This is a genomic window from Corynebacterium pelargi, from assembly GCF_014635485.1.
GTDB classification, from domain to species: domain Bacteria; phylum Actinomycetota; class Actinomycetes; order Mycobacteriales; family Mycobacteriaceae; genus Corynebacterium; species Corynebacterium pelargi.
In genome coordinates, this window is record NZ_BMCX01000004.1 from 1 (window position 1) to 57,671 (window position 57,671).

At 58.7% G+C, this 57,671-nt stretch carries 49 protein-coding genes, 1 rRNA gene, 2 pseudogenes and 1 CRISPR repeat array (1 of these 53 running past the window's edge); of the genes and pseudogenes, 37 read left to right on the forward strand and 15 right to left on the reverse strand.

Going from position 1 to position 57,671, the window contains the following annotated elements; all coding sequences use genetic code 11:
• Positions 1 to 146 precede the first annotated feature (146 nt).
• Positions 147 to 263: ribosomal RNA gene (gene rrf / locus IEU99_RS08375) — 5S ribosomal RNA — on the forward strand.
• 48 nt (positions 264 to 311) lie between these two features.
• On the opposite strand, the gene IEU99_RS08380 is transcribed toward rrf, so the two are convergent.
• Complete coding sequence (locus IEU99_RS08380) at positions 312 to 1,307, reverse strand: pseudouridine synthase (RefSeq protein WP_128889027.1); 996 nt, start codon at positions 1,305 to 1,307, stop codon at positions 312 to 314.
• Between the two features lie 72 nt (positions 1,308 to 1,379).
• Between IEU99_RS08380 and IEU99_RS08385 the strand changes: the two genes are divergently transcribed.
• From IEU99_RS08385 to IEU99_RS08405, 5 genes are all read left to right on the forward strand, one after another.
• Entirely contained in the window at positions 1,380 to 2,273 is an 894-nt protein-coding gene (locus tag IEU99_RS08385; protein WP_128889028.1) for a universal stress protein, read from the forward strand.
• A gap of 223 nt (positions 2,274 to 2,496) precedes the next feature.
• Entirely contained in the window at positions 2,497 to 2,757 is a 261-nt protein-coding gene (locus IEU99_RS08390) for a GlsB/YeaQ/YmgE family stress response membrane protein (RefSeq protein ID WP_128889029.1), read from the forward strand.
• Positions 2,758 to 2,888: 131 nt separating this feature from the next.
• Positions 2,889 to 3,515, forward strand: coding sequence for a TetR/AcrR family transcriptional regulator (locus tag IEU99_RS08395; RefSeq protein WP_128890751.1), 627 nt, complete (start codon positions 2,889 to 2,891; stop codon positions 3,513 to 3,515).
• Positions 3,515 to 4,264, forward strand: coding sequence for a class E sortase (locus tag IEU99_RS08400; protein ID WP_128889030.1), 750 nt, complete (start codon positions 3,515 to 3,517; stop codon positions 4,262 to 4,264). Before IEU99_RS08395 ends, IEU99_RS08400 begins: the two co-directional genes overlap by 1 nt.
• Positions 4,265 to 4,267: 3 nt before the next feature.
• Positions 4,268 to 4,420 carry a hypothetical protein gene (locus IEU99_RS08405; protein ID WP_164931118.1) on the forward strand — a complete coding sequence of 51 codons (153 nt, stop codon included), beginning with the start codon at positions 4,268 to 4,270 and terminating at the stop codon, positions 4,418 to 4,420.
• On the opposite strand, the gene IEU99_RS08410 is transcribed toward IEU99_RS08405, so the two are convergent.
• A complete protein-coding gene (locus tag IEU99_RS08410) occupies positions 4,417 to 4,929 on the reverse strand; it encodes a DUF2020 domain-containing protein (RefSeq protein ID WP_128889031.1) in 513 nt (170 codons plus the stop codon). The genes IEU99_RS08405 and IEU99_RS08410 overlap by 4 nt on opposite strands.
• Here IEU99_RS08410 and IEU99_RS08415 point away from each other — a divergent pair.
• Together IEU99_RS08415 and IEU99_RS08420 are read left to right on the forward strand one after the other, a co-directional pair.
• On the forward strand, positions 4,928 to 6,118 hold the full coding sequence (locus tag IEU99_RS08415) for a sensor histidine kinase (protein ID WP_128889032.1): 1,191 nt from the start codon (positions 4,928 to 4,930) through the stop codon (positions 6,116 to 6,118). The genes IEU99_RS08410 and IEU99_RS08415 overlap by 2 nt on opposite strands.
• Positions 6,119 to 6,153: 35 nt before the next feature.
• Positions 6,154 to 6,792 (forward strand): LuxR C-terminal-related transcriptional regulator, encoded by a 639-nt coding sequence (locus IEU99_RS08420; RefSeq protein ID WP_123959206.1) that lies wholly within the window; start codon positions 6,154 to 6,156, stop codon positions 6,790 to 6,792.
• A gap of 88 nt (positions 6,793 to 6,880) precedes the next feature.
• Here the strand turns inward: IEU99_RS08420 and IEU99_RS08425 are convergent, their stop codons facing one another.
• A complete protein-coding gene (locus IEU99_RS08425) occupies positions 6,881 to 7,513 on the reverse strand; it encodes a DUF6474 family protein (RefSeq protein ID WP_128889033.1) in 633 nt (210 codons plus the stop codon).
• Positions 7,514 to 7,594: 81 nt separating this feature from the next.
• Here IEU99_RS08425 and IEU99_RS08430 point away from each other — a divergent pair, with 81 nt between their 5' ends.
• Positions 7,595 to 9,037 carry a TM0106 family RecB-like putative nuclease gene (locus tag IEU99_RS08430; protein WP_128890752.1) on the forward strand — a complete coding sequence of 481 codons (1,443 nt, stop codon included), beginning with the start codon at positions 7,595 to 7,597 and terminating at the stop codon, positions 9,035 to 9,037.
• 3 nt (positions 9,038 to 9,040) lie between these two features.
• Here the strand turns inward: IEU99_RS08430 and IEU99_RS08435 are convergent, their stop codons facing one another.
• From IEU99_RS08435 to IEU99_RS08445, 3 genes are read right to left on the reverse strand one after another with little or no spacing between them, the layout of a single operon-like run.
• Positions 9,041 to 11,623, reverse strand: coding sequence for a multicopper oxidase domain-containing protein (locus IEU99_RS08435; RefSeq protein ID WP_128889034.1), 2,583 nt, complete (start codon positions 11,621 to 11,623; stop codon positions 9,041 to 9,043).
• Between the two features lie 33 nt (positions 11,624 to 11,656).
• A complete protein-coding gene (locus IEU99_RS08440) occupies positions 11,657 to 12,844 on the reverse strand; it encodes an MFS transporter (protein WP_128889035.1) in 1,188 nt (395 codons plus the stop codon).
• Positions 12,845 to 12,890: 46 nt separating this feature from the next.
• Positions 12,891 to 13,493 (reverse strand): superoxide dismutase, encoded by a 603-nt coding sequence (locus IEU99_RS08445; protein ID WP_128889036.1) that lies wholly within the window; start codon positions 13,491 to 13,493, stop codon positions 12,891 to 12,893.
• A gap of 143 nt (positions 13,494 to 13,636) precedes the next feature.
• On the opposite strand from IEU99_RS08445, the gene msrA reads away from it, so the two are divergent.
• The 8 genes and pseudogenes from msrA to IEU99_RS08485 form a co-directional block, all read left to right on the forward strand.
• On the forward strand, positions 13,637 to 14,296 hold the full coding sequence (msrA, locus tag IEU99_RS08450) for a peptide-methionine (S)-S-oxide reductase MsrA (protein WP_128889037.1): 660 nt from the start codon (positions 13,637 to 13,639) through the stop codon (positions 14,294 to 14,296).
• A gap of 375 nt (positions 14,297 to 14,671) precedes the next feature.
• Positions 14,672 to 15,877 (forward strand): type I-G CRISPR-associated RAMP protein Csb1/Cas7g, encoded by a 1,206-nt coding sequence (gene cas7g, locus IEU99_RS08455; protein ID WP_128889038.1) that lies wholly within the window; start codon positions 14,672 to 14,674, stop codon positions 15,875 to 15,877.
• Position 15,878: 1 nt separating this feature from the next.
• A complete protein-coding gene (gene csb2, locus IEU99_RS08460; RefSeq protein ID WP_164931119.1) occupies positions 15,879 to 17,423 on the forward strand; it encodes a type I-G CRISPR-associated protein Csb2 in 1,545 nt (514 codons plus the stop codon).
• Positions 17,423 to 20,167, forward strand: a complete 2,745-nt coding sequence (gene cas3g / locus IEU99_RS08465) for a type I-G CRISPR-associated helicase/endonuclease Cas3g (protein WP_128889040.1) — start codon at positions 17,423 to 17,425, stop codon at positions 20,165 to 20,167. Before csb2 ends, cas3g begins: the two co-directional genes overlap by 1 nt.
• Entirely contained in the window at positions 20,167 to 21,222 is a 1,056-nt protein-coding gene (locus tag IEU99_RS08470) for an aldehyde dehydrogenase (protein ID WP_128889041.1), read from the forward strand. The genes cas3g and IEU99_RS08470 overlap by 1 nt, the downstream gene beginning before the upstream one ends.
• A gap of 33 nt (positions 21,223 to 21,255) precedes the next feature.
• Positions 21,256 to 22,827, forward strand: a pseudogene (gene cas1, locus IEU99_RS08475) (CRISPR-associated endonuclease Cas1).
• Positions 22,828 to 22,853: 26 nt separating this feature from the next.
• The gene (gene cas2 / locus IEU99_RS08480) at positions 22,854 to 23,126 is read left to right on the forward strand and encodes a CRISPR-associated endonuclease Cas2 (RefSeq protein ID WP_229718444.1); all 273 of its coding nucleotides are present in this window, start codon (positions 22,854 to 22,856) and stop codon (positions 23,124 to 23,126) included.
• Positions 23,127 to 23,312: 186 nt separating this feature from the next.
• Positions 23,313 to 24,080: a CRISPR direct-repeat array (repeat unit 36 nt; unit sequence ATCGCTGCAGCTTCGGCTGCAGTCCTACATTGAGGC).
• Between the two features lie 37 nt (positions 24,081 to 24,117).
• Positions 24,118 to 24,309: pseudogene (locus tag IEU99_RS08485) on the forward strand (peptide-methionine (S)-S-oxide reductase); the annotation flags it as partial.
• On the opposite strand, the gene IEU99_RS08490 reads toward IEU99_RS08485, so the two are convergent.
• A complete protein-coding gene (locus IEU99_RS08490; RefSeq protein ID WP_128889043.1) occupies positions 24,244 to 24,930 on the reverse strand; it encodes a phosphatase PAP2 family protein in 687 nt (228 codons plus the stop codon). The pseudogene IEU99_RS08485 and the gene IEU99_RS08490 sit on opposite strands and share 66 nt — an antisense overlap.
• Before the next feature lie 126 nt (positions 24,931 to 25,056).
• On the opposite strand from IEU99_RS08490, the gene IEU99_RS08495 reads away from it, so the two are divergent.
• Positions 25,057 to 26,010 carry an L-lactate dehydrogenase gene (locus tag IEU99_RS08495; protein WP_123959220.1) on the forward strand — a complete coding sequence of 318 codons (954 nt, stop codon included), beginning with the start codon at positions 25,057 to 25,059 and terminating at the stop codon, positions 26,008 to 26,010.
• Positions 26,011 to 26,064: 54 nt separating this feature from the next.
• On the opposite strand, the gene IEU99_RS08500 is transcribed toward IEU99_RS08495, so the two are convergent.
• Positions 26,065 to 26,721: a phosphatase PAP2 family protein gene (locus IEU99_RS08500; RefSeq protein WP_128889044.1), complete on the reverse strand. Its 657-nt coding sequence runs from the start codon at positions 26,719 to 26,721 to the stop codon at positions 26,065 to 26,067.
• 87 nt (positions 26,722 to 26,808) lie between these two features.
• Here IEU99_RS08500 and IEU99_RS08505 point away from each other — a divergent pair, with 87 nt between their 5' ends.
• Positions 26,809 to 27,462 (forward strand): glycerophosphodiester phosphodiesterase family protein, encoded by a 654-nt coding sequence (locus IEU99_RS08505; protein ID WP_128889045.1) that lies wholly within the window; start codon positions 26,809 to 26,811, stop codon positions 27,460 to 27,462.
• On the opposite strand, the gene IEU99_RS08510 is transcribed toward IEU99_RS08505, so the two are convergent.
• Both IEU99_RS08510 and betT read right to left on the reverse strand, forming a co-directional pair.
• Complete coding sequence (locus tag IEU99_RS08510) at positions 27,440 to 29,008, reverse strand: aldehyde dehydrogenase family protein (RefSeq protein ID WP_128889046.1); 1,569 nt, start codon at positions 29,006 to 29,008, stop codon at positions 27,440 to 27,442. The two genes, IEU99_RS08505 and IEU99_RS08510, sit on opposite strands and share 23 nt — an antisense overlap.
• 42 nt (positions 29,009 to 29,050) lie before the next feature.
• Positions 29,051 to 31,201 (reverse strand): choline BCCT transporter BetT, encoded by a 2,151-nt coding sequence (gene betT, locus IEU99_RS08515; protein WP_128889047.1) that lies wholly within the window; start codon positions 31,199 to 31,201, stop codon positions 29,051 to 29,053.
• 224 nt (positions 31,202 to 31,425) lie between these two features.
• Between betT and betA the strand changes: the two genes are divergently transcribed.
• From betA to IEU99_RS08530, 3 genes are all read left to right on the forward strand, one after another.
• Entirely contained in the window at positions 31,426 to 33,219 is a 1,794-nt protein-coding gene (gene betA / locus IEU99_RS08520; RefSeq protein WP_128890753.1) for a choline dehydrogenase, read from the forward strand.
• A gap of 33 nt (positions 33,220 to 33,252) precedes the next feature.
• Positions 33,253 to 34,146 carry a DUF5926 family protein gene (locus tag IEU99_RS08525; RefSeq protein WP_128889048.1) on the forward strand — a complete coding sequence of 298 codons (894 nt, stop codon included), beginning with the start codon at positions 33,253 to 33,255 and terminating at the stop codon, positions 34,144 to 34,146.
• Positions 34,147 to 34,228: 82 nt separating this feature from the next.
• A complete protein-coding gene (locus tag IEU99_RS08530; RefSeq protein ID WP_128889049.1) occupies positions 34,229 to 35,776 on the forward strand; it encodes an alanine/glycine:cation symporter family protein in 1,548 nt (515 codons plus the stop codon).
• Here the strand turns inward: IEU99_RS08530 and IEU99_RS08535 are convergent.
• Positions 35,760 to 37,076: an LCP family protein gene (locus tag IEU99_RS08535; RefSeq protein WP_128889050.1), complete on the reverse strand. Its 1,317-nt coding sequence runs from the start codon at positions 37,074 to 37,076 to the stop codon at positions 35,760 to 35,762. The two genes, IEU99_RS08530 and IEU99_RS08535, sit on opposite strands and share 17 nt — an antisense overlap.
• A 20-nt stretch (positions 37,077 to 37,096) precedes the next feature.
• The gene (locus IEU99_RS08540) at positions 37,097 to 38,251 is read right to left on the reverse strand and encodes an amidase (protein ID WP_128889051.1); all 1,155 of its coding nucleotides are present in this window, start codon (positions 38,249 to 38,251) and stop codon (positions 37,097 to 37,099) included.
• A gap of 24 nt (positions 38,252 to 38,275) precedes the next feature.
• On the opposite strand from IEU99_RS08540, the gene pheA reads away from it, so the two are divergent.
• Both pheA and IEU99_RS08550 read left to right on the forward strand, forming a co-directional pair.
• Entirely contained in the window at positions 38,276 to 39,190 is a 915-nt protein-coding gene (pheA, locus tag IEU99_RS08545) for a prephenate dehydratase (protein ID WP_128889052.1), read from the forward strand.
• Complete coding sequence (locus IEU99_RS08550; protein ID WP_128889053.1) at positions 39,191 to 39,802, forward strand: histidine phosphatase family protein; 612 nt, start codon at positions 39,191 to 39,193, stop codon at positions 39,800 to 39,802. It begins immediately after the preceding gene.
• Between the two features lie 5 nt (positions 39,803 to 39,807).
• Here the strand turns inward: IEU99_RS08550 and IEU99_RS08555 are convergent, their stop codons facing one another.
• Both IEU99_RS08555 and IEU99_RS08560 read right to left on the reverse strand, forming a co-directional pair.
• Complete coding sequence (locus IEU99_RS08555; protein ID WP_229718445.1) at positions 39,808 to 40,149, reverse strand: metallopeptidase family protein; 342 nt, start codon at positions 40,147 to 40,149, stop codon at positions 39,808 to 39,810.
• A gap of 1 nt (position 40,150) precedes the next feature.
• Entirely contained in the window at positions 40,151 to 41,128 is a 978-nt protein-coding gene (locus tag IEU99_RS08560) for a septum formation family protein (protein WP_128889055.1), read from the reverse strand.
• A gap of 37 nt (positions 41,129 to 41,165) precedes the next feature.
• Here IEU99_RS08560 and serS point away from each other — a divergent pair, with 37 nt between their 5' ends.
• Genes serS through IEU99_RS08575 form a run of 3 tightly spaced genes read left to right on the forward strand, consistent with a single transcriptional unit; the run spans position 41,166 to position 44,023 of the window.
• A complete protein-coding gene (gene serS, locus IEU99_RS08565; RefSeq protein ID WP_128889056.1) occupies positions 41,166 to 42,428 on the forward strand; it encodes a serine--tRNA ligase in 1,263 nt (420 codons plus the stop codon).
• A 6-nt stretch (positions 42,429 to 42,434) separates the two neighbouring features.
• Entirely contained in the window at positions 42,435 to 43,211 is a 777-nt protein-coding gene (locus IEU99_RS08570) for a lysophospholipid acyltransferase family protein (RefSeq protein ID WP_128889057.1), read from the forward strand.
• Positions 43,208 to 44,023, forward strand: coding sequence for an HAD family hydrolase (locus IEU99_RS08575; RefSeq protein ID WP_128889058.1), 816 nt, complete (start codon positions 43,208 to 43,210; stop codon positions 44,021 to 44,023). The genes IEU99_RS08570 and IEU99_RS08575 overlap by 4 nt, the downstream gene beginning before the upstream one ends.
• Here IEU99_RS08575 and IEU99_RS08580 read toward each other — a convergent pair.
• Positions 44,016 to 46,085, reverse strand: a complete 2,070-nt coding sequence (locus IEU99_RS08580) for an N-acetylmuramoyl-L-alanine amidase (protein WP_164931120.1) — start codon at positions 46,083 to 46,085, stop codon at positions 44,016 to 44,018. The two genes, IEU99_RS08575 and IEU99_RS08580, sit on opposite strands and share 8 nt — an antisense overlap.
• Positions 46,086 to 46,268: 183 nt before the next feature.
• Here IEU99_RS08580 and glf point away from each other — a divergent pair, with 183 nt between their 5' ends.
• From glf to IEU99_RS08630, 10 genes are all read left to right on the forward strand, one after another.
• On the forward strand, positions 46,269 to 47,432 hold the full coding sequence (glf, locus tag IEU99_RS08585) for a UDP-galactopyranose mutase (RefSeq protein WP_128889059.1): 1,164 nt from the start codon (positions 46,269 to 46,271) through the stop codon (positions 47,430 to 47,432).
• A gap of 151 nt (positions 47,433 to 47,583) precedes the next feature.
• The gene (locus IEU99_RS08590) at positions 47,584 to 48,942 is read left to right on the forward strand and encodes an MFS transporter (RefSeq protein ID WP_128889060.1); all 1,359 of its coding nucleotides are present in this window, start codon (positions 47,584 to 47,586) and stop codon (positions 48,940 to 48,942) included.
• 21 nt (positions 48,943 to 48,963) lie between these two features.
• Entirely contained in the window at positions 48,964 to 50,307 is a 1,344-nt protein-coding gene (locus IEU99_RS08595) for an LssY C-terminal domain-containing protein (RefSeq protein WP_229718446.1), read from the forward strand.
• 62 nt (positions 50,308 to 50,369) lie between these two features.
• Complete coding sequence (locus tag IEU99_RS08600; RefSeq protein ID WP_229718466.1) at positions 50,370 to 50,918, forward strand: LppP/LprE family lipoprotein; 549 nt, start codon at positions 50,370 to 50,372, stop codon at positions 50,916 to 50,918.
• Positions 50,919 to 51,044: 126 nt separating this feature from the next.
• Entirely contained in the window at positions 51,045 to 52,205 is a 1,161-nt protein-coding gene (locus tag IEU99_RS08605) for an alpha/beta fold hydrolase (RefSeq protein ID WP_128889062.1), read from the forward strand.
• A gap of 98 nt (positions 52,206 to 52,303) precedes the next feature.
• Entirely contained in the window at positions 52,304 to 54,223 is a 1,920-nt protein-coding gene (locus IEU99_RS08610) for a glycosyltransferase (protein WP_128889063.1), read from the forward strand.
• Positions 54,216 to 54,704: a phosphatase PAP2 family protein gene (locus IEU99_RS08615; RefSeq protein WP_128889064.1), complete on the forward strand. Its 489-nt coding sequence runs from the start codon at positions 54,216 to 54,218 to the stop codon at positions 54,702 to 54,704. The genes IEU99_RS08610 and IEU99_RS08615 overlap by 8 nt, the downstream gene beginning before the upstream one ends.
• Positions 54,701 to 55,684: a decaprenyl-phosphate phosphoribosyltransferase gene (locus tag IEU99_RS08620; RefSeq protein WP_128889065.1), complete on the forward strand. Its 984-nt coding sequence runs from the start codon at positions 54,701 to 54,703 to the stop codon at positions 55,682 to 55,684. Before IEU99_RS08615 ends, IEU99_RS08620 begins: the two co-directional genes overlap by 4 nt.
• Before the next feature lie 105 nt (positions 55,685 to 55,789).
• Positions 55,790 to 56,812 (forward strand): alpha/beta hydrolase, encoded by a 1,023-nt coding sequence (locus tag IEU99_RS08625; protein ID WP_128889066.1) that lies wholly within the window; start codon positions 55,790 to 55,792, stop codon positions 56,810 to 56,812.
• 141 nt (positions 56,813 to 56,953) lie between these two features.
• Positions 56,954 to 57,671, forward strand: the 5' portion of a protein-coding gene (locus IEU99_RS08630; protein WP_229718447.1) for an alpha/beta hydrolase-fold protein. 1,160 nt of this gene lie beyond the right edge of the window; the window shows 718 of its 1,878 coding nt (coding positions 1-718); its start codon is at positions 56,954 to 56,956; its stop codon lies off the right edge, out of view.

Consider the following 57,671-nt stretch of genomic DNA (forward strand, 5'->3'; position numbering starts at 1 on the left):
GACTGGTACTAATCCACCGAACAACACACCAAAACACACCCACACAACACACCAATGGGTATCACAAGTTTTCGCGTCCACTATGCAGTCCTGACACAACACCCCCAACAACAGGCAAACCAACACAACAACAACAAATAAATCGTGTCGGTGGTTATAGCATCGGGGTCACGCCCGGACCCATTCCGAACCCGGAAGCTAAGCCCGATAGCGCTGATGGTACTGCACCCGGGAGGGTGTGGGAGAGTAAGACACCGCCGACCAACAACTTCACAACACCAAAAACGCACCCCCACCAGGGTGCGTTTTTGCTATGTCAGCCTCAAAATGTTCCGGCTGGAATGAAAAACGCGCTCGGCGCCACTGATCGGATCTTCAAAGCGCAAAATACTCGCTAATAGGTGCATCGGCTGGTCAAAGGATTCACTGCCGTGAGGAATCACCTTCGGATACGCAGGATCGCCCACAATGGCATGGCCTGCGTGCCACATGTGCAAACGCAATTGGTGCGTCTTGCCTGTGTAGGGCTGCAGTACGTATCGCGCAAGCGCTGGTAGTTTTCCGTGCATGGCCTCGGCAATGGCCTGCTGCTCGGTATCGAGTGGCTCTACTGCCTGTACGAAGGTCCTAGCATTCACGCTGCCAGCAACGATATGGCCTTGGACTTCACCTGCCACTTTTTCTATGCGGTTTTCCCACCACGTACCGGGCTTTGTATCACCGATAGGCGCTAGAGCCTCATAGGTCTTTTCCACCCCGCGTTTGGCAAAGAGATCTTGATAGCGTCCACGCAGTTCTTTGCGCTTGGTCATCAGCAACACGCCAGCGGTATTGCGATCCAGGCGATGAGCCGGCGTGAGCTCGCCGTTGTTGAGGGCTCTGCGCATCTGCACCGTCACCGTTTCTGTAATGTGCATCCCGCGCGGCATGGTGGCCATAAACGGTGGTTTATCCACCACCACAATATCTTCGTCCTCGTGGATGATCTTGCAAGCAAAAGGGGCCTTTTGTTCGGGTGCTGGCGTGCGGTAGAACCACACGTCTTCGCCGGCCTGCAGGGCTTCTTCTGGGCGCGCATAGCGATATTTCGGGCCGATCACCACCAGGCCGTCGGCAAAGCGTTGTGCCACGGCCGCCTCATTGTCTTCTGGATGGCGGTGGCGTTGGGTGCGAACCAAATGCCATACAAAGTCGAATGCGCTGATACCAGCGTGGTTTTCCGGTACTCGGACTCGGCTGGCGGTGAGTCCATCGCGCACACCCAGGGGTGGGTTCCCCCGTTGTACGGAAATTCGGCGTTCATGCATGGATACCGATCCTAGTAATAGCTACCATGGAAGTGAGCCCCGGAGGTTCCGTGGCGTAGAAAGGGTTCCATCATGGAAAACATGGTCGTTGTCGCTGTCGATGGCTCTGAAGCCTCAACCAATGCAATCCGTTGGGCCGCAAATACCGCGGCGAAGCGTGGTGTTCCCCTCAAACTCGCCGCGAGCTACACCATGCCGCAATTCCTGTATGCCGAGGGCATGGTGCCTCCACAGGAGCTTTTCGACGAGCTCCAGTCCGAAACCATGGCACATATCGAAGAAGCCCAAAAGGTGGCCTTGGAAGTCGCCCCTGATTTGAAGATCGGCTACGTCATTGCCGAGGGCTCACCGATCGATATGCTCCTGGAAATCTCCAAGGACGTCACCATGATCGTCATGGGTTCTCGCGGCCTCGGCGGGCTGTCTGGCATGGTCATGGGTTCGGTGTCTGCCGCCGTGGTCAGCCACGCAAGCTGCCCGGTGGTCGTGGTGCGTGAAGATAATGACGTCACCCCCTCCAATAAGTACGGCCCCGTGGTGGTCGGCGTCGACGGCTCCGAGGTATCCCAGCGTGCTACCGAGTTCGCCTTCGAAGAGGCGCAGGCACGTGGCGCCAAGCTCGTTGCCATCCACACCTGGATGGACATGCAGGTGCAGGCATCGCTGGCTGGTCTTGCTGCAGCACAGCAGGAGTGGGACACCATCGAAGATGAGCAACAGCATCTTCTAGAAGAGCGCCTCGCCCCCATGCTGGACAAGTACCCAGATGTGGCCGTGGACATGGTGATTACCCGCGATCGTCCCGTTCGCGCCCTCGTAGAGCACGGCCGTGACGCACAGTTGCTCGTCGTTGGCTCCCACGGTCGCGGCGGCTTCCGTGGCATGCTGCTGGGCTCTACTTCCCGTGCGTTGCTGCAATCGGCTCCCTGCCCGATGGTGGTTGTGCGCCCCCGCGAAGACTCCTAATTAAGCAAAAAACGCGCCGTGTTCAACAATTGCTGAAATTGTTATATTCGGCGCGTTTTCCCTTATCCGGGCGAAATCAAAAGATAACAAAACGGATCACAACCCGTTCTGCCCGGAAATGGCGTTGCTTTTTGGCAAAAAGCCATTAAAGTACCTCCTGACAGATAAACGTCAGCTAATCGCTCGGCGTTTGGCGTTTTTAAAACAACAAAAGGAGATACTCATGCTCGGACTCGGTTTCTTTGGCTGGATCATCATCGGTGGCCTCGCTGGCTGGATCGCTTCGAAGATTAAGGGCACCGACGCTCAGCAGGGCATTGGCCTGAACATCGTTGTTGGTGTTGTTGGCGGTCTGCTCGGTGGCTTCCTGCTCAACATCTTCGGCGTAGACGTTGAAAACGGCGGCCTGATCTTCAGCTTCCTTACCTGCTTGCTTGGTGCTGTTATCGCGCTCAGCATCGTTCAGTTGGTGACCAAGAAGTAACGTGCACCAATAGTTAAGCCCAAAAGGGGCGGTGGAGAATTGATTCCCACCGCCTCTTTTGCGTGCCTAGACCGTGGACTAGACCAATCTGTTCAGTTATAGTGTGTAGGGACAAAACAACGGAAAGGGTTCTGGCAGTGGCAGGCGAAAAACGCACGGGACGGTCGAGGAAGAATAGGCCCAGCCCACGGCAGCGCCTACTCGCTAGCGCAACGAGCCTGTTTAGCACCGAAGGCATCCGCGTCATCGGTATCGACCGCATCCTTCGAGAAGCCGATGTGGCCAAAGCCAGCCTCTATAGCCTTTTCGGATCCAAAGACGCACTCGTTATCGCCTACCTCGAGTCCCTCGACGAACAATGGCGCACCCGCTACGCCGAACGCACCGCTGATATGAGCGCCCCGGAAGATAAGATCCTCGCCTTCTTCGACCAGTGCATCGAAGAAGCCCCCGAGAGCGATTTCCGCGGCTCCCACTTCCAAAACGCAGCCAATGAGTACCCGCGCCCAGAAAGCGACTCTGAGCGCGGAATCGTCGAGGCTGTCCAACAGCACCGGCGCTGGTGCCAAGACACGCTTACCGAGCTGCTCACCGAGAAAAACGGTTACCCCGGCGATGTGCAGGCCCAGCAACTGATGATCTTCCTCGATGGTGGTCTTGCCGGGTCCAGGCTGAGCCAATCCACCGATAGTTTGCGCACCGCGCGCGAACTCGCCCAGCAACTGCTCTCGGCGCCTCCAGCGGATTACTCGATCTAATGAATAAGTTTTCTCAAGTTTGCGGGGAGATCCTCGCCACGGTGGGCGTGCTGCTATTGCTCTTCGCCTTCTACGAAGCCTATTGGACCAATATCGCCGCAGGCCGCGCTCAGGACGAAGTCAGCGCAGAGATGCAGCAGCGCTGGCAGAACCCGAGAAGCCACAAGAACCTCGAGCTTGGCGATGCCTTTGCCAATATGTATATCCCGGCCTTCGGCTCAGACTTTGCCTTTGCAGTGGTAGAAGGAGCCAATGACGAGGCCCTGCTTGCAGGCCCTGGCCACTACCCAGAAACCCAAATGCCCGGCGAGCGCGGCAACTTCGCCATCGCCGGCCACCGCGTGGGCAAGGGCGCGCCCTTTAATGACCTCGGCAACCTCAATAGCTGCGATGCCATCGTCATCGAGACGCGCGATAGCTGGGATGTGTATCGGGTGCTGCCCATGGGCACCGACCCCGCCACCCGAAACCAGGAGGCCGCGGCCTGCCTGCACCAAGAGCAGCTTGGGCGCGTGGCTGAAGGCGATTATGCCGGGGTACAGGGCCGCATCATCACCACCCCGGGTGATGTGGGCGTGATCGACCCGTTGCCCAATGTCGTCGATGCCAATATTGATGAGCTCGAACCCATCATCACGCTGACCACCTGCCACCCGCAATTTTCCAATGCCGAGCGCATGATCATCCACGGCATGCTCACCGAATCGCTACCCAAAGACGGGCCACGCCCCGCAGTGATGGAGGCCTAAACCATGTACGCCAAACTCTGGCAGCTTTTGCCCGGCCCAAAGCCTGTGAAAGCGCTGCTGGCCCTCATCATCGCCATCGCCGTGTTCTTCCTGCTCATGGAAGTGGTCTTTCCCTGGGTATCTTCCCTGATGCCCTATAACGACGTGGCAGTCTAAAGCCCGAGGTTGCCAATCACCTGCTCAGCAATGAGCTGGGCTTTGAGCGACTGCGCCTGATCACTCCAAGCCACCACGGCCACAGGGCCGCGTTGCACGGCGAAGACCGCCCCATCGGGGCCACCTGCACGGCCACCATCCCAACCGCCCGGCAGGGTTGCCGGTTCAGTGCTATCAATGGGCGCAGCCCAATCCACCACCGCACGGGCCTGCTGCTCATCGGGCATATGACGGACTAACACCGTGGCCTGAGGCAACTCGCCATAACCCCAAAAGCCACAGGCCGGGGGATCAAAACGCTCATCTACACCAGTGCGCGTCACCTTCTGGCCATTCGTTTCTGCCAACCACTGCGCATCGAGATAAGGGCAGGGGGCGTCGACAAGCTCCGGCATGGTCTCAGGGGCAATAGCGGCAGGACTTGGCTGCGAAGCCTCCTGCTTGGGTGCTTCCGGCGCGGTCGAGCAAGCGCTCAGCACCAAGGCACAAGCGATTAGAGTACGTTTCATGTATCCCAGCCTAGAGACTGATCGCCGATTATTGCGCGCCGTCAACGTGCTTACCTCCGTGCTGCTATTCGTCGCACTCATCGGAGTGATCGATCTCCACCGCCGCGACGCCATCCTCGCCGTGGTGCTGGCCTCCATCTTCGCCCTCGTCTACGCCTACGGCACCTATAAATCCATCCGCGGCGGCTGGCTCGAACTCGCCTGGCTCGCCACGATGACTATCGTCTGGGCCGCCATGCTCGCCGTACTGCCCGTCGCCGTGTACATGGTCTTCCCCCTGTTTTTCCTTTACCTCAGAGCCCTTCCGGATATTCGAGGCGTATTCGCCGTCTTCGGCGTGACCGTGGTGGCCATCGTCAGCCAATGGCCCAACCTCACCATCGGCGCGGTGATGGGGCCAACCGTCTCGGCAGCCGTCGTCATCGGCATCAACATGGCGCTCCAAGCCATCTGGCGAGGCGCCAAAGAACGCGAAGCACTCATCGAAGAACTCCTCGAAACACGCCACCAACTCGCCGATAGCGAACGCGCCGCAGGCATCGCCGCCGAACGCCAACGCATCGCACACGAAATTCACGACACCCTCGCCCAAGGACTTTCCAGCATCCAAATGCTGCTGCGAGTCGCCGAACAAGACATCAACAACCTCGACATCGACAACAGCGCCAAAACACGCCCCCTCCAACGCATCGAACTCGCCCGCCACACCGCAGCCGATAACCTCAGCGAAGCACGCGCCATCATCGCCGCCCTCCAACCAGCCGCCCTATCCAAAACCTCACTCGACGGGGCACTGCATCGCGTGGCGGCGCAGGTGGAGGGCATTGAGATGGAGATTGATATTGAAGGCGATGAGCGCCAATTACCCATGAGCACCGAAGCCTCTCTTCTACGTATATATCAAGGAGCAGTGGGTAACGTTCAGAAGCATTCACAGGCCACCCGCTGCCGGGTGACCCTAAGCTACGAACCCACCCTCGTTCGCCTCGACGTGGTTGATAACGGCATTGGTTTTGATCCGGGGGCCTTACGTTCCAGGCCGGCGGGGTTGGGCCATATCGGTATTGATGCCATGCGCTCACGTGCGGCGGAGCAGCAGGGCGAATTGGTGGTGGAGTCGGCACCCGGGCAAGGTTGCGCCATATCGGTGGTGCTACCCATCCCTTCGGATGACCCGGGTGAGGGGTAAACTTGCCAGGAGTTGTCGTATGGAAGGGATAACAGATGATTCGTGTGTTGCTTGCCGATGATCACGAGATTGTGCGGCTCGGGCTTCGGGCCGTGCTGGAAAGCGAAAGTGATATCGAGGTCATTGGTGAGGTAGCCACTGCCGATGCCGCGGTGGCGGCAGCGCAAGCCGGTGGTATCGACGTGATCTTGATGGATCTTCGCTTTGGTCCGGGCATGGCTGGCACTCGCATGAGCAATGGTGCCGATGCCACTGCCGAGATCAAGCGCACGATGGAAAAGCCACCGCATGTGCTGGTGGTAACCAACTACGACACCGATGCTGATATTTTGGGCGCCATCGAAGCCGGCGCCTTGGGATATCTGCTCAAAGATGCCCCACCCGAGGAGCTCATTGCTGCCGTGCGATCCGCGGCAGAGGGCGACTCCACCCTTTCTCCTACCGTGGCCAATCGACTCATGACTCGCGTGCGCACCCCACGCACCTCGCTGACTCCCCGCGAGCTCGAGGTATTAAAGCTTGTGGCTGCCGGTTCTTCCAACCGCGAAATTGGTCGCACCCTGCTGCTTTCAGAGGCAACCGTGAAAAGCCACCTGGTGCATATCTACGACAAGCTTGGTGTGCGCTCTCGTACCTCGGCGGTAGCGATGGCCCGCGAACAGGGCGTGCTCTAGCGCGCCATAGCTTAGAGGCCGCGCCGATCCGGGCGTTGGCAACAAAAAATGGGCTCCTACGGGAGCCCATTGTGCGTGCGGGTGTTTCTTAGCCGCGCAGCTTTTGTTGGATGTGGCGAGCGAGCTCGTCGAGGTCCTTAGCGATGCTGCGGTGGCTACGGGTACGCATCTCGGTGGTCATGTTCTCAGCGTTATTGACTGCCGCTTCGAGATCATCAAGGCGATCCTCGGCATCGGTGACGAAGCCCTTGGGCAATTCACCCTGCTTGAGGCTATCGCGCATACCTTCGATGCGGGCGCGCAGCGGAGCGCCGTGGCCGGTGTAGTGATCGAGGTGTTCCACCTTCACACCAAGCTGTTCGGCGCGTTGCTTATCTAATTGCTGGCGCAGCCACATTGCACCGCGGTAGAGCAGGGGCAGTGCAAAGGGGGCAATCGCGCGGGTAGCACCGGCGTAGCGCTTGACGTTGTCCTTATTAAAACGCCCGGCCTTCATTTGCTCGAGCTTGGTTTCGGCTAGCTTGCGCTCGTGCTTCCTCTTGGCCTTTAGGCCTTTTTGCTCGGCTTTCACCAAAGCCTTTTCTTGCTTGGCTAGCAGCTTGTGCTGGCGCTGCTTGAGCTTGGACGCCTCTTTTACTTCTTGCTTAGCGCGAGCCTTGGCGGCTTTGGCCTCTACCTTGGCTGCTCGGCGTGCTTTACGGATTTTCTTCAAAAGTCCCATGTGTGCTCTCACAAACCTTTCCGTCGAATCAATTCAACACTACTCGTTTTCGTGCAATAGTCTGGATTCATTGTGAATGATCTGGAGAAGCCGTGGGCACCCCATGACCTGGTGGGGTGTCGCTATCGCCGTGTGCAGCAGGAGCGTTTTCCTGATCTGCCCCCAACTGAGTCCTCCCTGGCTCGCCAGGAGCGCGTCCAAGAGGCTCGGGAGGCGGTGATGGCGCTACTGCCCACCGCGCCTGCCAAGGGCGATCCCAAGCGCTTTCTTCGCATCGACGCCCAGGGGGATTTTTTTGCCACCCTCGAGGCGCTGGCGGCCGGTGCGACGATGGTGACCAACGCCGTGCTCGAAGGCGAAGATCATGACAAATCCTGGCAGGTGCACGTGGATGTGCTCGTGCGAAGGGCAGAGCAGCACTATATGCCGGTGATAATTAGCAATCACCGCATCGCCCGCCCTGATCCCAAAAAAGAAGTGCTCACCATCCCCACCGCGCGCCTTGGGCTTGGCCAGCCCCGTAGTGTGCATGCGAAGATTCGCCATCACGCGGTGGATTCCTATGCGGTGGCCATGGCTGCGCGCGCCTTGGAGCGCATGGGCATTGCCTGCCCCGAAGGTGGCCTTATCGGGCAAAACCGTGCCGTGGCCTACATCATCGCCACGAAGAATCTGCAGCAGGGCCTCGACACCACGCTCCAAGGCCCAACTCCCACCCACGCCCATCGCGTGAAAGAGTGCGCAAGCTGCCGTTTTTGGCCAAAGTGCAAAGCGGAGCTTCAAGCCCGCGACCATATCTCCCTCGTCCTTCCGGGCGGCCGCTCGAGCATATATCTAGAAGAGGGGATTGAAAGCGTCCAAGAGCTTATCGACGCCAACCTTGGCCTCCCCAGCCGCCTGGCACAGGCATGGCGCAACCATGAGCCAGTGCTCGTGACTACCGAGAAGCCCCAGCACCCGCGCCGGGACGTGGAAATTGATATTGATGTGGAGGCCTACCTCGATCAGGGGGCGTATTTATGGGGCACTTTTGATGGGCACGAGTACCGTCCTTTTGCCACGTGGGGCGAGTTGGGTGGCCGTGAGGAGGCCGAGAATTTTGCGCGTTTTTGGGATTGGCTCATGCGTCGTAAAGCAGCAGCGAAGGGCTCGTTTGGGGTGTACTGCTATTCGGCGCACGGCGAGAATCACTGGTTGAAGTTTTCGGCTCGGCGTTTCCACGGCAAGTATCCGGGTGTGCCGAGTGAGCAGGAGGTGCGGGCGTTTATTGCCTCCGATGAGTGGATCGATGTGTTTGCTCAGGTGAGATCCCAGTTGGCGGGGCCTTTTGGTTTGGGTTTGAAGGTGGTGGCGCCGGTGGCAGGCTATCACTGGAAAGACGATATTGATGGCGAGGCGAGTGTGGATCTGTATCGTCAAGGCGCTCAGGAGACGCTGCTGCGCTATAACGCCGATGATTGCAAAGCCACCGCCGCGGTGCGACGGTGGCTTGATGCGGGCGCGCCGGGTGCTCCCCGGGCCTAGGCGCTATTCGACGATGATCTGGCCTTTGGCGCCGCGTTCTGCGTCGATGAACTGGTGATTGACCATGGTGTAGGTGCCGGGTTCTGTAAATTCCGCTTCTACAAAACCGCCCTGTGCCGCCAGCAGGTCCAGCGCCTGCGATGCGCCGCCTCCTTCTGCATTGCGCAGCAGGTAGGCGCCTTCTTTGTAGGAGGTATCGAATTGGGTGCCCACAATATGGAAGCTCAAGGCCTTATTGGGGCCTGCGTTGATCAGCCAGAAGCGTGCCCTTTCGCCGCGCTTGATCTTGATGGGCTTGGCCAGGTACTGGTTTTCGAGGCCATTAAATACCACCGCGCTTGGAGTATTGGCTGCAAGCAATGCGGTATCGACGGGGTTTTCCGGAGTGCTTTCAAGGCCATAGACCTCTGATTGCACCAGGAAGTATTCGTGGTCTACGGGGTCGAGATCTGGGGGATCAACGATCAAGGCCCCGTACATGCCGGCTGCGAGGTGCAGGCTCATCGGCGCTGTGCCGCAGTGGTAGAGCCAGGCGCCGGCGTGCTCGGCGGTGAAATTATATTGCAGTGATTCGCCCGGTTCGATGGAGCGCATCACGGGATCTGGTGAGACCATGCCAGCATGAAAATCTACTGAGTGACTCATGGTGCCATTGTTTACCAGTGTGACTTCGAAGCGATCGCCGACCTTGCCGCGCAGCACCGGCCCCATGAGCTTGCCATTAAAGGTCCAACGCCCGCGGCTTTGTTGCTCACTAATGGGCATGGCAATTTCCGAAACATCAAGGGTGACCCTATGCACCTTCTGATCCTTCGCCGGACGCAGGACGGGATCGATGATCAGCTCAGAGTTGAGATCATCTGGGTTCACCAGGGAGCTTGTCGACGCCTCCTGCTGCCCACCGCCAGCCTTCGGGGCGGCAACAGCGTCACCGCTAGGAACCACGCTTAATTCCATGCCCATTTGCCTATGGCCTGCCACCGTGCACCAGCCCTGCATGGCCTCACTAATGGTGCCGACCTCCAAGGTGGCGGACTCGCCCGGTTGGAGTCGCCCGGATTCCACGCCATTGGCAAATTTCAGATCATGTGCTTGATCGCCAGTATTGGTGAAATTGACCCTCAAGCTATTGCCCTTGGGCACTTCGAGCACATCGGGCACAAAGTGCATGCCCGATACTTCTACATTGATTTCGGTGACTTCGCCGGTGGCGTCGACAGCCTGGGGAGCCGCCACGGTACTGTTTTGCCCACCGGCGCCAAGGCCACCAAAACTGGCCACTGCCAGGGCGAGCACCGCCAAGGCGGCTGTGGCCTGGCCCCAAGCGGGGCGTTGCTTTGCCTCGATGGGTTCGCGCTTCTTGCGAATCACACCAAGCTGCGCCTTCACCGCCAGGGGAGTCAGCACCGCAAACACGGCCAAGGAGCCTAGGGCCAAGATGGAGGTGGTGACTCGCAACCAGGAGTGATCGGTGATCAACCAGATGCCAAGGCCTACGTTGAGCAAGGTGGAGCGGAAGATACCGGCGCGGTCATAGACGGCCAAACCTGTGCGCGTGGCTGCAGGCCCGCCACCAATATTGGAGGGCAAGAGGTAGCTCATCACGCCGATGAGCAACTGTGCGGCAAAGCCGATCACCAGGGCCATCGTGGGCAAATTAAGCTCCGAGAAGCTTGGAGCCCTAAGGCAGCGCACCGATAGCACCAGGAGGGAACCGATCAGCCACAGTGGCGCCATGGCCACCGAGATGCTGGAGAAGGTGACGCGATCGCGAGGATCGGCCAGCACCTTGCGCACCATGCCGAACCAATCCCAGGCGGCGATGAGCACGCCGCACAGGTACGTCATTAAGCCGATGGCGGCGAAAGGGCCTGCGCCCAGGAGCCCACCAATGACGGTGTCCACCACGCCGATGGTCATCAAGGTGAGCACCAGCTTGGGGCGCTCCCCACCAGATTGGGTGCGCCAGATGGTGGGGAATAACAACATGAGCGTGCCGATGGCGGCAAAGCCGGTAAAGCCCAAAAGATTCACCGTGAGGTGGGCGAATTTCAGCTCCTCTTTCCAGCCCACATCCGCTGCCATCAACGCGCCAAACAGGGCGCCAAACGGCAGGAATGATGCCGAGCCGATATAGGCAAGCACACAAGGGGCAAAGCGTTGCGTGCGATCGGCGCGCAGATATTGCTGCCCTAGGAACCAGGCGTGATACGCCAAGGAAAGCCCAATGACGGTGGCACCAATGCAGGTGAGAATCCAGTGCCCCGGTATTGCCGTGAATACCTGGCCGATGAGGGTAATGACGATGCCGGCGTTGAGCACCCTGAAGCGCAGGATTTGAAGCGGACGGGTGGCGTCGTCAAGCTGCTGGTGCAAAAACTTTTCGGTGAAGTGCTGCGACCACAACATGATGGAATTGCTCAGCGCGCCGAGCGTGAACATGTGGATCAGAAGCCAGCGATAGTTCGGGATAGCCCAATGCACCAGGCTTATCAGCACGAGTGCGATCAACCATATCGTTACGGGTTTGGAGGCTTTGCGGTGCCACGCAGCCCGGGAGAAACGTCCGGAAGTTTGATCGCTCATAACCTTAAAGATTAAACCCCGGGTTTTTCCGGATCAACTAGCTTTGTGACGCAAGAGCAGCGAAGCAGCCACCAGTAATGCAGGCCACACCATGATCGCGGCGATGAAACCCACCCACGACAACGAGGCAAAAAGATAACCCGATAACCAACCCAACACCGAGGAGCCAACGTAATAACTCAGCAAATACATGCTCGCCCCCTCAGCGCGGTGATGCGTAGCAATGCGCCCCACCCAACTCGATGCCGTGGAATGCACGAAGAAAAACGCCGCCGTGAAAACAAGCATCCCGAACAACGTGAGCCACAAATGCGCCGGCATCGAAAGCAGAAGACCCAACACCATCGCCACCGCGCCATAGGTGAGCGCCGGGCCACGGCCGACGCGCTGCATCCACGCACCCGCACGAGCCGAACTCCAAGACCCAGCCAAATAGAGCAAAAACACCAGACCAACCAAGGCCTCGGAAAGCCCGAAGGTGTGAATCATGCGGAAACCGACGTAGTTATACAGCGACACGAACACGCCCAGGCCCGCGAAACCGAAGAAGAACAACAGCGCCAACTCCGGGCGACGCCAATGGCCGACCATCGCAGCGATCTCCTCGCGAAGGTGCAAAGCCCGAGGATGAAAACGACGCTGATAGGGCAATAGCCACGCCATTAACACGGCCATCACAAAGGCCAATACCGTCGCAGCAAACAAAGCCCAGCGCCACGAGGTGACCTCAAGCAACAAGGCGGGAATCATGCGGCCCAAAAGCCCACCCAAGGCATTGCCAGAAATATAAATGCCCATCGCCCGCGGCTGATCCACCCCGGCGATCTCCTCGCTCAACCACGTCATCGCCACCGCAGGCACACCAGCAATGAACACCCCCTGCAGCCCGCGCAAGGCCACCAAAGTAGGTGCGTTTTGCGCCAAAGGCAGCGCCAAGCCCACCAACGTGGCCAACAGCGCAGAAATAATCAGCACCTTTCCGCGGCCAAAACGCTCAGAAAGAATCGATGCCGGCACAATGCACAACGCCAAAGCGCCCGTCGGTGCCGAAATGGTCAAAGCCGCCGTCGTCGGGCTCACGTCCAAGGCATGGGTCAAGGTCGGCAACATCGCCTGCGTGCAATACAGCGCATTGAACGTGGCCAAACCCGCCGCGAGGAGGGCGATGACGGCGCGGCGGTAGTCGGCGGTGCCTCTGCGGAGGCCTGAAGTATCGGACATAGCAAAACCCCCTTCTAGATATATATCTAGAAGGGGGAAAGTGGGCCTACTTTGCGGCAGCCTCGTAGCGAGCCTGCACGTCGTCCCAGTTGAAGACGTTCCAAACGGCCTCAACGTAATCGGCCTTCACGTTCTTGTACTGCAGGTAGAAGGCGTGCTCCCACATGTCGAGCATGAGCAGCGGGGTGAGGTTTGCAGAGATGTTGCCCTGCTGGTCGGTGAGCTGCTCGACAACGAGGCGGCCGCCGATGTGGTCGTAACCGAGGATTGCCCAGCCGGAGCCCTGGAGGCCGAGGGCTGCTGCGGAGAAGTGCTTCTTAAAGGCTTCGAAGGAGCCGAACTCTTCCTTGATGGCCTCTGCCAGTGCGCCGGTGGGCTCGCCGCCACCGTTGGGGGAGAGGTTCTTCCAGAAGATGGAGTGGTTGGTGTGGCCGCCGAGGTTGAAGGCGAGATCCTTGGACAGGGCGGTCACGGCGTCGCCGATGGTGCCGTTTTCGCGGGCCTCGGCCAGGCGCTCAAGAGCCTTGTTGGCACCGTTGACGTAATTCTGGTGGTGCTTGGAGTGGTGAAGCTCCATGATCTCTGCGGAGATGTGGGGCTCGAGAGCGTCGTAAGCGTAATCAAGTTCTGGAAGTTCGTACTTAGCCATGGTGGTTTCAGTTTCCTTTCGTATTTACTAATGTGCGCCACGTAAATTGGCGACGTGTCCCCCATCATAGGAGATTCCTGGGAATATTCAAGGGGATAATCCGTTATCGTTATCGACTCGCAAATTCTAGGAGGCTGCTTTTCATGGGATGGCTATTTGCACGAGAACCCGAATTAGTCGACGCCGATCGAGCACTCAAAGGTGGGCGCCACCCCGTGTTGGAGCATCCGCGCCCGCACGCGGTACTGGGCACCTCGCTTGTCGGGCCTTGGGAGGAGGGACTGCGCGAACTCTATGTGGGCCTGGGGTGTTTTTGGGGCGCTGAGAAGCTGTTTTGGCAAATGGATGGGGTGCACGTGACGTCGGTTGGCTATGCCGGAGGCATCACCGAAAATCCCACCTATAGGGAGGTCTGTTCGGGGCGCACGAACCACACGGAAATTGTGCACATTGTGTATGACCCAAAGCAGGTGCGTTTTGAGCAGCTCGTGGCCGCCGCGCTAGAAGCGCACGATCCCACGCAGGGGTATCGCCAGGGCAACGATGTGGGTACGCAGTATCGTTCGGCCATTTATACCCAGGATGCGCAGGAGGCTGAGCGGGCGGCTGCGATGGTTGAGGCCTATGGCAAGCGCCTAGAGCAGGAGGGCTATCCGCGCATCACCACCGAGGTCAAACCCCTAGCGGATACTCCGGCGGGCAGGTACTTCCTTGCAGAGGACGAGCATCAGCAGTACCTACACAAGAACCCATACGGGTACTGCCCGCATCACTCAACGGGTGTGGCGTGTGGCGTGGAGTAACTGGCAACTCTGGGGATGGAAAACGGGGAAGTATAAAGAGGGTGCAGCGCGGAGATGGTGATGGTGGAGTTGTTACTCACACTGCGACTCAGCCTGAATGAAGGTCCGCGCTGCACTGTTGCACCAGCGTAGCGGAGGGCTACGCCCTTTCCGAATAGGATGCGAGGAGCAACGTTGGCATACACACGTCTACTGAGTAGAAGTGTGAGTTTGAGAGAGGTAGTAAATGTTGCCGGATATATGTAGGGTCAGTGTTAACAGCCTTCCTGTTCGGTCTATCGCCCGTTATCGCCCTTCATTTCAGCATCAGGGGGCAGATCACCCCCGTTTTGTTGCTGAACGTTTGTTCGCATTACTCCTTTAGAAAGGATCGCCATGATCTCCTACGACGATTTGTTGAAAGCCTGTCGGCGCGGCGGTGCAAGCACCCTCACCTCGGTCACCGAGCTCCAGCCTGCGGCTGGACCCCACGCTTCGGTGGCGCCAGCCAAGTTTGTAGCCGGCAACACTTCCACCTTTGCTTTCGAAGAACGCTTCGTTGATGGCAAAGCTGCCGGGGTAGTTGTCATTGACAGCAAACAAAGCCAGATCAACCGCGCGGAGTCCGCCCTCGCCCAGTCGATCAGGGATGGTGAAGCGGTAGTGAGTCGTGTGCCACGATTGGTTGTTAGCTACGAGGCGAAGAAAGAGCTGATGGATCTTGAACTGCCACACCGTGCATTCGATGGCCATATCCGGGCTGCCAACCTCGATGGCACGCCGGTCACACAGACTGAGGAATTCCAAGCGTTGCGCAATTCCACTCCCGGCAATGCGCGGCCACTTCTGGAGGCTTCGCCCTTCAGTCTCGTCGGCGGTGTGTGGGACTCCACCCGCAGAGAGGATCAGGTTCGTTTCCGCAGCGTGATGGTCGGTGAGATCATTGGTGTACTCGGCAACCAGGAAACTCCGGCCAGTGATCGCGCTTCGCGGCGCGGAGGTGCCCGAGTTGATCCGGTGGCGCTCAGTGTGCAGCTGACGGGCCCCGAGTTGCAGGGAATCCTCGATGCGCAACGCGACGAGCTCAGCCCTGGAAGCATTGAAACGGTTGAAAAGAAGATCAAGAAGCTTAAGAAGGGGGAAAGGGCTTCAGCTTCTAACCTAGGCCTCGGTGCCATTCCGCCACAGTTGGATGCACTCGGTGGGGTGTCTTGCTCCAGGATTCTTCGATCCTGGGTCCTGAGCTTCGCTGCACTGCGCCAGATCCGATTTGGTGCCGGTACCGAAGGTGATGCTGCCTGCCGCGCCTTGCTTGCCGCGCTCGCGATAGCGGCAATTGCCCGTTCGGAAGAGGAACTCAACCTCCGCGCCAATTGTGATCTTCGAGAATCGGGCGAACCGGTGGTTACCCTGGATGAACGATTCGGCAAGGAACGCACTCTGGATCCGTTCAGCGTCGAAGCCGCAGATGAATTGTTGGAACAAGCGATTCTGAACGCGCGCGAAAAGGCGGGAGTGGAATGGAATGGCCAGGAGCTCCGTTTTGTGGGCAATCCCGCCATCATCCACGGTGCCGTCGATGCAGAGGAAGCGGAGTCATAGGATGCCGACGCTCGATATCTCCGCGACCTTCCCGTTGGGGGTGTACTTGGGGCATCGGGCCGATGGTTCACCCGATCCTTTCCCTGATATTGCACGACTGCACTCGGCGTTGCTGCATGCTGCGGCCACGGGAACCACAGCAAAGGAACAAGACGGACGAGTGCAGCCGAGCGAAGACAGCCTGGCTGCGTTGCGTTGGCTGGAGGAACATCCTCCCAGCAGGCTGCATGTTCCAACGCACCGGAGACAATCAAATGATGAAAACCGAATTACCTATCGCAATGAAGGTTGGTTTGAGAAATCTAAGTTCAAAGTGTCCGCCCGCAGGATGTCCGAAGGAACAACCTTCAATGGTCCGATAGCTTACAGCTGGGATGATGTGCCCGAGGCGGTCGTTGAAACCGTGTTTGAGTTGTGTAGTGACGTTGCGGTGCTTGGTGAAGGTGGCAGCCTAGTCAAGCTCGAGCACCGCTCGTTACCACCAACGTTGGTACTAGATACTGAGGCCTCCATGTTTACCCCAGGGGGCGAGCATATTCGCGGTGTGGCACCTGGACGTACCGACGCGCTCATCCAGGCTTTCGAAGCAGCAAACCCGGGGAAGGGGAAGGCGCAAAAGACAGCGAAAAAAGAAGATTCACGTACAGCCGAGGCGACAACCACTGGTCTGCGTGATCTGCGATATCGCCGACCGGATGCGCCAGCGTCTAGTACCCCGTGGGATCAAGTGCTCCTGCTCGAGCTCGATGGTGATGTAATCCCCGAACAGCATCGTCAGGCGTGGTGTGTTGCGATGCACCGAGCCATCATTGCTGCCATCCAATCCGATGTACCGCCGATGGTGACGGGGCAATATCCGAAGAGCATGCCTGATCGTCCCTCGAATCACCTCAGCATTCAGTATTTAACCAAGGAACAGGTGGAACGTCATGGGCTACAGAATCATGCCATTGCTTTGCTGCTTCCAAATGACGCCACAGCAGAGGATTTGATACGGCTCGCTCAAGGCCTTAAAAGTATTCGAACCCTTCGGTGCAAATACGGCAGGCGGCGTCTCGAATTCAACGGCGTCGCGGTCAGGGCAGAAGAGTTTTGGGAAGCGCCGAAGCCTGGATCATACCGGCTATGGTTGCCAACCCCGCTTGCAGTGACCGAAGTCCGAAGTCCCAAGCGATCAAGGACTGGTGGGCGGCCGTGGGGTTTGGCGGATGCGGGCTTGGTCTCGATCGCATTGGTGTGGAGCGCATTTCTGCCGAAGGTGAAGGGCAACTCGGATGAACGGCATATCGCCCGCCACGAGAAAGCTCGTAACAATGGGGTGCGCGTGGCTCGAACTACGCTTCGCGCAGCGAATACACAGCATTTCATTTACAAGACCCGTAAAGGCAGTGTGCCCCAGATGTGGACAGGCCTTATCGATTTGGGCGAACTGGCACCGACGACTGTCATGGCCGCCATCGGACAGAGCCGACACCTCGGCGGGGGCCTGCTGGTGCCTGTAGACGTCCCGGAAGCCCTTGTGACAACGCTGATGGGAGACAACTAATGACTAGCGTTTCTGCACCGGTACTTTCACCAGATGACTTCCACAAGTTTTTTGAGGCGGTAAACCCAGGATATGTGCCTTTTGCTTGGCAGCAGAGACTCGTCGACTTTATCGTTGCCCACGGGCACTGGCCCGAACAGGTCATCGCACCTACCGGCACCGGCAAGTCTGCAGTGGTCGATGTCCACGTTTTCGTCAACGCGCTGGCGGCAATCGGAGCTGCGCCCCGCGTGCCACGTCGTCTGTTCACGGTGGTTAACCGCCGAGCGCTCGTAGACAACCAACATGACCGTGCGCTCAAGATCGCCGAGCTGCTCCGAGCGGCCGTTAGCGGACAAGGCCCAGACATTCTCGTAAAAGTAGCCGGTGCGCTGGCTTCATTTCGTACGGCACAAGCGAACGACGAAGCGCCGGTACCGATTGATGTCGGGCTGCTTCGCGGTGGTGCGCTCCGGGATAACCCCACGCTGCTGGATCCCGCTGCATGTGCGGTGGTGAGTGCCACGCCGGACATGTGGGGCTCGCGCCTACTGTTCCGTGGCTACGGCGCTTCCTGGCGTGCTCGCCCCCGCGAGGCGGCGATGGCCGCCTATGACTCGGTCATGGTTCTTGATGAATCGCATCTCAACTCTCAATTGCTCGTCACCGCTCGCCGAATCGCTGAGCTTGCAAAGCGCGAAGCCGATCTCGGGGTGCCCAAGCTTCAGGTTGTTGAAACCACAGCAACACCGAGCACCACCAGTGAGTACCAGGTGTCGATCGAAGAAGAGGACGTTGCAGATGACCAAGTTCTGGCAGCCCGACTCAATGCTTCCAAGCCCTTGACACTCAAGCCCTCAGCCCATTGGCAGGCACAGGCAACAGGAAAGCGATCAAAGAAGCAGTACATTGGGGAACTCTGCGACACAGTGTTGGGTCTGCTGGAGGAGACGAATACGCTCGAATCAGTTAAACCTCGGACGGTCGGCTGTATCGTGAACCGAGTCAATACAGCGGTGGATCTTGCATCTATGCTCCAAAAAGCCAACGCGGAACTCAGCATCAAAGTGCTGGTGGGGCGAATGCGTCCAGCAGATCTTGTTCAGTTGCGTAGGGAGTACCCAGCGCTATTCACGGTTGAGGGCGATGAGCGCATCGATCTGCTGATTGCCACTCAGGCGCTGGAAGTCGGAATAGATGTCGACTTTGCCGCGATGGTCACGGAACTTGCCTCTGCTAGTGCACTGGCTCAGCGCTTTGGCAGGGTCAACCGCCTCGGTCAGCGCACTTCGGCTCCAATCACCGTGATGGTACCCGAAGAAAATCCGAGCAAGGATGCATTGCCGTACACTCTGACCGACGTTGTCAACGGATTGGGCTGGCTTGAGTCGCTCGAAGCTGCCGGAGGGGCGCTGAGTCCGTCCGCACTGATGGCTCATCCGGCCCCGATAGCATCCCGGCGCAGGGCGCTCTATCAACGACCCGAGTGGGCCAACGTCCACCAGTGGTCGCGCACTGGCGATGCGCTCTTTGCGGATGATGACCTTTCCCTATGGCTTCGCGATGACCTCGCACCAGAGCAGGCTCATGCAGGCATCGTTGTGCGCGAGGGGCTACCCGTTGACGATCTTGAAGCACAGGCAGTGTTGCAGGCAGTCCCGCCACGAGCCATGGAGGAATTTCCCGCAAAGGTACAAACAGTCCGTTTGCTACTTGAGGCTCTAGTGGAAGGAAAAGCTGGCGACAACGCTGTTGCACGAGCCTTCATCTTCCGCGACGGCACCTACGCGCTGGTTCGGCCAGGCGGTGTCGCTCCCCGAATCCGCCCGGGCGACGTACTCATCGTGGACTACGGAGCGAAATTCACCAAGGCTCAGGTGGCCGTCGATCCCGCGGATGCCGACTCGGCACCTCGTGCCGTCACTGAAGGCATGCCGGTCCTGTACGCCAACGCTGATCACCGGCATAACGTAGCTAGTCGTTCAAGCCTGCAGGATGCCCCGCGCTCACGCCGAGACTTCCTTGGGCTTGACGCCGAAGCTGCGACGGTGTTGTGGCGCGCTGGCGCGCCAGATCGTGCGGCCGACACAGTAGTGCTGCCGGTAGCCACTTCGGACGATTTACAGGCAGTACCGTGGTTTCTCGTACTGCACGAAGATCACCTTCCGGACGACGCGCCCGTCCGCCAGCAATGGACTCCCTCAGTCAAACCGGTAACGCTGACAGACCATAGCCATGATGTTGCTGAACGTGCGCGGCGACTCTCCACAGCGGTGGGACTGGGCGCAGAATTCGAGGTCGCTGTGGTCAGTGCTGCCTTCCACCATGATGATGGCAAAGCCGATTTACGCTTCCAGCGCATGCTCACTGATGGAGAGGCGCTGGAGGAACCGCTGGCAAAGAGCGCGGGAATGCGTCTAAAGATTGCCGCCAGCACCTCGGCACGAGCTGGTCTTCCTGTGGGGTGGAGGCATGAGCAATATTCAGTGATCCGCGCGGCCCAACAGATCGGAGACAAGTTAGTGCTCCGTCTCATCGGCACGAGCCATGGACACGGCCGACGAGGATTCCCCCATGTTGGTGCAGAACTTTTACCTCCCGGTGCTGCTGAAACTGAAGCTCGCCTCGCGGAAGATTTCTTCACTGTCGGCGCCTGGGATGAGTTGGTCGAACGCACCGAGATCGAGTACGGCCACTACGCGGTGGCATTCCTGGAAGCACTCGTGCGGGCTGCTGACAATCAAGTTTCGAAAGAAGGACACTGATGACCACCGTCACGTTGGGAGGGTCAATTCACTCCGCTCTGACACACTTCGCACTTCTCGGTCTTGCCGAAATCGCTGAGAGCACCTTTGGTGCTGGTGTGACGCTCGGCTGGTCTGACGCAGCCGTACCGCGCGCTTGGGTTGAGGTGCCCGGAGCCTCTGAAGATGAGGTTGCTCAGGCAGTGTTGGATGCTGCAAGGACTGAGTCACCGCGAGATTGGCCGTCAGTGCGGCTGACATATGCCAGTGGGGCGACTGTCTCACCATTCTCGCCGCGTATCAAGGCAATCGACACGGACAAGCATCCTAATGACTGGGAAAAGCACCAGGCCGAACGGCATATCGTGTTTGATGCGCTGCTTGAAGCAGGAGACTGGACCGAACTCCGATGGCTTGATGCGCTCGGTGAGGCTTCGTATTGGCACGTTGCGAACAATGTACGCCAACCCGACCGAGGAGCTTCCCGGTGGGAAATGGTTTCCCGCCAGCACGGCCGGGAATTCGTTAGCAACCGCTACAGCCTTATATGCAAGGAAGTTGCACGGTGGCCAAAAAAGCAGGTGATCGACGGTGTAACTGGAGTGCAGGTGCGAGACGTGATTGGTAAGCAGAAGACCGCTTCACGTTCCTCCACGGGGCTGACCCCGCCAGGTCCAGCCGACAACGCCTTGGTATTCTGTGCTCTCCGTGGCATTGCGGCATTTCCGCTTGCGCACCGAGTCGAAGAAATTAATGCGACCCCAGGAGCCTGGCCAGCGACGGTACTGCATCCGAAGAGCATGTTACTCCCCGTGCCTACGGCACCAGTTACGCCTGCGCGCCTGCGCAGCGTGCTCGTTTCTTCGCAGCTTGCAGATCTACACACGGCGATGATGACAATCGATTCTGACCAGGAGAATAGAAAGTCATTAGCTCTCGAAGCGGACGCGGCTCGAGCCTGGCTTGCTGCTCGAATGTGTCGTGCGGTGGTCCGTTTCCCCATCTTGAAGGCCGGAAGTGATTCGGCTCCGGAGCGCCAGGTCCTCGAAGGCGAAGTGCATCTCAATGTTCGGTAAAGAGGCGGACTTCGAGATGCGATCCCCATCAGCCTGGTTTCGCATACGGTGTTTTGTGAGCGCCGGACTTGGTTGGAGGCAGTAGGCGAGCGCAGTCACAGTGCTCAAATGCAAGCAGGTTCTCGCGCCCATCGTAGGGTGGATGACCCCAAAGCCTCGCGCCCAGAGGTGCACCGCTCGATGGCACTTTCTTCCGTGTGCTACGGCATTGTAGGGCGTGCAGATCTGGTTGAGGGTGACGGTGATGGCACACGCGTGGTTGAGTACAAGGCCACACCGATTCGCAACCGCGCTGAGGTTTCTGAGGCGACCATCGTGCAGCTGGCACTGCAGGGCATCTGCCTTGAAGAAGCGGGTAAAGAAGTTGTCGGATACAGTGTGTACTTCACTGATCGACATCGCCGCATCGATGTCGAGGTGGGAGAAGAAGAACAATCACGGGCACTTGAGTTCTTGGAACGAACACGCAAGATTTGCTCGGAGGTTCAGGCTCCTCCACCGCTGGAAGACGATCCGCGGTGTCGCCATTGCTCCCATGTAGGGATTTGCCTCCCGGACGAGCGAAGCTTGTCGGCGGTCCACCGCCGTATCCTGGTAGCCAATCCAGATGGGCAGGTCCTTCATCTGACTACTCCCGGATCACGTGCAAGTATCCACCGAGGTCGAGTTGTGGTGAAGTCTGCCGACGAAGAACTTGGCAGTGCTCCGATCGAACGGGTGCAAGGCGTGACAGTTCATGGAAACGTGGATATTTCGAGTGCACTGTTGCGCGAGTTTTTCTGGCGCGATATTACCGTCGTGTGATGTTCCGGCGCGGGGAGGGTTTATGGCTGGTCGCGTCCGGACGATGGGCCAAATGGGGTAGCGCGTGTGCAGCAACACCTAGCTTCCTTCAATGGTCGATTGGATATCGCACGCGAGTTCATCGCAGGAAAAATCGCAGGACAGGCAACTTTTCTTCGACGCAATGGCGGTGAAGCTGTGGCAAACTTGAGTGGCCATCTTCGTTCGTTGCAGAGAGAAGCTGAAGGTTGCACCTCGGTGGGATCTCTCCTCGGAGTAGAAGGAGAAGCTGCAGCACTCTACTTTCAGGGATTCCCGCTCATGCTTCGGGGTGATGGATTCGAGTACTTCCTGGAACAATGGCAGGGAAGACAGGGGCGTGGGGCTCTAGATCCCCTAAACTCCGCACTTAACTTCGTGTACGCGCTCCTCACCGCAGAGGCTATCAAAGCGGTGGTGAGTTGCGGCCTGGATCCGCATGCGGGTTTCCTCCATAGTAGTGGCCGAAATAAACCAGCCCTGGCGCTTGATCTGATGGAAGAATTTCGTGCCTCGATCGGTGACTCTGTCGTTGTCTCGTGCATTAATCGGCGCATGCTCACCAAAAAGCACTTCTCAACAGTGAGCGGCACACCACGATTGACTCCCGAAGGTCGGAAAGTACTAGTTGCTGCGTTTGAACGGCGAATGAGCACGCAAATTACACACCCTACGTTTGGCTATGCGGCGACTTGGAGGCGAGTACTGGAGATCCAAGCGCGCTTGATATTGGGTTGCATCGACGGAACTCAGCCAAAGTATCGAGCGGTCAGAACGCGATGAGCCGTGATGATGCTCGGAGGACACTCGTGGCGTATGACATTTCAAATGATCGTCGGCGCACTCGGCTCGCTTCGAAGTTGGAAAAATACGGTGATCGCTTGCAGTACTCGGTCTTCGTTGTCGATGCTTCGCCAGCTAAGTTGATCCGAATGAAGTCGGAAATCGAAGAAGTTCTCGACCTCCAGAAAGACTCAGTACTCCTTTGCGATTTGGGGCGGCTTACCGAATTGAGTGAAGCTCGCTTCAGCTTCCTTGGCCAATCTCGTGAAATTACACCCGGGGAGGCATTCGTCTTCTAAAAGCATGCGTGCGAGTGACTCTGCTGACCGAAATCTGTGGGAGTCGCTCGCGGTAGAATCATTGCTGGTTGAATAATGTACCTTGCACGTCAGGCGGGGGTCATTCCTGGGCTATGAGCCTTCTCAAAGCTCCTGCTCGCAACTGCTCCGAAATTGTGCTTTCAACCTGCTGTTATGATGGTGGCTATCGCTGCAGCTTCGGCTGCAGTCCTACATTGAGGCGCGGCGCGATCAGCCGTCATGATGAACTCACCCAGCGATCGCTGCAGCTTCGGCTGCAGTCCTACATTGAGGCTTGGTTGAGACGTTGGGCATTGGTAATTGGGTGCCGCATCGCTGCAGCTTCGGCTGCAGTCCTACATTGAGGCGACCCAAGAAGAACGCGACCAATGCGTAGGCATGTGGATCGCTGCAGCTTCGGCTGCAGTCCTACATTGAGGCATCGCTGACCGGTACGGCTCCCCGATCGAGGCGCGCAATCGCTGCAGCTTCGGCTGCAGTCCTACATTGAGGCACGGGTCCTAGCTCGGTGAACGATTCCACACCGCCGATCGCTGCAGCTTGGGCTGCAGTCCTACATTGAGGCGGTGTGCCAGCATCACCACACGTAATCCCATTGCGCGGATCGCTGCAGCTTCGGCTGCAGTCCTACATTGAGGCCTCGTGGCACCTGATAGCGGGGCAGAAGAAGCGCACCGGATCGCTGCAGCTTCGGCTGCAGTCCTACATTGAGGCGCGGGGTCATGGCGACCCCCTAAGCCTGGGGCGCGCATCGCTGCAGCTTCGGCTGCAGTCCTACATTGAGGCCAGACACAAGGCGTATCTACGAGCGGGCGAAAGCCTATCGCTGCAGTTTCGGCTGCAGTCCTACATTGAGGCGTCGTGGAATACCGCTACGACGGCGAGGTCAACCCCGACATCGCTGCAGCTTCGGCTGCAGCCCTACATTGCGGTTTGTCACATCGTTAAGGACTAGGGCGAATGTGCCCTCGGTTGTTCGATGATCACCACCGAGGTCAAACCCCTAGCCGATACTCCGGCGGGCAGGTACTTCCTTGCAGAGGACGAGCATCAGCAGTACCTGCACAAGAACCCATACGGGTACTGCCCGCATCACTCAACGGGTGTGGCGTGTGGCCCTGATATTGCGCAGGATGGGCCAGAAGATAGCGCTGATCACTAACAGCCACGCGGCGCCGATGAGCCATCCGGCGAGCACGTCGGTGAACCAGTGGTGGCCAAGCCAGATTCGGGATGCGCCCATGAGCAGGATGTAGATGCCTGCCAGGATGTAGCCGAGGGTGCTGGCGTACAAGATGGCGATGATGCCGAATACCACCACGGCATTCAGTGTGTGGCCAGAGGGGAAACTTGGTGCGTATTCGAAGGGGGCGACCGCGAAGGTGTGTTCGGGGCGCGGGCGTCCTAGCCATTCTTTGACCAAGGTGGTGGTAAGCACCGAGCACGTTGCAGACAGTGCGGTGATGACGATGGGCCACCAGCTTCGCTTGGCCCAGGCCAGCCACACCACCAACGCCGTGGCGATGGGGGCGGTAAAGGCGGTGGTGCCGATATTGGTGTACCAGGTCACCCACTTGGCAAGGGTGTTGCTGCGGTCGTTGTAGGAGTGCTCGAGAAGTTGGTGGTCGAGTTCTGCGAGCCAGCCGCCGGCGGTGGTGTTGCGGTACACCAGGGCGCTTATTGCTACGAGTACCGCGGCGAGCAGGATGTGGGTGACCGTGCGTCGCGCGCTGTAGCTTCGGGCGGATGGGGCATGCGTAGCGTGTGGGTTCTGTGTCTTCATTGTGGGAAAAGTGTAGCGGCAAGTGTGAAAATCACCTCAAACCGGGCATAAAGCAACACCAAACGGGCATAATGTGGGTGAAACCAAAACATCCGCCACAATGCGACACGTCTCACGGGAGAGAGCATGAACAAGATCGTTGGTAATAAAGTCGTCCTCATTGGCGCTGGCGATGTGGGAGTGGCCTACGCCTATGCGCTGGTCAACCAAGGCACCGTCGATCACCTGGCCATCATCGATATCGATGAAAAGAAGCTTGAAGGCAACGTCCAAGACCTCAACCACGGTGTGGTGTGGGCGCAGTCGCGCACCAAGGTCACCAAGGGCACCTACGCGGACTGCGAAGACGCCGCCATGGTGGTCATTTGCGCCGGTGCTGCTCAGAAGCCGGGTGAAACCCGCCTGCAGCTCGTGGGCAAGAACATGAAGATCATGAAGTCCATCGTGGACGAAGTGATGGCCAATAACTTCGATGGCATCTTCCTGGTTGCCTCCAACCCAGTGGACATCCTTACCTACGCCGTGTGGCAGTACTCCGGCCTGGATTGGCACCGCGTGATTGGCTCCGGCACCGTGCTTGATTCCGCCCGCTTCCGCTACATGCTCGGCGAGCGTTACGACGTAGCACCTTCCTCCATCCACGCCTACATCATCGGCGAGCACGGCGATACCGAGCTGCCAGTGCTCAGCTCCGCCACCGTGGCCGGCGTATCCATGCGCAAGCAATTGGAAAAGAACCCGGGCCTAGAAGAGGAACTGGAAAAGATCTTCGAAGAAACCCGCGACGCCGCCTACAAGATCATCGACGCCAAGGGCTCTACCTCCTATGGCATCGGCATGGGCTTGGCTCGTATCACCCGCGCCGTGATCCACAACCAGGAAGTGGCCTTGCCTTGCTCCGCGCTGCTTGAAGGCCAATATGGTGAAGAAAACATCTACATCGGCACCCCTGCTGTGATTAATCGCGGCGGCATCAACCGCGTTGTGGAACTGGAATTGACCGATCACGAACTCGAACGCTTCCGCCACTCCGCCAAGGTGCTGCGCCAGGTGCAAGAGGAATTCTTCCCCGCTCAATAGGGCAGTAACAACACCGAATCCCACCACGGCCAAAGCCGAAGGGTGGGATTTTTATTAGCGCAGGGCAGCCCGGTATTCGCGTGAGCCTTCCACGTCGCTTTGCTCCGGCTCGACGGCTTTGAGTATGGGGCTGGCCGCCAGTGCCACGCCGAAGCCGATGAGGGCGGCGGCGATGATATCGCTTGGCCACTGCACGCCCAGGTACACCCGCGACCAGGCGGTGGCGCCGATGAGCAGGGCGGCGAAAAAGCCTGCGGCCAGCGCGACTTGTTTGCCTGCCACATACAGCACCAGTAGGACGATGGCGCTGCTCAGTGCCACCACGCCGGTGACGTGACCAGAGGGGAAGGCGTAGTTGAGTGCTGGGATGACTTGGAAGGCGGCGTCTGGCCTGGGGCGTTGGAAGATGAACTTCATGCCTTGGGAAAGCAGTGTGGCTGCCCCGACGACGAAGACGATATAGCTAAAGGCGCGCCGGGACGAGGTCACCCACCAGGCCAGGGCGCCGGCGAGGATGGCGAAGCCGAGGATGCTCAGTGGCGTGAAGACGTTGCTTAGCGCCAAGGTCGCTGCGATCATGTGCTCGAAGCGGTGTTCGGCTACCCAGGTGAGCAGCTTGATGTCTACGCCTTTGATCACAGTGCTTGCGCTGAGCGCCCCGAGCATGATGGCGCTCAGGATCAGGAGGATGCCGCGCAATTGTGAATGCATAATGCACGATCATTGCGTTGCTAGCTGGCAGGAGGCTGAAACCTAGCTGAAATTGCTGAGTAAATTACTAAGGGATAGCGTTAAGGCATGCACATTATCGCCCATCGTGGTTTTAGTTCCCGCTATACAGAAATGAGCGCCGAGGCTTATGAGAAGGCCTTGGAATTGCCCATCCACGGCGTTGAGTGTGATGTGCGCCTGAGTAAAGACGGGCAGTTGATGTGCTTCCACGATCCCACCTTGTTGCGCATGTTTGATGATCCGCGCAGGGTGGCGTCGACAAGCTCCAAAGAACTCATGGATCTCGGCGTGCTTCGCCTGGATGACCTGCTCGATATGGTCCTGGCCTATCCCAATCGTCACCTCTATATCGAGGCCAAGCACCCCACGCGTTTTGGCAGAATGCTCGAAGAACAGATTGTGCTGCGGCTTTGCTATCGCAAGCTTGTCGACGACCCACGCATGCACTACATCTCTTTTTCCACCGCGGGAACCAGGCGCATGGCCAAGCTCGCACCGAAAATGCACACCGTGCGGCTGCTGCGCGATTGGGAGTGGTGCACCAAAGCCCAGGGGCTTTCTTTGGCACATGGGCGTGCGCACCCAGAAAAAATCACGGCGAACACGTACATGTTCACCGTGAATGAGCCCGAAGATATCCGGTGGGCTCAGCAGCAAGGCGTGGGCATGCTTGCTACTGACGTCCCGGATCTAGCGCTTAGCCTGCAAACCAACCAGTAACCGCCGGGGCGATGTTCTGATACACGTGCTTGTGTTCCTGGTATTCGGCTAGACCAGTTGGGCCAAGCTCGCGGCCATTGCCGGATTGCTTCATGCCACCCCACTCGGCCTGCGGCAGGTAGGGGTGGAAATCATTGATCCAGATGGTGCCGTGGCGCAGTCCACGAGCCACGCGCTCAGCCTTGCCGGCATCCTGCGTCCACACGGCACCAGCCAGGCCATATTCAGTGTCATTGGCCAGCTCGATGGCTTCTTCCTCGGTGCTGAAGGTTTCAATGGTCACCGTGGGACCAAAGGCCTCATCGTGCACGCAATCCATGCTGCGATCGCACTGATCAATCACCGTGGGCAGGTAGAACCAACCCTTGCTCAAATCGGTGTTGCCGGTGCCGTGGCTGCCCTGATTATCCTCAGCCTCAGCCACGCGACCACCGCAGAGCACCTTCGCGCCCTGCTCGCGTGCGTGATCCACATAGTCGGCAACCTTCTGGCGGTGCTCATCAGAGATCAATGCGCCGGTTTCTGCATCCGCATCGGCGGGACCGCCAAGCTTGATCTTCTTGGTCCGCTCCACCAGCGCTGCCACAAATTCATCGTGGATCGATGCTTCTACAATGATGCGCGAACCAGCAGAGCACACCTGGCCGGAGTGCACGAAGGCACCATTGAGTGCATTATCGACGGCTGCATCGAAATCAGCATCGGCAAAAATCACATTGGGGTTCTTGCCACCCAATTCCAAGGCGGTGCGCTTAATCGTCTCCGCTGCATTGCGCGCAATGAGTTTGCCGGTGGCCAAACCGCCGGTGAAGGACACCATATCCACCAGGGGGCTGGTAGAAAGCGGATTGCCGCAACGAGCGCCGGCGCCGGTAATCAAATTGCCCACACCTTTGGGCAGGCCGGCCTGCTCAAGCACAGTCATCAACATCATCGCAGTATGCGGGGTCAGCTCAGCTTGCTTGAGCACAAAAGTATTGCCCGCAGCAATCGCAGGAGCTACCTTCCAAGACACCTGCAGCAGCGGATAATTCCAGGGGGTAATCAAACCGCACACGCCCACCGGCTCTGCATCGATGCGTGAGCGAACCGAAGGATCGCCGGGATCCACCACGCGGCCTGCACCGTGCTGCGCGAGGGTGCCAAAGTAATCAAAGGCATTGGCAATATCGTCCATATCTGCCTCGGATTCCGGCAGTCGCTTGCCGGTATCTGCAGATTCCGCAGCGGCGAAGGCATCCTTGTGCTCGCGGATCAGCGCAGCAGTGCGAAGCAAAATCTTGCCGCGCTCCACCGCCGGAGTCTCGGCCCAGGAGCCCTCGTCAAAGGTGCGGCGAGCTACCTCGATGGCGCGCTCAGTATCGGCCTCGCTGGCCTCTGAAACCACACCGACCTTTTCGCCATTGGCGGGGCAGGTGATGGTGCGGGTGGCGCCATCAGCGGCTGCTTGCCACTGGCCGTCGATATAGAGCGAGGCGGGGCCTTCGCCTTGATATACGCCTTCTAGCAATGCGCACTTCGTCGGATCAAAAAAAGTTGTGCTCAATTTATGTTCTCCTCGGTTGGATTCTTGATTGCAAAAACGAGGCTAGTCCTTACCCCAGTCCATCACAGGGCTGGCTCCACCAGACATATCAGAGCGACCCGGGATGTCCCTTTGCATATGCAGGAATTCCAGGTGGCGTTCATACAAGTCCAGCACGTTATCAATCAACTGCTCTTGGGTATAGCCAAAGACGTCGTAGCCCAAAGAACCGGTGTGGTCATACACCTCGAGGCGGTAGTACAGCTCCCCGCCGACAGTATTGCGCGTAAAGGAGGGCACGGGGTTTTCCACCGGGAAGAGCTGGTAGCGGAAGTTTTGTTCCTCGCCCAGATCAACGGTGAGATCCAAGGAGCGAACCGGAATATCAGTGACCGCAGAAGACACCAAGTGGGTGTTGAGCCCGCGATCGCTTAACTCCGCAGCGACCTGTTCGAGTGCAGGCTGAACCGTCTGATCGATGTAGTTCTGGCAACGCTGTGCACTTGGCCAGGTATTGGCCCTGCTGAGGCGCCTGCGCCACGTGGTGGCGTGAGAACCGGAATCGCTGCGGCCCGACATTGCTGCATGCAATGCGATACCACGGGCTGCCGATTGTGTGCCTTCCATGCGGAAGGAGCGGATCAAGCCAATCATGATCATGTACATCACGATGGAAAATGGAAGCCCCATCACCACCGTGGCCGACTGCACCGTGGTCACGCCATCGATCTGCAACAACACCACGGTGAGCAGGCCAACGAGCACTGCCCAGAAAATGCGCGACCACACTGGGCCATCCTGAGCGCTGTGGTCAGTCTTTGAGGTGAAGTTACTCATCACCAACGCACCGGAGTCGGCGGAGGTGATGTAGAGCAGCAAGCCGATCAAGGTGGCCAAACCGATCAAGAAGAACGAACCTGGGTAGGTGGCCAGAAGATCGTAGAAGCCACGCTGTGGCTCGGCCATCGCCGCATCGCCAAAGGCATCGTCGCCGCTGCGCACCAGATCCAGCGCGGAGTTACCGAAGAAGCTCATCCACAGCAGGATGAACACAAAGGGGATGCTCAGGGTGCCGAAGATGAATTGACGCAGGGTGCGGCCGCGAGAAATGCGTGCCAGGAACAGGCCGACGAAGGGTGCCCAAGCAACCCACCAGGCCCAGAAGAAGAGCGTCCATGCGCCCATCCACTGCTTGGTGTATTCGGGATCCTCGGAGAATGCGAAGGTATCCATGGTCATGCCGGGAAGTGAGGAGACGTACTCGCCGATATTCATCACGAGCCCGTCCATGAGGAAGGCCGTCTTTCCGGCGATCACGATGTAGGCCATCAGCACCAGCGCCAGACCCACATTGATCTCACTGAGCATCTTGATGCCCCTATCCACACCCGAGACGGCGGAGATGGTGGCAACGCCAACCGAAAGCACCACCAGCGCAATCTGCGCGGCTTGGCCTTCGGGGATATCGAACATCACCTTCAGTCCGTAGTTCAGTTGCACCACGCCAATGCCGAGCGAGGCGGCAACGCCGAACACGGTACCGAGCATGGCTGCCACGTCCACGGCATCACCAATAGCGCCTTTGGCGCGCTTGCCAAAGATTGGATACAGCGCCGAACGGATCGCAAGCGGCATATTCAGCCTGTAGGCGTAGTAGCCAAAGGCCATGCCCATCAGCGCGTACATGGCCCAACCGGTGAAGCCATAGTGGAACAGCGCCCACACCACCGCTTGGCGGGCGGCCTCGCGGGTTTCGCCTGCTCCTACCGGTGGTGCGTAATATTGCGTGACTGGTTCTGCCACTGCGAAGAACATCAGGTCCACGCCGATGCCTGCGGCAAAGAGCATGGCGGCCCAGGAAAAGAGTCGGAATTGGGGGCGGGAGTGATCCGGGCCGAGCCTAATCGTGCCGGTCTTGGCAAATGCCACAGCCAGCACGAAGATGATCACCACGGTGCCGGTGAGGATATAAAACCAGCCGAGGTTGGTGGCGATCCACCCGGTGACGCTGCCAAGAGCAGCCTCGGCACTTTCGCCGCCGAAGAATGCCCAAAGTGTCACAGCAAGGATGCCTGCTGCAGAGGCGATAAAGACTCGCCAATTGGTTTGTGCTGCCCCTTCTTTAGCTTCTTGAGGGGTGCCGGCTCGATAAGAGCCAACGATGACTTTCGTTTCCGGTTCTGTGTTGCTGGGCCGTTGATCTTCCACTCGCATCACCTTCCGCCTTGTGTTTACTAGCCTTAACCTGCCTCAGGATACACAAGCAGGGGTAATCCTCCGGCGTTAGCCTTTGTTCCTGCTTTTTGGCAGAATGGAAAAGGTTAGCCCAAAGTGCCTGTTCATTCAGGGGTGGCGGGGGTAGAAACCGCCCCGGAATCGGGCATCGTTTTGGGTATAAAAAGGAATAAGTCGGAACAAGGGAGGCAACCTGCGTGTCTATGCAAGATCAATTCCGGGCATTGCAACAACGCTTCGGTGGAAAACATGACACCGAAGGCGAAGTAGTAGAAGATCGCCGTCGCGATGTCGTGATTGTTGGTGGCGGCTCCGCCGGTTCGGTGCTGGCCAATCGCTTGAGCGAAGACAGCAACACCGATGTGTTAGTGCTTGAAGCCGGACGTATGGATTCGCTGTGGGATCTCTTCATCCACATGCCAGCGGCCTTTTCCTTCCCCATCGGCAACAAGCACTACGACTGGGGCTATGAATCCGAGCCCGAGCCGGAGATGAACGGTCGCCGCATCTATCACGCCCGCGGCAAGGTGCTCGGTGGCTCCTCTTCCGTCAATGGCATGATCTTCCAGCGCGGCAACCCCATGGACTATGAAAAGTGGGGCGCGCTGCCGGGTATGGAGCACTGGGACTACAAGCACGTGCTGCCGTACTTCAACAAGATGGAAACCGCCCTCGGCGCCGATCCGGAAGATCCCCGTCGCGGCCACAACGGTCCACTCAAGCTCACCCGTGGCCCGGCAACCAGCCCACTATTCCAGGCCTTCTTCCGCTCCGTGCAAGAGGCGGGCTATAACCTGACCAATGACGTCAATGGCTACCGCCAAGAAGGCTTCGCGCCTTTCGACCGCAACATCCTCGGCGGCAAGCGCCTCTCTGCTGCGCGCGCCTATCTGCACCCAGTGATGGATCGCAAGAACCTGGACGTGCGCACCCGCGCCTTTACTACCCGCGTGCTCTTCGAGGGCGATAAGGCCGTCGGTGTGGAGTATGAGTGGAAGGGCAAGAAGCGCCGCGTCTACGCCGATAAGGTCATTTTGTGCGGTGGCGCCTTCAACACCCCGCAACTGCTCCAACTTTCCGGCATTGGCGATAAGGACGTGCTGGAAAAGGCCGGCGTTGAGGTGAAAAAGCACCTGCCGGGTGTAGGCGAAAACCTCCAGGATCACCTTGAGGTGTACGTGCAGTACAACGTCACCCAGCCGGTGTCCTCGCAGCCCTACTTGAAGATGTGGCGTCGCCCCTTCATCGGTTTGCAGTGGCTGTTGAGCAAGAAGGGCCCCGTGGCCTCCTCCCACTTCGAGGCCGGCGGCTTTGCTCGTTCCAATGACGACGAGGCCTACCCGAACCTCATGTTCCACTTCCTGCCCATGGCAGTGCGTTACGACGGCACCGTGATTGATAGCCCGCACGGCTTCCAATTCCACGTAGGCCCGATGTACTCCGACACCCTTGGGCACGTGCACATCAAGTCCGCTGACCCTAAGGAAAAGCCAGAGATCATCTTTAACTACCTGGCCACCGACCAGGATCGCCGCGAATGGGTCGAAGCCGTGCGCGTATCGCGTCGCCTGCTCGACACCAAGGCCATGAAGGAATACACCGATGGGGAAATCTCACCGGGTATGGATGTGCAAAGCGACGAGGAAATCCTCGAATGGGTACGCAATGATGCCGAAACCGCATTGCACCCCTCCTGCACGGCCAAGATGGGTAGCGCCGAGGATGAAATGGCAGTGGTGGATCCGGAGACGATGCAGGTGCACGGCGTCGATGGCCTCTACGTCTGCGACGCCTCTGTCATGCCGATCATCACCAATGGCAATATCTACGCCCCGGTGATCATGATGGCGGAAAAGGCCGCTGACCTCATCCGCGGCCGCAAGCCCCTCGATCCGATCGATGCGCCCTTCTACCAGGCGAAGAAGGATATGCCTTTGTACGCCGAGGGTGAGCGGGTGCGCGATCACGTCGAGCGTATTGAGGGTGCCTGGCACTAGACCTGCCGCGCTCAGGCGGTAAGTTTAGAAAGCATGGCTAAAAAGAAGAAGCAAAAAGAGCAACTGCCTGAAGGCATGAGCCGCAGGCAGGCTAAACTTGCCGCCCGCGCTGCAGAACGTGCCAAGTTTGAAAAGGATCCGCGCCCCTATGAGGGCTTCTCCTTCGAGACGGATCTGGTGGCCCTGCAGGAATTTGTGCCTTCGGCAATTGCGAAGGCACAGGCAAAGGGCAAAGAAGTACACCTTTGCACCGTGCTGCCCGGCGGCGGCGCGGCATTGGTGCGCGAAGATGGCAGCATCTTCGTTGCGCTGCAAACCCAGCAGCGTTCCCAAAACCCACACCGCGATTTAGCGTTCGCACTGTCGTGGGCTCTGGACGCGAAGCCCGGCAGCGTGCTTGAGGTGGGCGTGGCCGATGGCTCCCAGCCGAAGCTTGAAGAGCTGCTGGATAAAGACCAAGCGTTGGAGATCGAAGAGTTCCACGACTTCAACTGGTGGGTGCCGGATCCCAGCATGATTACCCCCGAGTACGCGCAGGGGCTGCAGATGGCCAATGAATCCGTACTGCCCTCCCAGCGCGTGAAGGCACCGGCGACGGCATGGTGGATTAATCCAGGCGAGAAGGCGCATATTCGTTGGGTGCGCCCGGAGCCCGAAGATGCGTTGATGAAGGCGCTGGCGCGCGTTGCCGCACGCGATGAGCTGCACCTTGGCGAGGGTTCGAAATTTGCCGGCGTGTTCCGCACCCATGGTGTGTTGGTGCCGGTGTGGGATCTCGATCCCGAGCGTGCCCCCGAAAGCTATGCCGAAGACCTCAAGGCACTTGATGCCAAGCTTTGCCAAGAGCTGGAAAATGATGAGCCTTTGAATGCAGAGGAACGTCGTCGAGTAGAAACCATCAACTCCCGACAAGTGACAATCCGCTAAGCCACCACCCCCGCGAGATGTGCGCCACAAAACCTATCGGGCTATAGTCATCTGCAATTCGACTAGTAGATAGGATCGGCGCATGGCGGATTTCATTGATGCCCTCAACGGGCTTGTGTGGTCCAAAGGACTCATCTTCCTTTTGCTTGGCGCTGGTGCGTACTTCACCATCAGCACCGGCTTTATGCAGATCCGCTGCATCCCAGACATGATGCGGCAAATCCGACACGGCGAGAAGTCTGAAAATGGCGTCTCGTCGTTCCAATCCCTCATGATGTCCCTGGCGGGGCGCGTGGGCGTGGGCAATATCGCCGGCGTGGCCACCGCCATCGCCTTCGGCGGCCCAGGCGCGGTGTTCTGGATGTGGGCAGTGGCATTGCTCGGTTCTGCCACCTCCTATATCGAGTGCACCTTGGGCCAGATCTTCAAGGAACAAGACCGAGACACCGGCGAATACCGTGGTGGCCCTGCCTACTACGTGGAAAAGGCCTATAAGCACACCAAGGCCGCGCCTTTCATGCTGGTCTACGCCCTGATCCTGGCCATCGTGATCATCGTCTCTACCAGCTACTTCATGCCTGGCGTGCAGGCCAATGGCGTGTCTGCTGCCGTAGAAAACGCCTGGAATATCGATCCGAAAATCACCGCCGCCATCCTGGCTATTGGCTTGGCCGTGATCATCTTCGGTGGCGTAAAGCGCATCGCTACCTTCGCCTCGATGGTGGTGCCTTTCATGGCGGCCGTGTACATCGTCGCCTCCTTGGTCATCCTGTTTAAGAACTATGACCAAATCCCGCACGTGTTCGGGCTGATCTTCAACTCCGCATTCGACAAGGAAGCCGCCTTCTCCGGATTCCTGGGCATGGCCATTCTGTGGGGCGTGAAGCGTGGCCTGTACTCCAACGAGGCCGGTCAGGGCTTCGGCCCTCAACCTGCCGCGGCAGCCGAGGTTTCTCACCCCGCGAAGCAAGGTTTTGTGCAGTCTTTCGCCGTGTACGTAGACACGCTCTTCGTGTGCTCGGCTACCGCCTTCATCATCATCTCCACCGACATGTACCGAGTATTTGAAGGTGGCGCCGAAGACGGTGCCGTGCGCTACCAAGGCGCACTGCCGGAAGGTGTGCCGGTAGGCCCAGGCTTTGTGCAGTCCGGCCTGGATACCTTTGCCGCAGGCATTGGACCGAGCTTCGTGGCGCTGGCGATCCTCTTCTTCGCCTTTACGACGGTGCTTGCCTACTACTACCTGGCAGAAACCAACGCCGCCTACCTCAACCGTTGGGTGAAAAACCACAAGGCTCGCAAGGCGATCATCTTTACCATGCGCATCCTGGTGATCATCTCGGTGATCGTAGGCGCCACCACCACCCCTGGCGCAGCCTGGGCACTGGGTGATATCGGCGCAGGTGCTACCGCCTGGCTGAACGTGATCGCAATTCTGATCATCCAGGTACCTGCACAAAAATGCCTCTGGGATTACCGCAAACAGAAGAAAGCCGGGCTCGAACCCGACTTTGATCCTGAGGCGCTGGGTATCCGCAACGCCGACTTCTGGGTGGAACGCAAGCGCATCATGCGCGAGCGCAACCTCCCCAACGGTGCCGTGGTCAGCACCGTTAACGAAGAGAATTAAAAAGCTCCTGCGCTGCAGGCTCATCCCACAACACCACGTTGCCCACATCGGTATCGGCAAAGCCACCGACGGGCACCGTGGTTGTTTCAATTCCGGAGTGCATTGCAAGCGCCACCCTGGCCAGATGCCACACATGATCCTTCTTATCCACCGTAAAAGCGCCCGCCACAGTAGAGATCGTGGGCAGCACGCGGAAGGGGTTTAAGAAGGTGCCAGGGGAGGTGAGCTTATTTACCAGCGCGCTAAAGAATTCCCGCTGGCGCTGCACCCTGTCTAAATCGCCCATCGACGTGGCACGGGTACGCACATAGCCCAACGCAGTGGGGCCATCGACGCGCTGGCACCCAGCCTGGATATTGAGGTTGGCCAGTGGGTCGTCGATAGGCTCCGGCGGGCACACCTCGATACCACCTGCGGCATCGACAACATTGGCCAAACCACCCATGCCAATTTCGGCATAGTGATCGATGCGCAAACCGGTGGCTTCCTCCACGGTCTGCTCTAATAGCGGCGCGCCACCCAAGGAGAAGGCAGCATTGATCTTGTCCATGCCATAGCCGGGGATATTCACATAAGAGTCGCGAGGAATCGACAGCAATGTGGCTTTGCCAAAGGTGGGCAGGTGCAGCAGCATGATCGTGTCGGTGCGCATCGAGCCAATATCGCCGCCGGTGCCAAGACGCTGCACATCTTCTTCTGAAAGATCCGTGCGAGAGTCGGAACCCACCAAAAGCCAGTTCGTGCCAGCGGTATTAGCAATGTGCTGAGGCGGCTGGGCATCAATGCGGTTGAGCTTCGCATCGACCCACAACCCGCCAACTAACACCAGCACTACAACAGCGGCAACCACCCAGCGCAGGGTGCCCAGGCATCCAAGACGAGGACGACGCCGTGGCTGACGGGCGCGCTTCGGAGCCGGTTGGGCAATCGAGGGGGATACCTGCACAGGCTCCGGGCGACGATATTCCTGGCGCGGCTGGAATTGGCTAGGAGCCACGTATTGCTGCCGAGGAACCTCGCGGCCGGCAGGCTGCTGTGGCGGAACCTGTTGTGGTGGCACCTGCCGCGGTGGCACCTGTTGCCGTGGAAACTGCTGCCGTGGAGCTTGTTCCGGCTGGCTTCTGCGCGGACGCCGCTGAGGCGGTTGCTTGGAAGCCGCGTCGCCACCTGCCTGCTGCCTGGCGCGACGTGCTTTTTCTAAACGATCCGGATCAATGCGGAAGCCCTCTTGGCGCCGGCGAACCGGGCGACCATAGCGGTCGCGAATCGGCTTGCCGTCGGCGTCGTAGACATAATCCATAGCTCTAGCGTAGTAGCGACTTAGCTGTGCACTGAGTTCTGGGCAGCTTGAGCGGCAACAGCCAGCAACTGCGGAATGCTCGAACGAATCGCCGCAAGGTGAATCGATGCCCCCTGGGCCGGCAAAGAAATAGCGCCGATACCCGCCATATTGCACATGGTGGCCCAAGGGGTCCACTGCGTTTGAGCATGGAAATCCTCCTCGGGGGCCATGGAGGAAAAATAGCCAATCGGCGGCGGGTCAAATGCAAGCGTTGGGCTGAGCAGAATATCAATATCCCAGGCGGCGAGCAGTTGCTGATGAACGCTCAGGAACTCCTCCGTGGCGACCTTCGCGCGCTGCCGGCTGATGTGGGTGCCACGCTCACGCAACCACTCCACCAAAGGAGAAGCCTCGCCAGGGATATTGCTCGAACGCAAGGCCAAAATATCGGCAAAGGCCTGGAAGGGAGCATCGCCATAGGGGCGCTGCACCATCCGAACCTCATGTCCGGCAGCCGCGAGTAAAGAAGCAGCATGATCGACGGCACGCAACATGTGCTCTGCAACTTCCACCTCGGCGTGCACGGGTTCTAGCAGCACGCCAATGCGCTGACGTTGTGCCGATTGGGGCGGGATGCGATACAGACGGTGGACGTCGGCAAGCGTGGAGCTTAAAAACCCCTGAGCAACAGGGTTGGCGCGCCGGGTGTTGTGGGGTGGTTTAAAGCCGACGATATTGCAACACGCCGCGGGAATACGGATGGAACCGCCACCATCGGAGCCATGAGCCACGCGCACCAAACCCCTGGCCACCGCCACCGCCGCGCCACCAGAAGAGCCGCCGGGGGTCAGGCCACTGGGGGCAACCGGTGCGGGCTGGCCCACCGGCTCTGTGTAGGCACTCAACCCCATCTCGCAGGTCAGCGTCTTGCCGGGGATGATCGCGCCGCGGGCTTGAAGCGCAGCAAGGAAGGGATCAGTTTCCGTAGGCATGCGGGTGCGGGAAATATTGCCGAAGGTGGTGGGCATTCCCTTGACGTCTGAAAGGTCCTTGGCGGGGATGATCCAGCCGCTGAGATCTCCAAGCGCGCCCACCTGGCGGTGCGCGGCCTCAGAATCGAAATAGGCAAAACCGTGTTCGCTCGGGTCCATGGTGGCCACGGCCTGGGCGAGCGTTTCCACGTCTTGATGCATGCGATCATGGTACTAGTTAGCTCTATGAGGATCGCGTTTTTAGGCCCAAGGGGAACCTTCACCGAGGCTGCACTGCACGAGTTTCAACGCCGCGGCGTCATTGACGCCAATGCAGAAGCAGTGGCCGCAGCCAACCCCCGCGAAGCAGTGCACTGGGTACGCGAGCAACAGGTGGATCTGGCCTGCGTCGCCATTGAAAATTCAGTGGACGGCCCAGTCACACCCACCTTTGATGCCCTGGCTGAGGCCGATGGGGTGCAGATCTATGCCGAAGTAGACCTCGCCATTGAATTTGCGCTGATGAGCAAAGGTATCGGGCTTGAGCAGGCAAAAAAGATCAGCACCCACCCGGTGGCGTATCAGCAAATCAGGCAGTACCTCGACGCCCACGCGCCGGGCATTGAATTTGTAGCAGCAAGCTCCAATGCCGCAGCAGCCCGCGCAGTAGCAGAAGGGGAGGTGGATCTGGCAGCCGCACCGGCACACGCAGCACAGGTGTATGGGCTATCGGTGGTGGCCGATCAGGTGGCCGATGTGCCCGATGCCCGCACCCGCTTCGTGCTGGTAGGCCGCCGAGGCAAACCAGCAGCAGCCACCGGCAGCGATCGATCAAGCGTGATGTTTACCCTGCATAATAAGCCAGGTGCGTTAGTGTCTGCGCTGGGGGAATTTGCCATGAGGGGCGTGGATTTAACCCGCATCGAATCGCGCCCCACCAGACGCGGCCTGGGCACGTATCGCTTCCATGTGGATATCCTGGGGCATATCAATGACCAGCCAGTTTCGGAGGCATTGAGGGCATTGTATTTAGCCAGTGAGACGCTGACATTCCTAGGCTCTTGGCCTGCAGCAAGCATCGAGGCGATCCCACAGCTTTATAGCCCTTCTGCGTTGCAGGCTTCCCGCGATTGGTTGGATGCGATGAAGGAGGGTAAGTAAGTGGGCAATATTGTGTTGCTGCGCCACGGCGAAACCTACGGGAATGTCGCCGGGCGCCTGGATACTCGACCACCTGGGGCAGAACTCACACCACGAGGGCGTGCCGGTGCCCGTGCGGCGGGCGTGGAGCTTGCAAATCTGTGCCCGGACCTCAGCCTTGGGGTCAGTTCGATCGCCATTCGCGCCCAACAAAGCCTGGTGGCCGGAGCCGAGGGCTTTGCCGAGGCAACGGGGCGGAACATGGAACTTTCCGTACTGAGCGGTTTGCATGAGGTAGATGCCGGCGATTTTGAAGATGACAATTCAAGCCAAGCGCACCAGGCACTAGCCAGCGTGGTGCAGGCATGGGTCACAGGTGATGTGCGGGCTCGTATCCCCGGCGGGGAGTCGGCGCAGGATGTGCTCGACCGTGCAGTTCCGGTGCTGGAGACGTTGGCCGAAGAAGATCGCGACACTGTTGTGGTGTGCCACAGCGGGGTGATGAGGATTCTTGGTGCGCACCTTGGCGGTGTTCCAACGGAACTCATCCGCGATGTCCCGGTACTGAATTCAACCGCGATTATCTTCGATCAGCAGTGGCGTTGCCGCTGGTGGGTTGATCGCTGGCTCTAGGGCATTTAGGCAATGCCGAGGCGGTGCATCTGCTCGTGGTCCATGCCGAAGTAGTGGCCAATTTCGTGCAACACCGTAATCCGAATCTGTTCTACAAGTTCTTCCGGTGTTGAACAGTAGTTTTTGAGCGAAGTCCGATAAATGGTGATGGTATCGGGCAAGAAGCCGGCGTGATCGAAGGTGCGCTCGGTCAGGGGTACTCCCTGGTAGAGCCCCAAAATGCCGGGGGAGTCGGGGTGGGCATCTTCGATGAGCACAGCCAAATTGCGCACCCGGTCGGTGATGTGGGTGGGGATTTGGGCTAAGGCTTCGTCGACAAGCTCTTCGAACTCCTCGTCCGTGACCACCTTATTGCTCCACCTTCTGCAGCTCATCGGGATTCACAATCGGCGAGCGCTTCGGGCGCGGGGCAGGCTTTTGGCCATTGATAGTGAACTGCTCCTTGGCCGTGCCCTCAAGGGCGGCGAACTTGCCTTGATCACCAAACACCAGCGCGCAATTGGCGCTATGCGAGCCCGCGAGCCAGGAACTCGAAGGCACCGTGGTCCAGAAGGGCTGCAAGGTGGATTCATAGAGGCGATCATCGCCGCCTAAATAATCCCGAGCCGCTTGGGTACACACCGTGCGCAAGTGCTTATCCTGGTCTTCCTGGCTGGGCACACGATCGGGGAACACCGGCTGCAAATCCACCACCGAGGTGATCTCAAGCTGGTGCGGTGCCGAACACTCAACGGTATGCGCGCCGCCTGCGGCATCAGTGGCAACGCAATCGCCCACGGCAAAGACATTGGATTGATCCTGCTCAGCGGCCTTGCCACTGGTGGTAATCACATTGCCTTCAGCATCGGTGCTTTGAAGGCCGCACAAGAGGGTGCGATCTCCTCGCTCCCAGGCTTCTTGGGGCGGCAAGATCGGGGCGATGGAGTACTTGCCATTGAGGTCGAAGGTGCCTCCGAGGTAGGCAACGGTGGGGTTGAAGCAAAGTTCCTCGCGCAATTGAGCCTGCCGGGCAAGATCCGGCATGGGGGCATCGGCACCGAATTCCGCCGAGGGGTAGCTGGCGAGGTTTTCCCTGCTGGATACCTCAAAGCGGTGCGGGCCGGCGCAATCTGTTTGCTCGAAATCGGAGATCGTGCCGTCTTTATCTGTCCAGGTCAAGCAGGAGCCCATATCGGCGGTGCTGAAGGAGGCCACCTGAGTACTGTCGTCGCTGCGCTGCGGTGGGGTTTCGACACTGGCTTCGTAGGCGCCGATACCGGCGGCTGCGATCAAAGCGCCCACGAGGAACGCGCGTGCTGCTGATGCGGATCGCCACGATTGCTTCATAGTGGCTTCCATCATGCCACGCGGTAGGGTTAAAGGCGTGATTGATCTGAAATTCCTGCGCGAACACCCTGACGTTGTCCGAGAATCTCAGCGAAACCGCGGGGAGGATCCGGCTTTAGTAGATGCACTGCTGCAAGCCGACGATGCCCGCCGTAGCGCTATTCAAGAAGCCGACGCGCTGCGTGCTGAGCAAAAGGCGTTTGGCAAAAAGATCGGCCAGGCCTCCCCGGAGGATCGCCCCAAGCTGCTGGAAGGCTCCAATGAGCTCAAAGCCAAGGTGAAGCAGGCTGAAGAGGAACAAAAGCGCGCCGAGGCTGAAGTATTCGAGGTGCAGATGCGCCTGAGCAACGTCGTTGAAGGCGCTCCGGCAGGTGGCGAAGAGGATTTCGAGGTGCTTGAGCATGTGGGCACCCCGCCGGAATTCGACTTCGAGCCCAAAGATCACCTGGAGCTGGGCGAATCGCTTGGCTTGATCGATATGAAGCGCGGCACCAAAGTCTCCGGCGCACGTTTTTATTACCTGACCGGCGATGGCGCCATGCTGCAGTTGGGCATGCTTACTCTTGCTGCCCAGAAGGCCAGGGCTCATGGTTTCCAGCTCATGATCCCTCCGGTGCTGGTTCGCCCCGAGGTGATGCAGGGAACTGGTTTCTTAGGTGCCCACGCGGAAGAGATCTACTACCTTGAGCGCGACGAGCTCTACCTGGTGGGTACTTCTGAGGTGGCGCTGGCGGGGTATCACCAAGACGAGATCATCGACCTCAGCGATGGCCCTGTGCGCTACGCCGGTTGGTCGAGCTGCTTCCGCCGCGAGGCTGGTTCTTATGGCAAGGACACCCGCGGTATTTTGCGCGTGCATCAGTTTGACAAGCTTGAAATGTTTGTTTACTGCAAGCCGGAAGAAGCCGCCCAGCAGCACCAAGCCTTGCTCGATATGGAACGAGAGATGCTGGCTGCCGTCGAGGTTCCCTATCGCGTTATTGACGTAGCCGGTGGCGATCTCGGTTCCTCCGCCGCCCGCAAATTCGACACCGAGGCCTGGGTGCCAACGCAGCAGACCTACCGTGAGCTCACCTCCACGTCGAACTGCACCACGTTCCAGGCGCGCCGTCTGCACACCCGCTACCGTGATGAGCAGGGCAAAGCCCAAACCTGTGCCACCTTGAACGGCACCTTGGCCACGACCCGTTGGCTTGTGGCTATTTTGGAAAATAACCAGCAGGCCGATGGAAGCGTGCTTGTGCCCGAGGCACTGCGCCCCTTCGTTGGCAAGGATGTGTTGGAACCGAAGGGGAAGTAAAAGCACATGGAATGGACCAGCAAAGACGGTTTTCGAGTCGAAGCAGGCCTTGAGCCCGCCCCGAAGCATGCGGAGGCAAAAGAGCTGGTCTATTCCAGACTCATCATTCCCGCGATTAAAGGGGTGATGAAGGCCCAGGGGCTTCAGATCACCATTCAAGGCGCCGAACATATTCCAGCCGATGGTGCGGGGCTGATTGCCTGCAACCACACCAGCTATATGGACTTTATTTTTGCTGGTATTCCGGCTCGCCTGCGCGGCAAACGCCTGGTGCGTTTTATGACGAAGCGCGAGATCTTCGACGTCAAAGGCGTTGGCACGCTTATGCGCGCCATGAAGCATATCCGCGTGGATCGCGCAGCCGGAGCCGCATCCCTGGATGAGGCGGTGCGCAGGCTCAAGGCCGGCCAATTAGTGGGAATTTTCCCCGAAGGCACGATCTCTCGGGACTTCGAACTTGGCCAATTGAAATCCGGTGCGGTGCGTATTGCTCAGGCAGCGGATGCGCCCTTGATTCCCATGGCCATGTGGGGCGCGCAGCAATTGTGGACCAAAGGCCACAAAAAGAAGATGGGTCGGCATCATTTCCCCATCTGGATGAAGGTGGGCCAGCCCATCGATGCCTCCGGGGATGTAGAAGCAGCAACCCAGCGTCTGCACTCGGCGATGGCCGAGCTGCTCGCAGAGGTGCAGCATGACTACGAGCAAACCTACGGCGCGGTGAAGATGGAACGAGCGAAGATGGAACCAGCGAAGACGGAACGAACGAAGACGGAACAATGATTCCCGCTTTAGTCGTAAGCGATATTGATGGCACGCTTTTAAATTCCCAGGAGCGGGTGACCTCGCGCTTGCGTGACGCCATCGCCTTGCTTGACGGGCGTGCGCATTTCGCCCTTGCCACCGGCAGGCCGCCGCGGTGGATTTTTCCGGTGCTGGAGCAGTTACCCCTTCGCCCGGTGTGCGTATGCGCCAATGGGGCAGTGCTCTATGATTCCGCCAAAGATGAAGTGATTGAGGCCAAAAACCTCAGTTGCGAGGCGATGCGCAGCGTAGTTCGCACGGCTCGGGACGTGCTGCCCGGTGGTTGTAGCACCGCGGTGGAACGCGTAGGTGCATCGGCATTTGAGCAGCCTGATGAGCTTTTTGTGGTCACCCCTGAGTACATTCACGCCTGGGATAGTTCCGAGCATGGCTGTGTAGAAGAAGCGGAGTTGTTGTCCAAGCCCGCCATGAAGCTGCTCCTTCGTTCCGAGCACCTCTCTGCTGCGAAGATGCATGAGCTGCTGGCCCCGCATATTCCGCAGGATCTCGCGCACATCACCTTTTCCTATGATGGCGGTTTGCTTGAGGTTTCTGCCCCCGGGGTGGTCAAGGCTCGCGCTTTGCAGGTGTTAGCGGCCAATCTTGGTGTTGGCCGCGAGCAGGTCTTGGCGTTTGGCGATATGCCTAATGATATTGAGATGCTGCGCTGGGCCGGCCATGGTGTGGCCATGGGCAATGCGCACCCAGACGTGAAAAAGGCGGCCGATGAGGTTACGGCCGCCAATGATGATTTTGGTGTAGCTCGGGTGATCGAGCGGATCTTTAGTTAGTCTGAATATCCACTGCACCCGTTGCTGGGTCGAAGGTGATGTAGCCGTGTTGGAAATCAACGCGGATCAGGCCACCGTCAACGCGGTGTTCCATGTTCACCGGCAATCCCAGCGGGCCTGCATCGAAGCCCTGAGCTGCCCATGCATCGCCAATCATGCCCCATAGCGCCTGTGCGCCGGTCTCGGGGGAGGAAACGATGATGCCCTTATCAAAGAGTGCGTAGGTGACGTCCTCACCGGTTTTCGCGGTGTACTTAGTCGTGCCCGAACGGGGGTTGCCAAGCACGGGGCCTACCTGGGCTTGGATGTTCTTCCAGGCCTTGGCAATCTCGTCATTATCGGAGGCCTTTACTAGCTTTTCGACGATCGCGGGGACGTCGGAAAGCTTGAGGCCATCAGCGACCTTGACGTTGCCGAGGGTGGCGAGGTCGAAGTTCTTCGGCTGCTTGCCTTCCTTGAGATCCAGTGCCAGACCAAGCAGGGAATTCAGGGCCTGCTCCGGGCTCATGGCGGAAAGGGAACGCAGGTAATCCTCGGCGCTTGCGGTGGAGTTCAGCGATGCAGTGCGCTCTGCAGCGGGCTTCGGAGCCGGTGCGTTATCGCTGGTCTTCGCTGCTGCCTTAGGGGTGGTGGTGGGAGTGCTCTCGGCCTTGGGGCTTTGAGTCTTCTTCTCCTTGTCCTTGGTGTCCTTAGCGTCCTTGGTGTCCTTGGCATCCTTAGTGTCGGGGGCTACGGCCTCGGCAATCTTGGTTGCTTCGGAAGCAAGGTCGGTGCGGCTCTTACCGGAGTTGATCTCCTCGTACTTCTTCTTCGCGATGGAGCGAATGGTGCCCATGGACGCATATCCCGCGGCACCGGGGCAGGTGGTGGTGCCAACGTCGCGGTGAGCGAAGATATTTGGCAGGGTTACCTGCTGGCCATAGGGGTACTTGGAGTAGGTGGTGCCCTCAGAGGTGTGCACACCAGAGCCGGTGGGGTTCAGGTGAGCCACGGCTGCGCGCCAGCCGAGGATATCGCCCACGGCCTTAAGCATCGGGGCAGAAGGAGCCACTGCCTCGTAGTTGCCCATCATGGACACGGCCCAGGTGTTCTCATTGAAGCCACCTGCGTGCGCGCCCCACACGTCCTTATTCAGTCCGCCATAACGACCCTCGTAGAGGTTGCCGTACTTATCGGCCAAGGACTGGTATCCGATATCGCACCATCCAAGGGTTTGTGCGTGGTACTGATAAATGCCACGAACGATGCCGGGTGCCTGAGCTTCGGAATAGTTATTGGAACCAGCGGTGTGGTGCACCACGAGCCCGGAAACCCCGTCGAAGTACTCGGGAGTCTGGCAACGCAGGGATTCATCGGCACCCCAGCCCTTGCGCGAAATCACCTTGGGCATGCCATCGGTATCTGCGGTGAGGTTGATGCCGTTTTCGGGCAGGGTAGAGCTGCCACCGTCCACAAAGACCACGTCCACGGCATCGGCAGGGGTAACTTCTGCTACCGGCTGGATGGCGCCGTAGTTGGTTTGCAGTTCCTTCTGGGCCTTTGCTGCGGCCTTGGAGGCTTTATTTACCTCGGTCTTGGCGGTTTCTGCGATGAGCTCCACACCACTCATGGCCACCTGCACGGTGTTGGTGGGCTCGATGTAGATCAGGTCGGTGCCTCGCTTGGAGGAATTGCCATCGCCAAAGTTCATTGGCTCGGTGTCGTACCACTCAGACCATGAGCCGTCCGGGCGCTTGGCGCGCACGAAGGCGGCGATGTCCTTTTCGCCTTCCCAGGTCACTGCGAACTGGGAGAAGGTTTGGTCGCGGTGGAATTCCTTGACGGTGCGCGGACCTTCGCCGCCTTGGGCGGCGATGGCGGCATCGTCGATGACCACGTTGAGGCCCTCTGCGAGGCTTTCTGTATCAACGGCTGCGGTGACCGGCGCGATGCCTTCACCGTCGGTGTTGATCACATTGGTGGCCTGGAGGCCGACTACGCCGGAGGCGGCCACAGCCAGCGCAGATACGAGCGCTATTACTGGGCGCTGTTTGGCGGGGATAAGGCGGCGTCGCTGCTGCACGAAGTTCTCCTTGTGGGGGAATTGTCACGTAACTGGTGTATAGCCTAGATCATTTAAGTGAAAGAAGAAACAATAGCGACGGGTGTGTCGCGTGTGAATAGTGTGATTTGGGCTTGCAGCTCACCCCTGCACCCCTTAAGTGTTGAAGCCTCAATCGCCCCGAAGATTGCTAGGCTCAGCCACATGAGTTCTTATGATCTGATTGTCGTAGGTTCTGGCCTTTTCGGCCTGACCGTCGCTGAACGCGCAGCAAGCCAACTGGGCAAGAAGGTGCTCATTGTGGAGCGCCGCAGCCACCTAGGTGGTAACGCCTACTCTGAGGCAGAGCCGGAAACCGGCATCGAGATCCATAAATACGGCGCGCACCTATTCCACACCTCCAATAAGCGGGTGTGGGACTATGTTCGCCAATTCACCGACTTCACCGGCTATCAGCACCGAGTCTTTGCCATGCACAATGGCACCGCTTATCAATTCCCCATGGGGCTTGGCCTGATTAACCAATTCTTCGGCCGCTACTACTCCCCAGATGAGGCGCGTGCGCTGATCGCCGAGCAGGCCAGCGAAATCGACGCCCAAGACGCCACCAATCTTGAGGAAAAAGCCATCTCCTTGATTGGCCGCCCCCTCTACGAGGCCTTCATTCGCGATTACACCGCCAAGCAGTGGCAGACCGACCCCAAAGAACTGCCCGCCGGCAATATCACCCGTCTGCCGGTGCGCTACAACTTTGATAATCGCTACTTCAACGACACCTATGAGGGCTTGCCTGTCGACGGCTACGCAGCCTGGCTTGAGCGCATGGCAGAGCACGAAAACATCGAAGTTCGCCTCGACACCGACTGGTTCGAGGTGCGCGAAGAACTTCGTGCCCAAAACCCCGAAGCGCCCGTGGTCTACACCGGCCCGCTGGATCGCTACTTTGATTATTCGGAAGGCAAGCTGGGCTGGCGCACCCTCGACTTTGAAACCGAGGTGCTGCCCACCGGCGACTTCCAGGGCACCCCGGTGATGAACTACAACGATGCCGAATTCCCCTATACGCGCATCCACGAGTTCCGTCACTTCCACCCCGAGCGAGAAGATCGTCACCCCAAAGACAAGACGGTCATTATGAAGGAATACTCTCGCTTTGCTGAAGAAGGCGACGAGCCCTACTACCCAATTAACACCCCTGATGACCGCGAGATGCTGTTGAAGTATCGCGAGCTGGCTGAGAAAGAAACAGCCGAGCAGCGCGTGTACTTCGGTGGACGCTTGGGTACCTACCAATACCTGGATATGCACATGGCCATTGCTTCGGCGCTGAGCATGTTCGATAACAAGCTCGCAGAAGAACTGCGCTAAGCATCAGCGTTGCAACGGCACTGAGAACTTCTTCACAGTGCCGTTTTTTGAGCAGCACAGATGCTGGTGAGGTGGCAAAAGCCACTAGGTGGCAAACGGTTGCGCTAGTAGTTTCGGAGGTGTTCAATCTTCTCCTTTTGAAAGGAACACCATGAAGCTAGGTTGGCTGGCGGCCCCTCCCGCCGCCCCGCGCAAAAGTGAAGAAGCCATCAGGGCGAGCTACCCACGCCTTCGAGTTCAAGTATTCTTTGGCATCTTCATCGGCTACGCGGGGTTCTACCTCATCCGCAACAATGTCTCGCTGATTGCACCCCTGCTTCTCGACGACACCGGCATCGACAAAGTAGGCGTTGGCATCATCGCCAACGCCGTCCTTTTTGCCTATGGCCTATCAAAATTCTTCTCGGCCATGATCTCCGACCAGGCCAATGCGCGCTACTTCATGCCGCTGGGTCTGGCGCTTTCTGCAGTAATGAATCTGCTGATCGCCAACGTCTCCTACCTTTCTGCCTCGGTAGGGATCTTCGCTACCGCCATGTTTATCAACGGCTGGTTCCAGGGCATGGGCTGGCCGCCCTGCGGCCGCGTGCTGGTGCACTGGTATTCCACCAATGAGCGCGGCTCGATCACCTCGCTGTGGAACACCGCCCACAACGTCGGTGGCGCAGCACTGCCGGCCTTGGTTGGTGTGGGCCTAGCGCAATTTCCCAATCAATGGCAGGTGGCCTTCTGGCTTCCCGCCATCGTGGCACTCTTAGTGGCCTTGATCGGTTTCCTTCTGGTGCGCGATACCCCAGAATCTCAAGGCCTGCCTCCAATCGAGGAATACCGCCAAGACCCGGCCAAAGTTGAGGCCGCCGACGATGGCCTGAGCACCTCCCAGCGCGTCTTCCGCCACGTCCTGACCAATAAGACCATCGTCATGCTGGCCATTGCGAACGTCTTTGTCTACGCGCTTCGCTACGGCGTGCTCAACTGGGTCACCGTCTTCTTGGCCGAGAAACACGGCGCAGAAATTTCCAAGGGCCTGGTGGGCTTCGCGGCCTTCGAGCTCGCCGGCATCGTGGGCACCATCGCCTGTGGTGTGCTTTCCGACAAAGTATTCAAGGGCTATCGCTCCGGCGCGGGCATGCTCTTTATGCTCGCCGCCGGCCTCAGCATCGGCGTCTACTGGCTGCTGCCGGTGGGCACGCCCATGTGGTTGCTGATCTTCTTTGTCGCACTCATCGGCGGCACCATCTACGGCCCCGTGATGCTCATTGGCCTGCAGGCCATCGACCTTTCTCCCCACAATGTTGCAGGCACCGCTGCCGGCTTCACCGGCCTTTTTGGCTACCTGCTTGGTGCAACGCTTGCTTCTACCGGTGTGGGCATCTTGGTGCAGCACTTCGGCTGGAACGTCACCTTCATGGTGTTTATCGCATTCGCCGTGCTCACCGTGGTGCTCTTCGCGCTCGTGGGTAGGCAAGAACGCGCTTTAATGCAACGCGTGCATGCGTCGAAAAGCTAAAAGTCGTGATTAACTAAGTGGGTGAAGCAAACTCCCTACCCCGTACCAAAGAGTTACCCCACATACCACCTGCAGCCGCCTCAAAAGCCCAGCGTAGGCAGGATGTATGCCCTGATTGATAGCACATTTGTGGCCTTAGGGCTGCTGCTGGTGTTTTGGTATGTGGTGGTGCTGCTGCTCTCGGGGCTGGAGTTTTCCTGGCGCAGCATCATCATGCTGCTCGGGTTTTGGTTTACCCTGACCTACCTGGCGCTACCGCGAATGCACCAGCTTTTTACCACGGTGTACATTCCCGACTACTTTATGGCGCGCACCAAAACCGGTGATGGTGTGCTCGGCGATCCGGTGAATTTGGCCCTTCGCGGTGAAGAGGCTGATATCCACGCTGCGATGCACCGAGCCAATTGGGTCAAGGCCGATCCGATCACCCTCCGCTCATCGCTGGGCATCATCATGAGCTCGCTCAAGCGCACCTCATATCCCGCTGCGCCGGTATCGAACCTCTACCTTTTTGGGCGCAAACACGACTTTGCATACCAACAGGAAGTCGATGGCAATGCCTCGCAGCGCCACCACATTCGTTTTTGGCGAGTACCAGAAGGCTGGGAGCTGCCCGGCGAAAAGAAGGTGCAGTGGCTGGCGGCAGGTACATACGATAGGGCAGTGGGTCTATCCACCCTCACCTGGCAAATCACGCACAAAATTGATGCCAACACCGACGCCGAACGCGACTATGTGATCGACTCTGTGCGCTTTGAAGATCCCGACACAAGCGTGGAAGTGATCGAAAATTTCTCTACCGCCTACCACGATAAAAATGGCGGCGGCGATGCCGTGCACACCGACGGCAACCTGCCCATCCTCGACGTGCACGGCGCAGCACAGCGCGCGGAGGAGGCCGGAGTGGATACCGGCCAAAGCAGCAATCTTGTGCACCTGGAAAACCAGAAGCTCGATGAGAAACTGGATAAGGAAATCCCGCCGCTGCAGCTCGGATTCGTTGGCCTGGCCGTAGCCAGCAAACTGGTGGTGCTGCTCATCGCCGTCGCGCTCCTGGGCTTTGTGCACGATGACCCGGAGGTGGGAGCCGCGCTATCTGGGGCGCTCGGCGCTATTATCGCGACCTTGATCCAAGGTGGGCTCTATGTGCTCACTGTGCGCCGCAAGCGCTGGGCGCGCCTGGTTTTCCTGATCATCGCCTCCGTCGGGGCGTTGGGGGAGATGTGGCGGCTCACCATGGCGGATCATCCCAGCATTTTCGCCTACCTCAGCGTAGGTCTTTCAGTATTGGTGGTGCTTGCCCTGAGCGCGCCTGCGGTGCGTGCCTGGGTGTTTGCCCTGCGTCGTCGTTCGGGAGTGCAATGAACAACTGCCTCAGGCCGTTCGGCGCTGCGCAGCCGCGCAGTGCTGCGCTGCTTCGCCCCGTGATGCTGCCCAGCGCGGTGGTGTCTTATGTGATGCTGCCCTGTGTGATGTTGCTCTGTGCGATGTTGCTCGGCGCCTGCGCCAATCAGGGATCTGAGCAGCCGAGTTCCTCGGTGGTGGCCGCTTCGAGTGAGCAGCCGCCGGCCTGTGCCGGCGAGCGTAATCCCTTTTGGGGCGTGCGTCCTTTGCCGCTGGCGAGCAATCCCTCGATCACCTTCGACTTCACCATTAGTGAGGATCATTTTGATGCCTGCGAGCCGCTGAGTTGGGCGGTGCTTTCGGGTATGGCTGGGCCGGACTTTAGAAAAGCGGTGGTGTTTTTCGAGCACGGATCGGTCGTGGTTGAGCCGGCACCGCTGCTGCTCGGGAGCATGGATGCCGTGGAGCGGATCGATCCAAACACGGTAGTGATTCGCTATCGGGACGGAGAGGCAGCCACTTTTACGCTTGATGGAAAGGCGTTAGTTCTAGAAAACAATACTCTTGCCCAGGATGCGATATTTTCGGCGCCGCTTCTAGACTTATCGCAGTTCACAGAACAAAAATCCTAAATTTCCGCCGTGTTACATTCATTTCCTTAGATACCCCCACAAGAGGGTATCTAAGGATCGTCTTTCTTTGTTGCTTTAACAGCAAGCCTATTGTTGTTAATCAGATCAAGAAAGGCAGGTTCATCCATGAAGCAGCACAAAGGGACACGCAAATCCCTTGGAATCCTCCTGGCCGCAGGCATCGCCTTTGGCGGCACCCTTGCCCCGGCATATGCCGAGCCGAACCCCGCGGGCTATGTTCGCGAATACAACACCTACCCCGGCCAAGTCTCCGGCATGGTGGCCCCCAATGCACAAGTCAGCGATGGCCACTTCACCTCAGTTGATGGCACCCAGATCTACTTCAAAAAGAATCTTGTGCCCGGTGCAAAAGCCACCGTTGCCCTGATCCACGGTCTGGCAGAAAATCAAGAGCGCTACGACTACATCACCTACCGGCTGAATATGGCCGGCTACAACGTCTACCGCCTCGACCACCGTGGCCATGGTCGCTCCGCAGAGCCCTATAACAATGTGCGCAAGAACTTGATCAATAACTTCGAGCTGGTCGATTCCGACATGAAGCAGCTCGTAGATATGGCTCGCGCCGAGCAGCCCGGCAAGCTGTACATGATGGGCCACTCCATGGGTGCCATGGCCGCGCAGTACTACGCGGTGAACCACCCCGGCGATATTGACGGCCTGGTGACCAATGGCGGCGGCATTCCGGCCAACCTCTATGGTTCCAATGATCTTCAGCCCGAGTACATTCACGCCGATGGCCAGTCCGCGTTGAGCATGCTGGATCCCTTTACCCGAAAAGATGAACGCCCCTTGGCGCCTTTCGACGCGCTATTTGGGGTCAATCTCAACGGCGCACTCAATAGCGTTGGCATGGATGTGAGCCAACTGCCCGGCGTGGCTCCGCACGAGTCGCCCGCTGCACTGCAGCAGATGGAGATTCCCAACGCCTTCAAGATCGGCGTGGTCAGCGATCCCGATGTGCGTGATCAATTGGCCAATGATCCGCTGAACTCCAAGGTGGTGAACATGTCCACCGGCCTGCAGATCATCGAAGCACTGCTCTATACCGGTCAGCACGCCAAGAACTACCAAGGCCCGACCTTGATCATGCACGGCGACACCGATGGATTGGTGCCATATCCGCTGGATATCAACTGGTACAACGCGGTGGGCAGCACCGATAAGCAGATGATTCTGTGGAAAGACATGATGCACGAGACGATGAATGAACCGGCTCGTGACCAGGTAATTGATCGAGCCATTGCCTGGCTGGACGCCCACTAATCATCTTTCCAGACCTTCCCCGAAGCGTCACTCCCAGCGGGCTAGCGAAAGCGAGTAGCCTAATTGGGAAAGTTTATGCCAAAAGGGAAGGTCATTTTATGGACGCGAAACTGCAGCGTTTCCTGCTGCCAAAGGCTGGCGAGCCTTATGACGTTCGCATGCTCTACCTCATTGAATCCGAGCACAACCAAACCCGCTCTCGCTGGTCGGACCGCAATAGCATTTGCATTCCGGCCGGCAACGAGGTGAGCTTCCAGACCTACTTCAACGCCTTCCCGGCCAGCTACTGGCGCCGCTGGTCCCAGCTTTCCTCCGTTATCCTTCGCGTCGAGGTACAAGGCACCGCCCGCGTGGATGTCTTCCGCTCAAAGATCGACGCCTCCCGGCTTTCAGTCGCCGGCGACGTGGTGAGCGATGGAACCTTAGAATTCGAGCTCTCGCTCAAACAATTTGAAGATGGCGGCTGGCTCTGGTTTGAAGTAACCGCCGATACCGATGCCACCATCACCGCTGGCTGGTACGCGCCACATGCGCCCAAGGCTCAAACCATGCCCGATGGCACCGAGGTTGGCCCATTCGAGGCCCGCGCCACCATCGGCATCCCCACCTTCAACCGCCCAGCCGACGCCGTGGCGGCTCTTGAGGCCTTGGCAAGTGACCCCGAGGTCGACGCGGTGATCGACGCGATCATCATGCCCGACCAGGGCAATAAGCACCCCGCCGATGAACCCGGCTACAAGGAAGTTACCGAGCACTTCAAGGACCGTTTCTTCGAATTCCGCCAGGGCAATCTGGGTGGCTCCGGTGGTTACTCGCGCATCATGTACGAGGCCTTGGGTGATAACACCCCGGATTCGCCCTACATCCTCTACATGGATGACGATATCCAGATCGAGCCCGACTCCATCCTGCGCGCCCTCCAAGCCGCCCGCTACGCCAAGCACCCCATGCTGATTGGCGGCCAGATGCTGAACCTTCAAGAGCGCAGCCACCTTCACACCATGGGTGAGGTCATTGACCGCCACAGCTTCATGTGGACTGCTGCACCGCACACCCACTATGACCACGACTTCGCGACGAATCCGCTGAAGAACCGCTGGCCGCAGAACCCGGACTTCGATGTGCGCGATATGCACCGCCGCATCGACGTCGATTACAACGGCTGGTGGATGTGCACCATCCCGCGTGTGGTTGCAGAAACCATCGGCCAACCGCTGCCACTCTTTATTAAGTGGGATGACGGCGAGTACGGCCTGCGCGCAGGCAAGGCAGGTTTCCCCACCGCATCGTGGCCTGGCATCGCCATTTGGCACATGGCCTGGAGTGATAAAGACGATGCGATCGACTGGCAGGCCTACTTCCACCTTCGTAACCGCTTGATTGTGGCGGCACTGCAGCATGATGGCGATACCAAGGGGCTGATCCGCTCCATGCAAAAGGCCACCGCAAAGCACCTGGTGTGCATGGAGTACTCCACTGTGGCTATCCAAAACGAGGCCATGAAGGATTTCTTGGCAGGCCCAGATCACCTCTTCGATATCCTCGAAACCTCCTTGCCACGCATCAACGCCATGCGCAAGGAATTTAGCGATGCGCAGGTGATTTCCTCCGCCAGCGAGCTGCCTCGACCTTCCGGTGCTCCCGGCGTACCAACCACCTGGACCATCAATGGCCCATTGGCTGGTGCAAAGAAGGCTGTGTGGTTGGCTAAGAGCCTCAAGCACACCCTGAGCAAGGAAAACCGCGATCACCACGAGGTGCCGCAGGCCAACCTGGCTCCAATTAACGCTCGTTGGTTCTCGCTAGGCCAACTGGATTCCGCCACCGTGACCACTGCCGATGGATCGGGCGTGGTCTTCCGTAAGCGCGACCGCAAGCTGGCCAAGGAGTTGCTGCAGGAATCGCTGAAGCTGCAAAAGCAGGTGGCGGAAGAATTTGATCGCCTGCGCGGTGAATATCGTGCAGCGCACGAGCACCTGACCAGCCGCGAGGCATGGAGTGAGGTGTTCGATGCGTGAGGCTGATGTGCTGGTTTGCATCCAGCGCACCTTCGCCGATCGTCCCGGAGTCCTGCCGGCTGCTCGGGCCATGAGCCATTTTGGAGAACATGCACTCGGATGGATGGGTCTTGGGGCGCTCGGCGCCCTCGTGCAGCCATCCAAGCGCCAACAGTGGATCCGATTGGCAGGTGCCTCCTTTTGTAGCCACGCCGCGAGCGTGGTGATCAAGCGAATTGTTCGCAGGAAACGGCCCCATGATCCTCGCATTGAGATTGGTGTGGCTACGCCTTCGAAGTTGAGTTTTCCAAGTTCCCACGCCACTTCCACGACGGCGGCGCTGCTGAGCCTGGCGTACATTTGCGGCAAGCCCTGGCCTTTGGCCGGTGTGCCGGTGATGATGTTCTCGCGTATGGTTCTCGGCGTTCATTACCCCAGTGATGTAGCAGCCGGTGCCGGCATTGGTGCTGCCACCGCAGTGATTATGAAGGGAAGCAAGTGAGCGACGACGCGCTATTGGAGTCAGAGCCGCATACCTCCGGGCTATCGCGAAACCCCAAAGGTCAGGCACCAAAGCCTCCGAAGAACCTAGGCGAGGCGATCATCAAAGGGCTGCGCCCCAAGCAGTGGGTAAAAAATGTCCTCGTGCTTGCAGCACCCATGGCTGCCGGTGCGGATACGCTCTTTCACAGCAGCACGCTTGGCGACGTCGCCTTAGCCTTCTTAGTGTTCTGCATGGCCGCATCCTCGATCTATCTGGTCAATGATGCCCGAGATGTAGAAGCCGATAGGGAACACCCCACCAAGCGCTATCGCCCCATTGCCTCCGGCAAGCTGCCAGTAGGCCTTGCCTATGGCATGGCCGTGGCTCTGATTATCGGGGCTGTGGTGTTGAGCTTCCTGGCCACCTCCGGCAAGGGGCTCGCCATCGTGGTCGCTGTCTATATTGTGCTGCAGCTTGGCTACTGCTTCGGGTGGAAGCACATGCCCGTGATTGACATCGCCCTCGTATCGTCCGGCTTCATGCTGCGCGCCATGGCAGGCGGTGTGGCTGCCGGCATCAACCTTTCCCAGTGGTTCCTGCTTGTAGCCGCCTTCGGTTCGCTGTTCATGGCTTCTGGTAAGCGCTATGCCGAGATTTTGCTGGCGGAGAAAAGCGGCGCCAAGATCCGCAAAGCGCTCGAAGGTTATACCCCTACCTACTTGCGCTTCGTCTGGACGCTTTCAGCTACTGCGGTGGTGATCTCCTATGCGCTGTGGGGCTTCCAGATGGCATCGGCCGTCGATGGTGCTGCGAAGGTGTGGTACCAGGTTTCGATGGTGCCGGTGACGGTGGCGATTTTGCGCTACGCGGCCGATGTTGACCGAGGTGAGGGCGGTGCGCCCGATGAGATTGCGCTCAAAGATCGCCCATTGCAGGTGCTGGCCTTGATGTGGATTGCCTGCATCACCATCGCCGTCTACGTCGTCCCGGCATTGTAGTTTTGTCGCGTGATGCTCTAAGGTGTTCGACATTAAGATCACGAAATTGTAACGCTTCAGTTCGGGGCCACGATAGGTCTTCCGTTAATACAGTGAAGGAGAACTATGTCGTTCGCGTCTCGCTTGAAGTCGGTTGCCCGTAAGGCAACCGCAACGCTCGCAGCGCTGGCTACTGCAGCCACACTCGCTACCGTCGGTGCAGGCACCGCTAGTGCTCAAGGCCACCGCGATTGGCTGCGCCCTGATGCTACCGGTCACTGCGATTGGGATGGTGTGGCCTTTTGGGTGCAGCGTTGTGATGTTTGGTCGCCCTCGAATGGTCGCAACATCACCGTGCAGATCCAGCCCGCTCAGCGTGCTGGCAATGCTGGCCTCTACATGCTCGATGGTGCCCGTGCCCCGGAGGCCTATAACGCTTGGGCCGTCGACGCCCGCGCCATGGAGAAGTTCGTAGATAACAACATCACCCTGGTCATGCCAGTGGGCGGTGCTGGTACCTTCTACACCGACTGGGCTGGCCCTCAGGGCTTCTTCGGTGGCCCAACCCCGAAGTGGGAAACCTTCCTTACCCAGGAGCTGCCCGCCTACCTGCAGCAGCACTTTGGCGTAAGCCCCACCAATAACTCCATCGCCGGTCTTTCCATGGGTGCTACCGCCGCAATGAACCTTGCGGCAAATCACCCGCAGCAGTTCCGTCAGGCACTGAGCTACTCCGGTTATCTCACCACCACCTTGCCCGGTGCCTTTGCCCTGATGGGTCTGGTTGTGTGGGACACCGCGCAGATGAATGTGAACAACATGTACGGCTCCATCATGAGCCCGCGTCGTGCCGAGCTTGATCCTTATACCAACATGGAAGGCCTGCGCGGTAAGGACATCTATGTCTCCGCCGCCTCCGGTGTGTGGGGTCCGGGCGAAATTGGTCAGCCAATCAATGGCCTGCTGGTTGGCTCCGCGCTTGAAGCTAGCGCCAATGCCTCTACCCGCTACTGGGAGCCCAAGGCTCGTGCCATTGGTCTGAACGTCACCTCTGACTATCCGCTGCTGGGCATTCACAACTGGCAGCAGTGGGATCTGCAGCTTGCAAAGACTCGCGGCCGCATCCTCGATGTGATGAATGCTTGGTAAGCCTTCGCGCTTGTGCCCATTGGGCATGTAGCCAAAAAGAAAACTCCCTGCGGGGAGTTTTTTCTTTTGTTCGGTGTGTCTAATGTGAAAGTTGAAGTTCAACTTTAAGCTTGGGACTTGACTAATGGAAGGAAGACACACGTGAAGCACGCAACCAAGGTCGCCGCAGTGGCCCTGTCCGCCGCCCTGAGCGTTACCCTCGCACCCCAGGTGCACGCTCAAAGCGTTGAAATCCCAGGCGTTTCCGACTACCTGCGCGGCGACGCACAGCCTCGCACCCCAATCCGCACCGACTACCCCAAGATTGAAGGCTTGCCGGAAGGCGTGTCCGTGGATCGCGTGGAGTGGTTGAGCGCTCGTCGCATCGCCCTGTTTATCAACTCCAAGGCCATGCCCGAAGCTCCCATCCAGGTGCAGGTGCTCTTGGCCCGCGACTGGTATAAGGACCCCTCCCGCTCCTTCCCCTCGGTGTGGGCATTGGACGGTATGCGCGCAGTGGATACCGAAAATGGCTGGACCATGTACACCAACATTGAGCAGTTCTTCTCCGATAAGAACGTCAATGTGGTGCTTCCTGTCGGCGGTGAATCTTCCTTCTACTCCGATTGGCAGCGTCCCGATAACGGCAAGCACTACATGTGGGAGACTTTCCTTACCCAGGAGCTGATCCCGGTGCTGCGCGAGGGCTACCGCACGAATGGTGATCGCGCCATTACTGGTTTGTCTATGGGCGGTACCGCCGCCATCAACTTGGCTGAGCGTCGCCCCGACCTGTTCAACTTCGCTGGTTCTTTCTCCGGCTACCTCGATACCACCAGCGTGGGCATGCCTCCCGCGATTCAGGCCGCGTTGTCTGAAG

Bases quoted from the DNA above. Each gene is read 5' to 3' on its own strand.
- IEU99_RS08540 (WP_128889051.1), bottom strand. From the start codon at position 38,251: ATGCATCAAGACGTGGAAACGCTCGCCCAGGCCGTGGCCACCATGGAC.
- IEU99_RS08435 (WP_128889034.1), bottom strand. From the start codon at position 11,623: ATGAGCGATCAAACTTCCGGACGTTTCTCCCGGGCTGCGTGGCACCGC.
- IEU99_RS08530 (WP_128889049.1), top strand. From the start codon at position 34,229: ATGGCGGATTTCATTGATGCCCTCAACGGGCTTGTGTGGTCCAAAGGA.
- IEU99_RS08385 (WP_128889028.1), top strand. From the start codon at position 1,380: ATGGAAAACATGGTCGTTGTCGCTGTCGATGGCTCTGAAGCCTCAACC.
- IEU99_RS08495 (WP_123959220.1), top strand. From the start codon at position 25,057: ATGAACAAGATCGTTGGTAATAAAGTCGTCCTCATTGGCGCTGGCGAT.
- IEU99_RS08400 (WP_128889030.1), top strand. From the start codon at position 3,515: ATGAATAAGTTTTCTCAAGTTTGCGGGGAGATCCTCGCCACGGTGGGC.
- IEU99_RS08500 (WP_128889044.1), bottom strand. From the start codon at position 26,721: ATGCATTCACAATTGCGCGGCATCCTCCTGATCCTGAGCGCCATCATG.
- IEU99_RS08615 (WP_128889064.1), top strand. From the start codon at position 54,216: ATGCGTGAGGCTGATGTGCTGGTTTGCATCCAGCGCACCTTCGCCGAT.
- IEU99_RS08575 (WP_128889058.1), top strand. From the start codon at position 43,208: ATGATTCCCGCTTTAGTCGTAAGCGATATTGATGGCACGCTTTTAAAT.
- IEU99_RS08425 (WP_128889033.1), bottom strand. From the start codon at position 7,513: ATGGGACTTTTGAAGAAAATCCGTAAAGCACGCCGAGCAGCCAAGGTA.
- cas3g (WP_128889040.1), top strand. From the start codon at position 17,423: ATGACTAGCGTTTCTGCACCGGTACTTTCACCAGATGACTTCCACAAG.
- IEU99_RS08570 (WP_128889057.1), top strand. From the start codon at position 42,435: ATGGAATGGACCAGCAAAGACGGTTTTCGAGTCGAAGCAGGCCTTGAG.
- IEU99_RS08625 (WP_128889066.1), top strand. From the start codon at position 55,790: ATGTCGTTCGCGTCTCGCTTGAAGTCGGTTGCCCGTAAGGCAACCGCA.
- IEU99_RS08560 (WP_128889055.1), bottom strand. From the start codon at position 41,128: ATGAAGCAATCGTGGCGATCCGCATCAGCAGCACGCGCGTTCCTCGTG.
- msrA (WP_128889037.1), top strand. From the start codon at position 13,637: ATGGGATGGCTATTTGCACGAGAACCCGAATTAGTCGACGCCGATCGA.
- IEU99_RS08525 (WP_128889048.1), top strand. From the start codon at position 33,253: ATGGCTAAAAAGAAGAAGCAAAAAGAGCAACTGCCTGAAGGCATGAGC.
- IEU99_RS08590 (WP_128889060.1), top strand. From the start codon at position 47,584: ATGAAGCTAGGTTGGCTGGCGGCCCCTCCCGCCGCCCCGCGCAAAAGT.
- IEU99_RS08410 (WP_128889031.1), bottom strand. From the start codon at position 4,929: ATGAAACGTACTCTAATCGCTTGTGCCTTGGTGCTGAGCGCTTGCTCG.
- betA (WP_128890753.1), top strand. From the start codon at position 31,426: ATGCAAGATCAATTCCGGGCATTGCAACAACGCTTCGGTGGAAAACAT.
- IEU99_RS08535 (WP_128889050.1), bottom strand. From the start codon at position 37,076: ATGGATTATGTCTACGACGCCGACGGCAAGCCGATTCGCGACCGCTAT.
- csb2 (WP_164931119.1), top strand. From the start codon at position 15,879: ATGCCGACGCTCGATATCTCCGCGACCTTCCCGTTGGGGGTGTACTTG.
- IEU99_RS08380 (WP_128889027.1), bottom strand. From the start codon at position 1,307: ATGCATGAACGCCGAATTTCCGTACAACGGGGGAACCCACCCCTGGGT.
- IEU99_RS08490 (WP_128889043.1), bottom strand. From the start codon at position 24,930: ATGAAGACACAGAACCCACACGCTACGCATGCCCCATCCGCCCGAAGC.
- IEU99_RS08600 (WP_229718466.1), top strand. From the start codon at position 50,370: ATGCTGCCCAGCGCGGTGGTGTCTTATGTGATGCTGCCCTGTGTGATG.
- pheA (WP_128889052.1), top strand. From the start codon at position 38,276: ATGAGGATCGCGTTTTTAGGCCCAAGGGGAACCTTCACCGAGGCTGCA.
- glf (WP_128889059.1), top strand. From the start codon at position 46,269: ATGAGTTCTTATGATCTGATTGTCGTAGGTTCTGGCCTTTTCGGCCTG.
- IEU99_RS08390 (WP_128889029.1), top strand. From the start codon at position 2,497: ATGCTCGGACTCGGTTTCTTTGGCTGGATCATCATCGGTGGCCTCGCT.
- IEU99_RS08445 (WP_128889036.1), bottom strand. From the start codon at position 13,493: ATGGCTAAGTACGAACTTCCAGAACTTGATTACGCTTACGACGCTCTC.
- IEU99_RS08605 (WP_128889062.1), top strand. From the start codon at position 51,045: ATGAAGCAGCACAAAGGGACACGCAAATCCCTTGGAATCCTCCTGGCC.
- IEU99_RS08420 (WP_123959206.1), top strand. From the start codon at position 6,154: ATGATTCGTGTGTTGCTTGCCGATGATCACGAGATTGTGCGGCTCGGG.
- IEU99_RS08610 (WP_128889063.1), top strand. From the start codon at position 52,304: ATGGACGCGAAACTGCAGCGTTTCCTGCTGCCAAAGGCTGGCGAGCCT.
- IEU99_RS08470 (WP_128889041.1), top strand. From the start codon at position 20,167: ATGACCACCGTCACGTTGGGAGGGTCAATTCACTCCGCTCTGACACAC.
- cas7g (WP_128889038.1), top strand. From the start codon at position 14,672: ATGATCTCCTACGACGATTTGTTGAAAGCCTGTCGGCGCGGCGGTGCA.
- IEU99_RS08415 (WP_128889032.1), top strand. From the start codon at position 4,928: ATGTATCCCAGCCTAGAGACTGATCGCCGATTATTGCGCGCCGTCAAC.
- IEU99_RS08505 (WP_128889045.1), top strand. From the start codon at position 26,809: ATGCACATTATCGCCCATCGTGGTTTTAGTTCCCGCTATACAGAAATG.
- IEU99_RS08405 (WP_164931118.1), top strand. From the start codon at position 4,268: ATGTACGCCAAACTCTGGCAGCTTTTGCCCGGCCCAAAGCCTGTGAAA.
- betT (WP_128889047.1), bottom strand. From the start codon at position 31,201: ATGCGAGTGGAAGATCAACGGCCCAGCAACACAGAACCGGAAACGAAA.
- IEU99_RS08440 (WP_128889035.1), bottom strand. From the start codon at position 12,844: ATGTCCGATACTTCAGGCCTCCGCAGAGGCACCGCCGACTACCGCCGC.